The organism is Microbispora sp. ATCC PTA-5024 (assembly GCF_000511135.2).
GTDB lineage: Bacteria > Actinomycetota > Actinomycetes > Streptosporangiales > Streptosporangiaceae > Microbispora > Microbispora corallina.
Window position 1 is genome coordinate 1,539,354 of the sequence record NZ_KI866522.1, and the last position, 57,671, is coordinate 1,597,024.

Consider the following 57,671-nt stretch of genomic DNA (forward strand, 5'->3'; position numbering starts at 1 on the left):
ACGGTCCGGGGGCGGGACGGATCCCGCCCCCGGACCGGGGTCGGCCGTCTCAGCGGACGCCGATGGTGCGGCTCCCGAGAGACTTGGGCGCGGTGGCGGGGCTGCCGCCGACCGGCCAGAAGGGCAGGGACGTGGTGGGAGCCGAGGCCCGCTGGATCAGGTAGGACGTGCCGGCCTGCGCGGGGATCGCGATCGTCGTCCCCGTCTGGTTGCTCAGCACCGTGGTCCCCGAGCCGTCGACGACCGTCACGTTCTGGCCGGGCCAGGGGTTGCGGACGTTGACCGTGCCGGTGGCCCCGGCCTCGACCGCGACCGTGACCAGGGTCCCGTTGCGGATCTGGACGTCGGCCTTGCCCTTGTGCTGGATGTACACGGTGCCGTCGGCGTTCCAGCCGCTCGGCCAGCCGGGGGCGATGCGCAGTGTGCCGTCGTAGTCCTGCACCAGGCCCTCGGTCACCGCCGCGGCCGTCACGCCCAGCTGCTCCAGGTAGGGGTTTGTCAGCTTTGAGGGATCCCAGCTGGCGAACCCGTTCTGGAACACCTGGTACTTGTTGATGTTGGCGATCAACGCCGTGCGCATCTCGGCGCCCAGTCCCAGCCGTGCCGCCTGCAGCGCGTCGAAGCTCCAGTCGGTCTCGGTGATGTAGCTGCGGTGGCTGAAGGTGCGCTTGGCCAGGTCGGACTGGTTGCCGCTGTCCCCGATCAGGTTGTACGGCCACACCGGCTCAAGGCCGAGGTTCTCCACGTTGTGCTTGGCCGCCGTGGGCTGCGCCGACAGGGCCAGCATGTCGTTGCCGGCGGAGTCCGCGGAGGGGGACAGCACCTGGGTCTGCCCGAAGTCGGTGCGGGGCAGCGGCCGGATCTTCGGGATCGCCGCCTGCAACTGGCTGACCAGTGAGGCGTCCACGCCGAGGATCTGGGCCGCCTGCGCGGTGACCGGGAACAGCGCCTGCATCGCGGTGACGTCCGTGATCGGGTCGTTCACCGACCACTGGGTCTCATGCGCGTTGGAGTGGGTGTGCAGCAGGCCGTCCGACCCGGTCGTGGCGTGCGACAGCAGGAACCTGGCCGAGTCCCGCATCAGCGGGTAGTTCGCCGACAGGAACGCCCTGTCGTCGGTGGCCAGGTAGGTCTGCCACACCCACAGCCCGATCTCCGCGCCGGAGGTGACGGTCTGGGAGTTGTAGGAGGGCGCGATGGTCGAGTCGCAGGACTCGTTGCCCGAATACCAGGTGCCGTTGCCGTTGAACCGCATCGTCTCCGGCACGCAGATCCCCTGGTGCCCGGGGTAGTGGGCGCTCGTCCAGGCCGTGATGTTGGACAGGTTGTTCCGGTAGAGGGTGAACATCGGCGAGTTCAGGGAGAACGCGCCGGCCGACAGGTTGGCCTGGATCATCATCCGCAGGTTCCAGAACCAGTACCCGGCCGGGTACCACGGCTGGGTGTCCTGGCCCACATTGAACAGGTTCGCCTCACCGGCCTGGGTGCCCGGGAAGGTGTCCCGGTTGCTCGCCGCCATGGCGAACAGGTAGAGCGTCCGCATGTTCTCGAAGTACTCGCCCGACCCGTCACTGGACGTGATCTTGATCAGGCCGACCGAGTTCCAGTAGTCGTGCCACCACGACAGCGTGCTCGCCGCCAGGTCCGCCGAACCCCGGGTCAGGTCGCCGCCCAGCAGGCCGGTCGCGGTGGTCATCGCGTTGCCGCCCTTCCAGGTCGGGGACACCACGATGACCCGGAACGACCCGTCGCTGTTGGGCTGGAAGCTCACCTGCGCCGTTCGCGAGTCCGGGGTGGAGGCTCGCACGTTGCGCCCGCCCGCGCTGACGCCCGCGAGGACGCCGAAGGTCTGCCCGGAGGTGCCGCCCCCGCAGCAGTCGGTCCAGGTCTCCGACAACGTCGCCACCGAGCCCGACGCCTGGGCGCTGGGGTTGCGCGGGCTCCACAGCTTCACCTGCGCGGTCTGGCTGGAGTTGGGGTCGGCTCCGGTCACGTCCACCACCAGCTGGGCGGTGTCGGCCCGCACATAGGCCTTCAGCGTCATCCCGCCGCCGGACTCGTACAGCGTCCCGTCGTACAGGTCGAGGTAGCCCCTGAAGTCGGAGGCCCCGGTCAGCCGGCTCAGCCCGGGGATGACCACCTGGCCGGGCGACTTGCGGTCCGGCATCGTGTCGTTGCGGTTCAGCTGCGCGGTGAACCCGTTCGCCCCCCACGCGGCCACGCCCAGCGTGCCGTTGCCCAGCGGGACGAACTGGCTCGAGCTCGTGTTGGCGTGCGCGAGCACGATGTCCGACCGCCGCACCACGTTCGGGGTGTCCACCGCGAATCTCCCGTTCTGCCACGCGGTCGACGTGCCGGTCGGGGACACCGACGGGCTCGGCGACGGGCTGGGGCTGGGAGACGGGCTCGGCGAGGGAGAGGGTGACGGTGAAGGGCTCGGTGACGGGCTCGGGGACGGCGAGGGAGACGGTGAAGGTGAGGGGCTGGGGGACGGCGACGGCGTGGGGCTCGTGGTGACGCCCCCGGTGCAGGCGACGCCGTTGAGCGCGAAGGCGGCGGGCACCGGGTTCGCCGAGTTGTTCCAGGTGCCGTTGAAGCCGAAGCTGGTGCTGCCGCCGGCGGGGATGGCGGCGTTGTAGCCGGCGTCGTTCACGGTGACCTGGGAGCCCGACTGGGTGACCGAGCCGTTCCACAACTGGCTGACGGTCTGCCCGGCGGTGAACGACCAGGTCAGCTTCCAGCCGTTGACCGGGTCGCCCAGGTTGTCGATCGTCACGTTGGCGCCGAAGCCGCTCTGCCACTGACTGCTGATCGTGTAGGTGACCCGGCATGCCGTGGCGGCATGGGCCGCCAGCGCGGGGGTGAGGGCGCCGGCCACGGCGACGCCGGCGACCACGGCCAGCGCCGGCCGTAGCCGGGAGAAGATGAAACGCATCTGGGTCCTTCGGAGCGAGGGGTGGATTCAGGAGCAGGAGTCCGCACGGCCTCCCATGTGGATGGCCCGCACTGGGCCGGCCGCCCGGATGGCGAGGTCAGGCATGCGTGATCCGGCGGGGAGCGGGCCGCGCTCCGCCGGTCGTACGGCCCTGCGCATGGCATGTCTGCTCCGCTCATCGAGAGTCCACGACGCCCGCCTGGTCGGGCCGCCCGCGGCGCGTGCATCTCGGCCTCGTCGCCCACCCGGCGCGGCAGTGCACGGTCCCGCCCTCGCGGGTGGCCTGACGGCCCGCCGTGTCGCTGTGGAAACCGGCGCGGTCCGCTCGCCCCATCGCCCGTAAGCGAGCGGACCGCGCCGTCCCCCCGGGGGAGACGTGCTCTGTCAGCCGTTGCGCACGAGCCGCCACCGGTTTCCGGCGGCGCCGTCGTCCGGACGCTGGACGGCGAAGGCGCCGGCCGAGGCCGACCCGTTCTGGATGCCCAGCAGCTTGCCGCTGTTGACGTTGCGGATCTTGTACGTCCCGTCGCCCTGGTCGGCGAGGGTCCACCGGTGGTCGGCCGTGCCGTTGTCCGACCACTGGAGGATGCTCGCGTTGTCCGCGGTGGACATGTTCTGAACGCCGAGGACCTTGCCGCTGTTGACGTTGCGGAGCCGGACCGCGGAGCCGTCCGTGACCATGACCCAGTTGTGGTCGGCGGTGCCCGAGTCGTACCACTGCAGGGCGAGGCCGCCGTCGGCCGTGGACATGTTCTGGATGCCGAGCACCATCCCGCTGCCCACGTTGACCAGGCGGTAGTTGGCGGTTCCGCCGCTGCTCTGGCCGTTGGCGTTCCAGTAGACGGTGTAGTTCATGTTCTGCGCGTCGTAGAACGGGACCAGGTTGACGGTGGAGCCGTTGGCCGTGGCGGTGAACGCGAGCGTCGTGCTCCCGGTACGGGTGATCGACGAGGTGGTGAGCGACGGCAGCGCGCTGAGCCCGGTGTTGCCGTAGTTTCCGGCGAGCACCACCGGACCGTAGGTGATGGCGGAGACGTTCGCGTTGTCGTTGGCCGCCCGCATGATCACCTTCATCGGGAGCCGGACGGTGACCGTGTCGCCACTGGTCCACGACCGGGTGAGCGTGGCGTAGGAGCCCGGGGTGGCGGCGATGTTCTGCGCGCTCCCGTTGACGCTGATCGTGGCCCCGGTGGTCCAGGCCGGGATCCGGATGCGCATCGACCACGTCCCGCCGGCGTTGCCGCTCACGGTCAGCGTCGTGGTGTCGGCGGCCGGGTACGACGTGGTCTGGGTGACCGTGATCCCGCGCTGGGTCCAGTCGAGCACCGACGGCATGAACAGGTTCACGATCAGCGTGGTGTCGTCGTGGAAGTAGATGGAATCCATCAGCTTGGTCTGCATCTCCAGGCCGGTGCCCTGGCAGCACCACATCGAGGTGTAGTCGGTGCTCCAGGTGCCGCCGCCCCACGCCGGCCCGACTCCCCTGCGGCCCCCCGGATTGAGCGGGGTGAAGTAGGTGATGTGCCCGTGGCTGTCGGCCGGGTTCTGCTGGCCGATCATCTGGTTGAGCAGCGCCCGTTCGAAGTAGTCGACCAGCTCGACCCGGTCCGGGGTGAGGGTGTACAGCTCCCGGGTGAGCTTCAGCATGTTGTAGGTGTTGCAGCTCTCACAGGTGTCGTTGGTGAGGTACGCCGCGATGGCGTTCGGCGCGTGGAAGTGCTCCGCCTGGCTGTTGCCGCCGATCACGTAGCTGTGCGCGTTGACGGTGATGGTCCAGGCGTTGAGGGCGATGTCCCGGTAGCGGGTGGTGCCGGTCGCCTTGTACGCCCGTGCGGCGCCGATCCACTTGGGGACCTGGGTGTTCGCGTGCAGGCCGTTGAGCTGGTCCTGGCCGGCGGCGAGCGGGTTGAACACCGCGGCGTGGTCGAACCGCTGCGCGACGGTCAGCCAGCGGGAGTCGCCGGTGTACTGGTACAGGTCGATCAGGACCGCCATCATGCCGCCGTGCTCGGTGCCCAGCACCGACTGCATCTGGCTGTAGCTCAGCCGGCCGGTACGCCCGTCGACCCAGGCGGCCATCCGCAGCAGCACATCCCGGGCCTGGGTGTCGTCCATGATGCGCCACACGTCGAGCAGCCCGGCCATGGTCTTGTGAATCACGTAGTACGGCACGTTGCCGTTGGTCCCCTGGCCCGCCTCCATCTTGGCGAAGTCGGACTCCGGGAAGGCGGACAGGTACCCGGCGCCGAATCCGGCGGCACTGTTGTTTGCCTGACACTTGGCGAACTCCGCCACCATGTAGGTGGCCTTGTCCCGGCACGTGGTGTCGCCGGTGACCGCCCACGCCTGTGCCCAGGCAGTGAGGAAGTGCCCCTGCATGTGCCCGCGGAACGGGAAGTTCGGCGCGTCCCAGCCGCCGTTGGAGGCGGCGCCGTTGGTGGACAGCCTGTGGTTGGCCCGGAAGTTGTACAGCAGCCGGTCCGCGTCGACGAAGCGCAGATAGTTAAGCGTGCGGTTCTGGTTGTCCATCCACCGGCTCGCGGTCAGCCGCACCTGGCCCATGTCGAACGCGGACGCGGAGACGCCGGTCTCCCCGCGCACGGGGTTGACGGTCGCCTGCGCGGCTCGCACCCCCACGGCGGATTCGACGGCGGACCCCACCGCGGCGACGGCCGCCATCCCGGTGGCCTGCAGGAGCCGTCTGCGGCTGATGAAGGACGACATGAAACGCGCCTTTCGTACTCGGGAGTGCGGGCTCGATCGCCGGCGAATGGGCGCGGTACGGCACGGGTGGGCCGCCGTCGGCACGTCACCGGGCCACCCGCATCGACGCTGTTAGCGCTAACAACGACCCCCGTGAGCCTCCCGCGAGCGGAGGTGCGCGGAGATGAGCCGATGGCACGACGTCAGCCGAGCCTCATGGGCGCGCGAACACCGGTGGGTGCGTTGTTATCGTTAACATCCTCCGGCCGGTCCCGGCTGCGGCTCCGGTCACGGACGGGCGGGTGGTGGTACCCGCAGCCAACTCCGGCACGAGGGGCACGTCAACGTACGGCCTCCGCCCGTGACACGCCCGGGCCACGAACCCCGCCCTGGCCTGGGTCTTCCGATGGGAGGCCGCGTGACCGCCCCGGGCCCGGGGTGAAATTTTCAGCTGGGAGCGCGCCGTCCCGCACCGGCCGTTCGCCCGCGCGAGCGCCCGGTGGGAGCGCTCTGCTCCCACCGGGCGCGGCGTCGACGCGGGCGCTCAACCTCACGGAGCCCCTCCCGATTGGGGCGCCCGATGTGCGCTCCGCTCGCGGCCCCTCCCGGAGGTGGGCGCACGCCCGATGCGGGCGCTCAGCTCACCGAGCCCCCTCCCGAGCGGGGGCCACGATGGAGGTGCGCGTTCCGTCCAGGGTGAGCTCCAGGACCGGGGCGATCGTCCCGCCGAAACCGGCGCGGGCCTCGGCGGCCTCCGCCTTCCACGGGTCTCCCCCGGCGACGGGCCGGTAGTTGAGGAACCCGACCACCTGACGGTCGGGCAGCACCACCCACGCGTACGCCTGGTCGATCTGCTCGGAGGGGTTGCGGAGCACCAGCCCCGACCCGTTGAGGGGGGTGTACGGGCCTGTGAGGGCGGGGGCGACGAAGCCGTAGAGCCCGGTGAACCCGCTCCCCGGCGGGTGGAACCCGTAGCGCTGCGCCGAGAAGAAGAGATAGTACGACGAGCCGTGGACCACGACGTGCGGCCGTTCGATCTCGTGGTGGACACCGTCGACGACGAGGAGGGGCGGCTGGAGCGACCAGCCGCCGGTCCGGGAGCCAGCGGCGAGGGCCACGGCGCCCATGAAGCCGTCCCCGTACGCGACGGACGCGGCGACGAGCAGGTACTCCCGACCGTCGGCGGGGTCGCGGAACCAGCCGGGATCGCGGAAGGCCCTGATCTGCCCCGGCCCCCCGTCGATCTCGTCGGCCGGCAGGTACATGCGCCCGTCGGAACGCAGCACCACGCGGTGCTCGGCCCCCGGGTCGAGCCGGACACCGCCGCCGTCGGACACCAGACCGCCGCGCGCCTCGACGACGCACTGCGCGAACGTCGGCCGCGCCTCGCCCCGCCGCCCGGCCGCGGTGTAGAACACCGACACCGTGCCGTCGGACCGGCGGACCGCCGATCCCGACCACTCGCGGCTGCCGGGCGAGGCGCCGTCTGCGAAGGCGTCCCCCAGGTCCGTCCAGCGGTCGCCGTCCTTCGCGAGCAGCCGGATGCGGGCCCGGTCGTGGCGCGCCTCGGGATGGCCGGCGGCGGGCGCGGACAGCGCCATCCAGAGCTCCCGGTCGGCGACCACCGACGTCGAGCCGTCCTCGTCCTGGATCGGCCACAGGTCCCAGATGTCGTGGTGCGGCAGCACGCGCGGCTGAACCGCGAAGTCGATGAGCGGCGCCGTTGTCGCACTCCCGGCGCCGTCGGCGCCCCCCGCGCTCGCGGCGAGCAGGTCACGGTGCCGTCGCGTCCACCGCGCCGCCGGTTCGCCGTTCACGCGGCGCCCTCGCGGCGGCCGCGGCCGCCGGCCGCCTGGACGGAGCCCGCCAGTGGCGCCGCCCCCTCGCCACGCCCCCGATAAGCCATTCGACAACCTCCAGTCATGCGCGCCGGGCGCTTCCCCGCGCGTCGTCGTCAACCGCTGACCCAGGCGAGCCCGCGTCCGGCGCGAGCTCGCGGGCGAGTTCGACGGCCCCGGTGATCCCCGAACGGCCGCCGAGGGAGGGCCCGACCACGTAGGCGGCCGTCGCCGCCGGGTCGGTCAGGGCCGGTGTGGCCGGGTAGCCGGCGGCGAGATCGAGCACCTTCGCCCGCACCGCCGGCAGCAGGGACGGGTGGGCCGCCACGCCCCCGCCCACGACGACCCGCTCGGGCGACAGGGCGTACGTCAGGGTGAGGACGGCCAGGGCCAGGTAGTCGGCCTCGAGGTCCCACGCCGACGGGTCGTCCAGGTGCTCGGCGGGTCGTCCCCACCGCCGGCGCATCGCCTCGCCGGACGCGAGCCCTTCCAGGCAGTCGCCGTGAAAGGGACAGCTGCCCGCGAACGGGTCGCGCACCGCGTCGCGGGGGACGCGGATGTGGCCGAACTCGGGATGCAGGAGACCGTGCACCGGCCGGCCGTTCACAAGGACGCCCACCCCGATCCCGGTGCCCACGGTCATGTACGCGAACGTCGTGAGCCCGGCGGCCGCTCCCCGCCGCCACTCCCCCAGCGCCGCGGCGTTCACGTCCGTGTCGACCTGGACGGGGACGCCGAGCGCGGCGCGCAGCGGCGACACGATGTCCGTGTCCGCCCAGCCGGGCTTGGGAGTGCTCGTGATGTGGCCGTACGACGGCGAGCCGGGCCGCAGGTCGATCGGGCCGAAGCTGCCGACGCCGATCGCGGCGAGCGGTTCGTGACGCCGGAGGAACCGCACCGCGCCGCCGAGGGTCGCCGCGGGGGTCGTCGTGGGGATCACCTCGGTGTCGGTGATCCGCCCTCCGGCGTCGGCGACCGCGCACACCCATTTCGTCCCGCCCGCCTCGATGCCTCCGTAGACGGGCGATGTGCCGCTCATCGCCGTGTCATCCCTTCAGCGAGCCCTGCAGCAGGGCCGTGACGAAGCGGCGCTGGAAGATCATGAAGATCACGAGCGTGGGCGCAAGGATCAGCAGCGACCCGGCGGACAGCAGGGGGATGTCGGTGCCCCACTGCCCCTGGAAGGCCCCCAGAGCGCCGGACATCGTCCGTTTCATCGGGTCGTCGACCAGCACGATCGCGAGGAGGAACTGGTTCCAGGTCCACAGGAACAGCAGGATGCCCAGGGACGAGAGCGCCGGCATGGCCAGCGGGACGTGGACGCGCCAGAACAGCTGCCACACGTTCGCGCCGTCGATCCGCGCGCTCTCGGACAGCTCCTCCGGCATGTTCACGAAGTGCGCCCGCATCCAGAAGACGGCGAACGGCATGAACAGCCCGATGAGCGGCAGGATGATGGCCCACCTCGTGTTCAGCAGGCCCATGTCGCGCACCTGGTAGTACAGCGGCGTGATGATGCCCTCGAACGGCAGCGTCAGGCCGAGCACGAACGTCAGGAACGCCAGGTTGCGCCCGGCCATCCGGAGGTGGCCGATGGCGAAGCCCGCCAGCGTCCCCAGCAGGAGCGAGACGGGGACCACGCCGAGGACGATGAGCGTGCTCGACTTCAGCAGCTCGCCCATGTGCGCGGCCCGGAACGCCTCGGCGAAGTTGCCCCAGTGCGGGTCGCGCGGCCAATCGAGGCCCGGAGGGTAGCTGCCCGACGGGTGCAGAGCCGTGACGAACAGGCTGACGAACGGCATGACCGTGATCGCCATCAGCAGGACGAGCAGCAGCCGCCCGGTCCACGCCTCGCGACGTCCGACGATCATGATGTCCTGTCCTTAGTGAGCCACTGGACGGGGAGCGCGCAGGCGAGGACCAGCACCATGAGCACGACGGCCAGCGCCGAGGCCATGCCCACCTGCCGTTCGGAGAAGGCGAGGTAGTAGATCTCGAGGCCGGGGACCATGGTGGAGTTGCCCGGGCCGCCCTGGGTCGCGATGAAGACGATGTCGAAGCTGGCCAGCGCCGCGATCACGGTCACCGTGACGCAGACGCCGATCTCCTGCCGCAGGCTGGGCACGGTGATCGAGAAGAACTCCCGCAGCGGCCCGGCGCCGTCCATGCGGGCGGCCTCGTAGACCGCCGGATCGATCTTGCTCAGTCCGGCCAGGAGGAGGATCGTGCACAGGCCGAGCAGCACCCAGGCGCCGATCACGCCGACCGCCGGCAGGGCGGTGGAGAAGTCGCCCAGCCAGGCCCGCGTCACGCCGCCGAGGCCGAGGTGCGAGAACACCTGGTTGACCAGGCCGTTCGACGAGAGCAGCCAGCTCCACGCGATGCCGGCCGCCACGAGCGGGATGACCTGCGGCAGGAACAGGACGGTCCGGGCCACGAGCGCGAGCCGGCTGGTGGCGATGCGCCGGATCGTCGAGGCGATCGCCAGGCCCAGCACCACCGGGATCGCGCTGAAGAACACGATCAGCTTGAAGGCGTTGAGGATGGAGTCGAACAGGTCGGGGTCGGTGAAGACCTTCACGTAGTTGTCCAGCCCCGCCCACGTAGACGGGCCGATGCCGTCCCAGCGGTAGAGCGAGTACTGGAAGGTCAGGACGATCGGCCGCAGCACGAACACCGCGTAGACGGCGAGCGCCGGAGCGACGAACAGCCAGCCGACCCAGCTGGGGGTGCGGAGCCCCGCCGCCGGGGCGGGGCTCCTCTTCTTCACCACGGCCGCCGGCCCGCGCCGGGTCCCGATGGGATCGACCGCACCATCGATGCTCAGCTCCCCCCGACCTGGCTCTTGTAGTCGCTCTGCACCGAGGTCAGCAGCCCGTCCGGGGTCTGCTGGCCGGCGACGAGCTTCTGCAACTGCGGGGTCCAGCTCTTGGCGTAGATCGCGCCCGTGGCGTTGGCGATGAAGTCCATCGCGCCGTTGTCCTTGGAGACGTCCGCCCCCGCCTGGAGCGTGCTCGCCGTGACCGTGCCCTCGGCGACGTCCGGCATGTGGGCGTCGGCCGGACCCATGGGGTGGGAGCCGCCGACCTTCACCGCGATGTCCCTGGCCTGCGGGTCGGTGGCCACCCAGTTGAGGAAGAACGCCGCGCAGTCGGCGTTCTTGGCGCGCGACCCGATCCCGTACGTGAGCGGGGCGGACATCGCCGCCAGCTTGCCGCCCTTCTCGGCCGGAGGCATCAGGAAGAAGCCGACGTCTCCCGGCATCTGCTTGTCGAGGTTGCCCGACTCCCAGTCGCCGTTGAACATGAACAGGCCCTGGCCGCCGATGAAGCGGCTCATCATCGTCGCGTAGTCGACCGCGTTGACGTCCTTCCAGAAGTACCCGGCCTTGATCCACTGGTCGAGGTGCTGGGTCGCCTTAAGGTTGGACGGCGTGTCGATCGTGGCGCCCGGCTTCTGGAAGATCCAGTCGTTGATCGGCGCGGCGGGGCCGTACGAGGCCATGAGGTCCTGGAGCGGGAACGCGAGCCCGCCCGTGGCCCCGCCGTTGAACTGGGCGATGGGCGCGATGCCCGCGTCCTTGGCCTTCGCGAGCGCGGCGTCGAGCTCCGCCAGCGTCGTGGGCGGGGACGACATCCCGATCTTCGCCGCGAGCTTCTTGTTGTAGAAGACGCCGGTCATGCTGAAGTTCAGCCCCATGGCGTAGAGCGAGCCCTCGCCGCGCGTCTTCCCGCCCGGGCCGAGTCGCATCTGCTGGAGCTGCGAGGCCGGCCAGGAGTCCCAGCCGAACGCCTTCGCGTAGCCGTCGAGGTTCTTCAGCAGGCCGTCCTTGACCAGCTCGGAGACCTGGGGAAGCCGCATGAGGTCCGGCGGGTCGTCCGCGAGGACCCGCGGGGCGTTCTGGGTGATCACCGCAAACTGGTCCTCGCGGATGCTCCACTTCACGTTCGGGTGCTGCTTGGTGAACTCGGTGCTGAGCTCTTTCGGCAGGGGGAAGCCGGTCTCGATGTACGCCTTCAGCGTGACCGGTGCCGTGCCGCAGGTCGGGGTGGTCGAGACGGGCGTGCCGCCGGCCTCCGTCTGGGGGGCGTCGCCGCCGGGCGCCCCACAGCCCGCAGCGAGCGCCCCCACGACGACCATCAGCACCGCACCGTTCCAGCGGTTGCGAACTCGACGCGACATCTGCGTCTCCTTCATAGATCGGGGACTCGCCGCTCAGGCCGGATGCCCCGGGACTCAGGTTTGCTAAATCGGATTAGCAATGCGATAGTCTCACCATGCGTGTCGCAGGGTGTCAACCCCCACAACGCAGGAGGTCACTCGGTGAGCCCACGACGGGTCACGCTGGCCGACGTCGCCAAGATCGCCGGCGTCTCCCCGACCACGGCGTCGCTCGTGTTGTCCGGCCGGGGCCGGGAGCTGCGCATCTCGCATGACGTCGAGCAGCGCGTCATCAAGGCCGCGGACGAGTTGCAGTATCGGCCCAACATAGTCTCCGTGGGGCTGCGCACCGGCACGACGCGGACCATCGGGTTCGTCTCGGACACGGTCGCGACCTCGCGGCTCGCCGGCGACATGATCAAAGGGGCGCTCGAGGCCGCGCGCGAACGCGGAGTGATGCTGTTCATCGGTGAGACGGAGGGGGAGTCCGAGCTGGAGCGCAACCTGCTCCAGGCGATGCACGACCGTCAGGTGGACGGGATCATCCTCGCCTCGATGTTCACGAGGACCATCAAGGTGCCGAAGGGGATGACGGCCGCCCCCGCGGTCCTGCTCAACGCGCTTCCCCGGCAGCCGTCTCCCCTGCCCTCGGTCGTCCCCGACGAGATCGAGGCCGGCCGCACCGCCGCGCGCGTCCTGCTCGACGCCGGGCACCGCGACGGCATCCACCTGATCGGCGCCGGCCCGGGCACGCGCAACATCCCCACCGGAAGCGTCGCGGCCGTGGAACGGCTCCTCGGCATCCGTGAGGAGCTGGGCGCGGCGGGGGTCAAGCCGGCCGGCGCCCGCGTCTGCCCCGACTGGCTGCCGGAGTACGGCCTCGACGCCACCCGCGCGCTGCTGGAGACCGAGCGTCCCCGCGCCCTGATCTGCTTCAACGACCGCATCGCGCTCGGCGCCTACCAGGCGCTCGACGACTTCGGGCTGAAGGTGCCCGCGGACGTGTCCGTCGTCTCGTTCGACGACCACCCCATCGCCGCGTGGATGCGCCCCAAGCTGACGACTGTGGCCCTCCCCCACTACGAGCTCGGCCGCGCGGCCGTCGACGTCCTGTTCGCGGAGATGGGGCGGGACGACGAGGACCCCGGCCGCGAGGGCGAGGTGCGCCGGATCCCGATGCCGGTCCGCCTCCGCGAGTCCGTGGCCCCGCCCGCCTGACGCCCCCGCCCCACACTCGCGCCTGACGGGCCGCATCCGCCACGACGCCCCCACCCGACGCCGCCGTCGCTTTCCGTCGCGACCCCCACCCGACGCCGCCGTCGCTTTCCGTCGCGACCCCCACCCGAGGCCGCCGTCGCTTTCCGTCGCGACGCCCCAGCCGCGGTCACGCCCGCGACCCGGCCCGGCGGCCACCGGCCCCCTGGCCTCGCTCGCGCCGCGGCGCCGTCCCGGCCGGTGGCGGGCGTGAACGTTTCACCTTCGGTGCCCGTGCCGGCGGGTGCGGGCGGCCGCGATCGCCCCAGATGAGCCGGGGTCCGGCGCCGCCCGGGCCCGTCGCGCCGCGCCGCGGTTCCCTTGACGGCGCCCCCGGGCGCGTATTTTGCTCCGCCACGACCCGTCCCGCGCGTACGGAGAGGAGCCCGAAGGACCTCAACGGCGAAACCTGATGCGAAGCGATCTCTACGTAGTAAGTTGGCCCCACCTTCGAATGCCCGGCAGGCTCAGGCCCGGACGTCCGGAGTGCGGCGGGACCTCGGGGCGTCGGTACGACGCGGTCCTTCCTCATGCACAGGATCGATCGCGCGTTCTTCCGACGGGGAGGTTCTCCGTGTTCCGAAGGCCGGCCCGCGGGCCCTGCCGCACCGGCGCAGGTCATGCGCCCAGTGCGCCGCCCGCCCTGCGGGGACGTCGGCGCAGACGACCGTCCGCACGACGCTTCTCGTCCCCCCTCGCCTGATCCGCACGCCCCCGTTGTCCCCGTCGCCGAGATGTTAGCGCTAACAGCGACAGCGGGCGGTTACGGACCACGGGAGGCGCCGGCGAGCAGGGCGCACCGGAACAGCGGCCGCATTCGATGGATCCACCCCCTTGGAGGATTTCCTTGTCCATCACCCGCCATCGACGCTGGCTCGCCGCCGCGATGGCCGCCGCGCTCGGTGCCGCCGGAATCGTGACCGCCGGCTCCGCCCACGCGGCCGCCGGATGCCGGGTCACCTACTCGGTGACCAACCAGTGGCCCGGCGGTTTCGGCGCCAACGTGACGATCGACAACCTGGGCGACCCCGTCAACGGCTGGAAGCTGGCGTGGTCGTTCACCGCCGGGCAGACCATCACCCAGTTGTGGAACGGCAGCCACACCCAGTCGGGGTCGCAGGTGACCGTGAGCGACGCCGGGTGGAACGCCGCCATCCCGACCGGCGGCACCGCGAACTTCGGGTTCAACGGCAGCTGGAACAACTCCGCCAACCCCGTCCCCGCCGCGTTCACCCTGAACGGCACCCTGTGCACGGGAGGCGTCACGACCAGTCCCAGCCCCTCACCGAGCCCCTCACCGAGCCCGTCGCCGAGTCCCAGCCCGTCACCGTCGCCGAGCCCATCCCCCAGCCCGTCGCCCAGCCCCTCCCCAAGCCCCAGCCCCTCACCGAGCCCGTCCCCCAGCCCGTCGCCGTCGCCGTCGGGGCCGTGGCCGCCGTCGTCGACGTACTCGAACCCGGTGCTGTGGGAGGACCTGGCGGACGCGGACGTGATCCGGGTCGGCGACACCTACTACTACTCGGCCTCCACGATGCACTACTCCCCCGGCGCGCCGATCCTGCGCTCCTACGACCTGGTGCACTGGGAGTTCGCCGGGCACTCGGTCCCCACGCTCGACTTCGGGTCCAAGTACGACCTGAACGGCGGACGCGCCTACGTCAACGGCGTGTGGGCCTCGTTCCTGAACTACCGCAAGAGCAACAAGACCTTCTACTGGGGCGGCTGCATCGACTTCTCCAAGACCTACATCTACACCGCGACGTCGGTCGAAGGCCCCTGGAACCGGCACACCACGATCAACAACTGCTACTACGACGCCGGGCTGCTGATCGACGACGACGACACCATGTACGTGTCGTACGGCAACACCGGCATCAGCGTTGCGCAGCTGTCCGCGGACGGGAAGACCCAGGTCCGCGCCCAGCAGGTGTTCCAGACCCCGTCCGACGTGGGGACGCTGGAGGGGTCGCGCATGTACAAGATCAACGGTAGCTACTACATCTTCCTCACCCGCCCCGCCAACGGCCAGTACATCCTGAAGTCCAGCGGCGGCCCGTTCGGCCCGTACACGATGCGGCAGGTCCTGCTGAACATGTCCGGCCCGGTCTCCGGCGGCGGCGTCCCCCACCAGGGCGGGCTCGTGCAGACCCAGAACGGCGCCTGGTACTACATGGCCTTCCAGGACGCCTACCCCGGCGGCCGGGTCCCGGTGCTGGCCCCCATCACCTGGACCTCCGACGGGTGGCCCGTGGTGCAGACGGTGAACAACGCCTGGGGCGCCTCCTACCCCTATCCCAACGTCCCGCGCCCGCCCCGCGAGGTGAAGTCCCCGACCGGGACCGACACCTTCACCGGCACCGCCCTCGGGCCGGAGTGGGAGTGGAACCACAACCCCGACACCACGAAGTACAGCGTGGGCAACGGGCTGCGGCTGCAGACGGCCACCGTGACCAACGACCTCTACTCGGCGCGCAACACGGTGACCCACCGCATCCTCGGTCCTTCGTCCACGGCCACGATCCAGCTCGACTACTCCACGATGCGGGACGGGGACCGGGCCGGGCTGGCCATGCTCCGCGACTCGTCCGCCTGGATCGGCGTCCGCCGCGACAACGGTCAGACCCGCCTGGTCGCGACCAACAACCTCACCATGAACAGCAGCTGGCAGACGACCGGCACCGGGACCGAGGTGGCCTCCACACCGGTCTCCGGCGGGCGGATCTGGCTGCGGGTCAACGCCGACATCCGGCCCGGCACCGGGCGTCAGGCACGCTTCTCCTACAGCACCGACGGGGTGAACTTCACCTCCTTCGGGCCCGCCTTCACGATGGGCAACGCCTGGCAGTTCTTCATGGGCTACCGCTTCGCCATCTTCAACTACGCCACCCAGGCCCTGGGCGGCGCCGTCACCGTCAACCGTTTTGATCTGACCACACCCTGACACCCGGGACACCGGAGGCCTCCGGGGGCGCGCGACGCCCCCGGAGGCCTCCGGCTCACCCGAGACAGACAAGGAGCATCCATGCACGACCCGGCCCCCCATCTGAGTGCCGCCTCCCGGATCAACACCGAGATCGCGCACCCGGCCCGGATCTACGACTACCTGCTGGGCGGCAAGGACAACTTCGCCGCCGACCGCGAGGCGGCCGAGCAGCTCGTCAAGGTCTCTCCGGGCACCCGCGAGGGCGTCCGCGCCCACCGCGCCTTCCTCCGCCGGGCCGTGAGCTACCTCGCCGGTGACGCCGAGCTCACGCAGTTCCTCGACATCGGCACCGGCATCCCCACCCAGGGCAACACCCATGAGGTCGCGCAGGAGATCAACCCCGAGGCCCGCGTCGCGTACGTGGACAACGACCCGATCGTCCTCGTGCACGGCCGGGCCCTGCTGAAGGGAAACTCCCCCGGCACGACCACCGTCATCGAGGCCGACCTCCGCGAGCCCGAGGCGATCCTGTCCCATCCCGAGATCACGGAGCTGATCGACTTCAGCCGGCCGGTGGCCGTCATCCTCGCGGGCGTCCTGCACTTCGTCACCGACGAGGAGGACCCGTATGTGACGATCGACCGGTTCAAGGCGGCCGTCCCCTCGGGCAGCCACCTGCTGCTGTCGCACATCACGCTCGACTTCGCCCCGCAGGTGCGCGACGAGGACTTCACCAAGCCGTACGACAAGAGCAGCGCGCCCATGGTGCCGCGGACGCACGCCGAGGTGGCGCGGTTCTTCGACGGCTGGGAGATGGTCGACCCCGGCCTGGTCGAGGTGGTGCGGTGGCGGCCGGACGAGAGCGCCTACCAGGAGTGGATCCCGGGCGGCGGCCACGCCTGGGCCTACGGCGGCGTCGCGGTCAAGCCCTGACGACGGCGGGACCGGCGAGGCCGGGTGCGCGCACCCGGCCTCCGGCCCAGGCCTGCGTGGCGAATCGATTCGCCTCCGAAGGCGCGTGCGCCCGCCTTTTGGCGCTCCGAAAGGCGTACGAGGGTCTCAGGCGAGCGGGCCGCGGGGGCGGGCGGGCCCGGTCGTGCCGCGGAGGGAGATGGGCGGGGCGACCAGGAAGTGGCCGTGCGAGGTGGCGGGATCGGCGATCCGCCGGATGAGCATCTCGACGGCGCGGGCGCCGAGCTCGTCCGCGGGCACGTCGGCGGCCGTGAGCGGCGGGTGCAGGTTCTCCGCCAGGTGGCCGGCGGCGACGCCGGCGATGGAGAAGTCGCGGGGCACGACCAGGCCGGCGTTGGAGAGCGCGCGGTACACGCCGGGGGTGGCGGACTCGTTGACGGTGGCGATGGCGGTCAGCCCGGGGTGCTCGTCGAGGAGCTGTTCGACGCAGGACACCCCGGAGTTGATGTCGTCCGCGCAGCACATCTCCACGCCGTGCAGGCCGCGTTCGGCGACCGCCCGGGTGAACCCCGTCTGCGCCCGGTGGCCGGGGCCGTACCCGGCCGCCACCAGCTCCGCGGACCGGTTGACCAGGGCGATCTGGCGGTGACCCAGGTCGGCCAGGTGGTGCACGCACTTGGCCATCAGCGTCTCATAGTCGATGTCCACCCAGGACATCTCCTCGGGGTGACGCGTGCGGCCGATGCCGACGAAGGGCAGCCCCGACTGGCGCAGACGGGTGACGCGCTCGTCCTCCAGCCGGATCTCCATGACGATGACGCCGTCCACGCGCCTGCCGGCGACCACGCGCTCGAAGGAGCGGTCGTGCTCGCCGCCCGACGGTGACAGCAGGACGTCCAGGTCGGCTCGCGCCGCGGCGTCGACGACGCTGGCCACGAAGCCGAGCTGCATGTCGGTCAGGCGCCGGCTGGCCGGGGGTATGACCAGGCCGATCGTGTGGGTCCTGCCCTCCTTGAGCGCCTTCGCGACGGCGTTCGGCCGGTAGCCCAGCTCGTCGATGACCGCCTGGATGCGCCGGCGGGTCTCCTCCGAGACGGGACGCTTGCCGCTCAGCGCGTAGGAGACGGTACTGCGCGCCACGCCCGACCTCCTGGCGATCTCCCCGATGTTCACCCGCGCTCCTCACCTGATCAGACCGACACGCACATGGTAGGTCGAATCGAGCAGACAGCGGCAGCGGCCTTCGTTACGAGGGCGTTTCCACCGACCCCATTGACGCGGGCGGCGTCTCGTCCTATGTTCAGCGAACCGATTCGATATCGGAGGAGATAGCCGCTCAGCACGTGTCAGCGGAGGTCATAACCATGGGATCAGCGGCAGTCGGCCGGCGCGCGGCCGGCCTTGGATTAGCGGCCCTCGTGGCCGCCGGCGGTCTCGCCGGATGCTCGTCCTCGAACGACGGCGGCGGTGGAGGTGGCGGTGGAGGCACCGCGAGCCAGGCCGCCGGTGGCGGGACCTACACGATCTGGGACCCGTACCCGCAGTACGACAAGGACTCGGAGTGGGTGAAGCTGCTCACGCAGTGCGGGACCCAGGCGGGGGTGACGGTCGAGCGCACGGGCTACGACACGACCGACCTGACGAACAAGTCGCTGCTGGCGGCGCAGCAGGGCAACGCGCCGGACGTGCTGATCGTGGACAACCCGGTGGTCTCCACGCTGGCCGAGGCCGGGGTCCTGACCACGACGGAGGAGAACAAGCTCGACACCTCCGCGATCGCGCCCAACCTCCTGGCCGCGGGTCAGAGCGGCGGCAAGACCTACGGCGTCCCGATCGGGGCCAACACGCTGGCGCTCTACTACAACAGCGACGTGCTGAAGAAGGCGGGGGTGGAGGCCGACGGCATCAAGGACTGGGCGTCGCTGACCGCGGCGCTGGAGAAGGTGAAGGCGGCGGGCAAGAAGGGCATCACGTTCTCCGCGATCGGCACGGAGGAGGGCAGCTTCCAGTTCCTGCCGTGGTTCTGGGGGTCGGGGGCCAACCTCACCAAGCTGGACTCCCCCGAGGGGGTCTCGGCCGTCGCGCTGTGGACCGACTGGCTGAAGAAGGGGTACGCCCCCAACTCGGTGATCAACAACACCCAGACCACGAGCTGGCAGGAGTTCGCCACCGGCGACTTCGCCTTCGCCGAGAACGGCACCTGGCAGCTGGCCAACGCCGAGAAGGCTGGCTTCCCGTACGGCATCATCCCCATCCCGGCGAAGGACGGCGGGACCGCGCCGGCCCCGACCGGCGGCGAGTTCGTCAGCATCCCGGTGCAGAAGGACACGGCCCGCTACGCCACCTCCCAGAAGCTGGTGACGTGCCTGACCAGCACGGACAACTCGCTCACCACCACGACCACGCTCTCGTACATCGCCCCGACCGAGCAGGTGCAGGCCAAGCAGGTCGAGCAGAACGCCGCCCTGAAGGTGTGGGTGGAGGCGGTCAAGGCGGCCAAGGGCCGTACCAGTGACAACCTCGGAACGAAGTACCCGAAGATCTCCGAGCCGATGTGGGGCGGGGTGCAGGCGGCGCTGAGCGGGTCGAAGAGCCCACAGCAGGCGATGGCCGACGCGCAGTCCGCGGCCGCCAGCGCCACCCAGTAGGACACCCAGGAACAGGGGCCGGAGGTGGGTCCCGGGGCGCGCCGGCGCCCCGGGACGCCCTCCGTCCTCGCACGGATGAAGGACAGGATGAATCACGCGACACAGACGCCGCCCGCGGCCGTGGCGGGCGAACGGCGTGGACGGGATCGGGCGGCGCCGTCCGGGGCGGGGCGGCGCGGGGTCGTCCGCCGCCGGTGGGCCGGGCAGTGGACGGCTTGGGCCTTCCTGGCCCCGGTCGCCGTCTACCTGCTGGTCTTCTACGCCTACCCGCTCTACCGCAACATCGAGCTGAGCCTGCGCAACTACACGGTCCGCTCGTTCGTGCAGGGCGACGCCCCGTTCACCGGGCTCGCCAACTACGCGAAGGTCGTCCGCGACGCCACGTTCGGGCCGGCGCTGTGGCACACCATGGTGTTCACCGTGGTGTCCCTGGCCTTCCAGTTCACCATCGGGCTCGCCCTGGCGGTGTTCTTCACCCGGAACTTCCGCCTGTCGGCCACTCTGCGCGCGCTGTTCCTGGTGCCGTGGCTGCTGCCGCTCATCGTGTCGTCCTCGACCTGGTCGTGGATGCTCAACAGCGACTCCGGCGTCGTCAACGCCGTCCTCGCCGCGTTCGGCATCGGGCCCGTCCACTGGCTGACCTCGCCGGACTGGTCGCTGTGGTCGGTGACCATCGCCAACATCTGGATCGGCATCCCGTTCAACCTGGTCGTGCTGTACTCCGGCCTGCAGGCCATCGACCCGGCCATCGACGAGGCCGCCGCGCTCGACGGCGCCGTCGGCTGGCGGCGGTTCCGCTCGGTGACCTTCCCCCTGCTGCGCCCCGTGTCGGCCATCACCCTGCTGCTCGGCCTCGTCTACACACTGAAGGTGTTCGACATCATCTGGATCATGACCAAGGGCGGGCCGAGCACCTCCTCCACCACCTTCGCCACCTGGTCCTACCGCCTCGGGTTCGGCAACCTGCTGCCGGCCTTCGGCCCCGGCGCCGCCGTCGGCAACCTGCTGATCGTCATGGCCCTGGTCTTCGGCCTGATCTACATCCGCGTGCAGCGACGGCAGGTGGCGGCATGACCGCGGCACGGCGCGGCTGGTGGCGGACCGGCCTGGGCGTGGTCTTCACCGCCCTGATGCTGTTCCCGGTCTACTGGATGATCAACGTGTCGTTCACCCGCGACCAGGACATGCGCAAGTCGCCGCCGTACTGGTTCCCGGTCCACGGCACCCTGGAGGGCTACCGCGCGGTCCTGGAACAGCAGGGCCCCTACCTGGCCACCAGCCTGATCGTGGGAGCCGGCACGGTCGTCCTCACCCTGGCCATCTCCGCGCCCGCCGCGTACTCGCTGGCCAAGCTGCGCCCCCGCGGCGGCGGCGTGCTGAGCTTCGTGCTGCTGATCGCGCAGATGATCCCCGCGGTGATCATGGCGATGGGCTTCTACGCCATCTTCCTCAGCACCGGCGTGCTCAACACCCTCCCCGGACTGATCGTCGCCGACTCCACCCTCGCCGTCCCGTTCGCCGTGCTGATCTTCACCACGTTCATGTCCGGAATCCCGGACGAGCTCGTGCAGGCGGCCCGCGTCGACGGCGCGGGGGCGCTGCGGACCTTCCGGTCGATCGTGCTGCCCGTCAGCCGCAACGCCATCATCACCGTGTCCCTGTTCACGTTCCTGTGGGCCTGGTCGGACTTCGTCTACGCCAGCACCCTCGACCAGGGCGGCGGCCACCAGCCGATCACGCTCGGCATCTACCACTACATCGGCAACAACAACCAGCAGTGGAACGCCATCATGGCCACCGCCGTCATCGCGTCCATCCCCGCCACCGTCCTGCTCGTCGTCGCCCAGCGCTACGTCGCCGCCGGCGTCACGGCGGGCGCGGTCAAGCACTAGACCCGGGCGTGGCCGGACACCGACCGGCCGTCCCCGCCCGTCCTCCTCACCCTCTTGTTCGAAGGGACTCCCACTTCATGACCGTCGCCGCAGGCCCGGTGTTCTCCCCGCAGGAGATCCCGTTCAGCTTCCGCGGATCGTGGTTCGACTTCTCTCCGGTGATCGGGGAGAAGAAGTACGCGCAGGACGTCCACCTGGTGTCGCACCAGACCGGCATGCACCCGATCCTGCGGCTGATCCCCACCGTGGAGGGCGTCCGCGCCGAGACGACCGTCACCGCCGCACCACACCGGCTCACCTGGGCCCACGACACCGGCCGGATCGACCTCGCCTACGAGAATCCCGACACCGCGCGCGTGCGCGGCCAGGGCCTCGGCCTCCGCCTGCTGGCGGCCGACCCGGTCCTCACGCCGTTCAGCGGCCCGTACTTCTACCAGGATCCCGGGGACGGCTCGTGGGTCTTCACGGTGTACCAGACGGGACGCCGTTACCGCATCACCCTGCTCGCCGGCCGCGCCGAGGCGCTGGGAGCGCAGGCGCTCGGCACGGCCGAGCGCGGCGTCGTGCTGCCCGGCGACGGCGAGCCGTGGGAGGTCGCGATCGAGGAGTACGAGACCGCCCGCGCCCCCTACGTCGGCGGGGACGACTTCGAGCACGTGGCGGCGGCCGCGCGAGCCGAGTTCGAGGCGTTCCGCGACGCGGTGGCGCCCTGGCGCAGCGACCGCACCCCGGCGGCGGAGCTGGCCGCCTACGTCCTGTGGTCGGCCACCGTACGCGCGGCGGGGTTCGTCACCCGGCCGGCGGTGCTGATGTCGAAGCACTGGATGGACAAGGTGTGGAGCTGGGACCACTGCTTCAACGCCATCGCTCTCGCCGGCGGCCTGCCCGAGCTGGCATGGGACCAGTTCCGGCTGCCCTTCGACCACCAGGACGCGGCGGGCGCGCTGCCTGACTCCGTGACCCACTCCGAGGTGCTCCACAACTTCGTCAAGCCGCCGATCCACGGGTGGGCCCTGGGACTGCTGCGCCCGCTGCACGAGCGCGAGCCCGCCGAGGTCTACCGGCTGCTGGAGGGGTGGACCGGCTTCTGGCTCACCGCCCGCCGCGTCCCCGGCCGCGAGCTCCCCCACTACCAGCACGGCAACGACAGCGGCTGGGACAACGCCACCACCTTCGACCCCGAGCGCCTCGTCGAGAGCGCCGACCTGGCGGCCTTCCTCATCCTCCAGATGCGCGAGCTCGCCCGCCTTGCCGGCGAACTCGGCCGTCCCGAGGCATCGGACCGCTGGTCGGAGGCGGCGGGCCGGATGCGCGACGCGCTCATCGCCGAGCTGTGGGACGGCGACAGGTTCGTCGCCCGGGGCGTGCACTCCGGACGGACGTGGTCCAGCTCCAGCCTGCTCGACCTCATGCCCATCGTCCTGGGAGAGGAGCTGCCCGCGTCCGTCCGCGACGTCCTGGCCGCCCGGATCGAGACGCACCTGACCGCGTTCGGGCTCGCCACGGAGCTCCCCACGTCGGAGCACTACCAGGACGACGGATACTGGCGCGGCCCGATCTGGGCGCCCTCGACCGTCCTCGTCGAGGACGGGCTCCGCCGCGCCGGGTACGCCGACCTGGCCGACGAGATCAGCGCCCGCTTCCGCGCCCTGTGCGAGAAGTCGGGGTTCGCGGAGAACTTCGACGCCGGCAGCGGCACCGGCCTGCGCGACCGCGCCTACACCTGGACGGCCAGTGCGTATCTCATCCTCGCCGCCGCCCACGAGCGCCGGGAGGCGGCCGCCGACCCCGCCTGAACGAGCGTGCGCTCAGGTCCTGGGCGCGGAGGGGCCGGCGCCGCGAGGCGCGTCGAGGTCGTCGAGCACGGCGGGCAGGCCCACGGTGAGCATCCTGCGGCGGACGCGGCCAAGGAAACGGGCCATGAAGGCGCCGCCGAAGCCGGTGAAGCCGGTGTGCTCGTAGACGAACCGGGTGCCGCCGTCGTGGGGCTGCACCCGGTAGACGACCTCGGTGGTCTCGCCGTTCCCGTCGCCGCCGGCCCAGGAGTAGCGCAGCAGGGACGGCTCGTCCACCTCCAGCACCTCGCAGTGCACGACGCCGCTCCACCCGGGCCTGGGCTTGGCGACGAACCGGAACCGGGTGCCGACGACCGGGGCGAATCCCTCCGCCCGGGCGCCGGCGCCGGTCGCGGTCCATCGCGGGATGAGCTCGGGGTCGGTCACGGCACGCCACACCTTCTCCACGGCGTGCGGGTAGTCGCAGACGATGCGGATCTCGGACATGCCAGACCTCCTCCGACTGTTTTTTCAGTCACTGAAAGAGAGGCTACTCGAAAACTTCAGGGACTGTAATAGTCTGGGATCGTGAGCATGCGTGCGGTGGACTGGCCGATGCTGCGCGATCAGCACGTACCCGAGGACGAACGACCGCGGGAGCGCAAGAAGCGGCTGCTGCGCCGCCGGCTGTCCGACACCGCGACCCGGATGTTCCTCGATCGGGGCTTCGACGCCGTACGGGTCACGGAGATCGCCGAGGCGTGCGGCGTGACGGAGAAGACCGTCTACAACTACTTCCCGACCAAGGAGTCGCTGATCCTCGACCTGTGGGACAGCACGGCGGCCTCCCTCCGCACGCTGGCCGACCCCACGCGGCCGCCGCTCGAGGCCGCGCTGGCGATCCTGTCCGGCGAGCTGACCGCCCTGACCTCCTGGCTGTCCGCGCAGGACGACCCGGGCCACGCCGTCGAGCTGATCCTGCGCTTCGGCGCCCTGCTGCGCTCCACGCCCGCGCTCCAGGCCCACCAGCGCGAGGCCACCGACAGGCTCATCGCCGCCGCCGCCCGCGCGCTGGCCGAGCGGGCAGGCGTCGGGCAGGACGCACCCGAGCCCCGCATCGCCGCGATCGCCCTCATCGGTCTGTGGCAGATCCAGTTCCAGAGCCTGGGCAGGCATCTCGCCGCCGGCCTGACACCGGCCCAGCTCCGCGACGCTGTGAACGCCGACGTCCACCGCGCCGCCGTGGTTCTCGACACCGGTCTCTAGCCGCGACGGCACATGCGTGCCGGGGTTGTGGGCGGCGTCGCGGCGGCAGCGATGCGCAACGCCAGGGAACGCGGCGAACGGATACGGAAGGGCCTGATCACCGGCGAACGGCGATCAGGCCCTCGGCCGTACGGCCGTCATCTCACCGCTGGTCGCGCCCTGCGGCGGCGTGCAGGCGGCGCTGGTGGTCGGCGAACACCTCGTCGTTCGACGAGACGGTGGCCCCGGGCACCGTCGGGGAGACGAACGTCGGCACCACGACGCCCCGGCCGGCCAGCACGGCGGCCGTACGGGTGACGATCTCGTGGCTGACCACGCTGGCCACCACCGTCGAGGCGCCCCCTACCGGACGGTCCCAGCCGTCCACCTCGATGATGGCGTCCTGGACGGGCACGCCCGTGTCGATCGTGACGTCGCAGACCTCCGCGATCCGCTGGCCGCTGGAGTGCTCGGCCGGGCGTTCGAGGTTGGCCACCGACGTGACCGCGACGGTGAACAGGCCGCGCTTGGCGCCGTACATGGCCGCCTCGACGGGCGCCGCGTTCCTGCCGCCGTGGCTGTAGACCACCAGCACGTCGCCGGGGGCGAGCGGCTCGTGGTCCAGGTACTGCTTGATGTACCCCTCGGTCCGCTCCAGCCAGAGCAGTTCGCGCACCCCGCCCGGCCCCAGCACGTTGTGCCACATCAGCCGGGGATCGGTGAGCGGGTGGATGCCCGCGAAGCTGCCGTACCTGGGGAAGGCGTCCAAGGTGGGGATCACCGAGTGGCCGCTGCCGAACAGGTGGATGAGGCCGCCGTTCTCGACGGCGTCCGCGCAGCGCTCGGCCACGGTCGCCAGCACCTCCTCCTGCGTGGAGGCGAGCCGGTCAAGGATGGTCATCAGGGTTCGGGTGTAACTCACAGGCGTTCCTTTCATGGGGTCCGCAACGCCAGCCGCACGCGGTACCGGTCACCGCGCATGACGCTGCGTACGTGTTCGAACGGACCATGGGCGTCGAAGGTGAGGCGTTCGACGTAGAACGCGTGGGCGCCCGCGGCCACTCCGAGGGTCGCGGCGTCCTCGTCGAGCACGCCGCCGACCGTGAAGGTCTCGACGGCCTCGCGCGGGACCAGTCCATAACGCTCGTTGAGGGTCTGGTAGAGCGACCGGTCGGTGAAGTCGATGTCGGCGAGGCCGGGGAACCGGTCGAGCGGGAGGAGCGCGGTCTGCACGCCCACGGGCCGGGACCCGTCGGTCCTGAGCCTGCGCAGCCGCAGCATCCGGGCGTCGGCGGCCAGTTGCATCTCGGGGGGCAGGCCCTCCTCCCCCGCTGTGACGACCGCCTGACCGAGGACGCGCGAGCCCGCGTTGTGGCCGAGCTGCGCGAGCTCGGTGGTGAAGGACGTGACCCACCGCGCGCCGGCGGTCAGGCGCGTGTCGCGGACGAAGGTGCCCCGGCCCTGTTCCCTGACCAGCACCCCGCGGTCGGCCATCCGGGCCACTGCCTGCCGGACCGTGACGCGGCTGACGCCGTACGCCCTGCCCAGCTCCTCCTCGGTCGGCAGCCGCTGACCCGGCACCCACTCGCCGTCGTCGACGCGTTGCTGCAGGCTCCGCTCGACCTGCAGGTAGAGAGGGACTCCCGAGGTGGGGTCCAGCCCCTTGACGATCACCATTCCTCCGTTCTGGCGATGAGGAGTGCTCCCACGACGCCCGCCCTGGACCCCAGGGCGGCGGGCCGCACCGGCACCCGGCCGCCGTCGGGTGAGGCGAACCTCGCGACGTGCCGCTGAAGCGGAGGGCCGAGGACGTCCATCGCGTCGGCGAGCCCGCCGCCGATGAGAATGATCTCGGGATCGATCGTGCTCGCGACCGCCGCGACCCCCCGGGCGAGACGGGCGGCGTACGCGTCGAGCGCGTCACGCGCCCGCTCGTCGCCCTCGCGGGCCGCCGCCACCAGGGCGGGACCGTCGCGCAGGGCCGAGCCGGAGGCGGCCTGCTCGAACGGGCCGTGGACCCGGTCGTCCGGCGCGTCCGCCGGCAGCCAGCCCCACGATCCGGCGCTGCCGTGGACCCCGCGCCAGATCCGGCCGTCGACCAGGAGGGCGCCGCCGATGCCCGTCCCGACGGCCAGCAGCACCGCCGACCCGGCCCCCTTGGCCGCGCCCTCGGCGGCCTCGGCGAGCAAGGTGAGATGGCCGTCCAGGCCGAGCCGCACCGGCGCGCCAAGGCGGGTCTCCAGGTCCTCCCGCAGCGGCCGGCCCTCCAGCCAGGGCAGCGCGGGGACGAACAGCGGCCCGCTCTCACCGGAGGTCCCCGGCAGCCCGATCCCGACTCCCGCCGGTCGTGCGACTCCCGCGCAGAGCCCGGCCACCTGATCGAGGAAGGCGTCATAGGACCCGGCCACCGGGGCCGTGACGAGCTCGCCGCGCCCGTCGGGCGTCTCGGCCAGCACCCGTACGGAGGTGCCGCCGACGTCGATGCCGACGAACGCCGTCATCCCTTCACCCCCGTCCGGGAGATGCTCTGTACGAACACGCGCTGGGTGAGCAGGAACACCACGATCGTGGGCACGCTGGCGATCAGAGCCCCGGCCATGACCACGTTCTGATACTGCACGCTCGTGCTGTACGACAGCAGGCGGCTCAGCGCGAGGACGACGGGGAACTTGTCGTCCGACTGCAGGATCGACAGCGGCCACAGGAAGTTGTTCCAGTAGAAGACGAACGCGAAGATCGCGAGGCTGACCAGCGCGGGACGCAGCAGCGGCGTGACGATCTGCCAGACGATGCGCGCCTCCGACGCACCGTCCAGGCGGGCGGCCTCGATCAGTTCCTCGGGGACGTCGGCGATGAACTGCCGCATCAGGAAGATGCCGAAGGCGTTCGCCAGCCAGGGCAGCATCACGCCCAGGTAGGAGTCGGCCAGGCCCATCGTCGAGACCAGCCAGTACAACGGCACCAGGGTCACGATCGGCGGCAGGAACATCGTGGCGACGACCGACCAGAAGAGCAGGTCGCGGCCCCGGAAGCGGTACTTCGCGAACACGAAGCCGGCCATCACGCTGGTCACCAGGACCGACAGCGTGGAGACCCCTGCGATCAGGACGCTGTTGGCGAAGGCGCCGCCGAAGGGGACGGCCTGGAAGACCTCGCCGAACGCGGAGAACGTCACGTGGGACGGGAACCAGGTCGGCGGCGCCTTCTGCAGTTCCTCCGGGCCCTTCAGCGCGGAGATCACCATCCAGTAGAGCGGGAACAGCGGCACCAGGATGACCAGCCCGAGCGCGACAGCCGTCCCCGCGCGCGCCGTCCGCCTCATGACCGTGCCTCCGGCGCCGACCGCCGGCGCATCGCGGCGAGGACGACCCCCGCGACGGCCACCAGCACGAGCAGCAGGCTGAAGGCCATCGCGCTCGCCTGGCCCGCCATGCCGTTCTGGAACGCCGCCCGCTGGATCGCGTACGACAGGACCGTGGTGCTCTCAGCGGGCCCGCCCTGGGTGAGGATGTAGACGGGGTCGAAGACCTGGATCGCGTTGATCGCGGCGATCAGCACGATGAAGGTCGTCGTACGGCGGAGCAGGGGCAGCGTGACGCTGAACGTCTGCCGCCAGAAGCCGGCGCCGTCGATGCGGGCCGCCTCGTACACGTCGCCGGGGATCTGGGTGAGCCCCGCGACGACAAGGATCGTGTAGTAGCCGGTCATCTGCCAGACGTGGAAGACGACCAGGGAGAACAGCGCCGTCCCGGGGTCGCTCAACCAGGCGGGCGGGTCGATCCCGACGGCGGTCAGCGCCTGCGAGATCGGGCCGTAGTCGGGCGCGTAGAGCGCTCCCCAGACGATCGCGATGGCCACCGTGGGAATCACGTAGGTCGAGAAGAGAGCGGCCCGCGCCGCGGCCTTGCCCGCGGTCTTCGGGAAGTAGAGCAGCATTCCGAGCCCGAGGGCCAGGGGGACGGTCGTCACCAGGACGACAGCGACGTACACCAGGGTGTTGCCGAGCGCGTTCAGGAAGTCGTCGCTGTGCAGCAGGTCCGTGTAGTTGCCCAGCCCGCGCCACGTCATCTGCGACAGCGGCGTGTACATCGACCAGTCGTGCAGGCTGATCCAGAACGTCAGGGCCATCGGCACGGCGACGAACAGGACGATGACCGCCATCGCCGGAGAGAGGAAGGCGATCGCCGCCCCCCACCTGGCGGACCCCCGAGCCCGGGCCCGCCATCCGGTGCTCGACCGGATGGCGGTGCGGGAGGCCTGAACCGTCATGCGCCGGCCTTGGTGAGGATGTCGGAGACCTCCTTCTGCGCCGCGGTCATCGCCTGCTGCGCGGTCTCCTTGCCGAACACGACGTTCTCGATGTGCTTCTGCACGGCCTGGCTCATGGCCTCGCCGCCCAGCACGGTCGGGAAGGGCTTGGCGTTCGGCAGCTCGGCGACGTACGCCGCGATGAACGGGTCGGACAGGTCGGCCTTGTGCGCCGTGAGGTCGCCGGTCCTGCTGGGCAGGATGCCCATCGACATCAGGATGTCGCCCATCGCGGACGATCCGCCCTTGCCGCTCTCGGGTCCGTTGAGGAACTGGAGGAACTTCCAGGCAGCGTCCTGCTTGGCCGGCGAGGCCTTGCCGTTCACCATCGTCAGCCAGGAGTAGGACACGCCCGAGGACGCCGTGCCGTCCGGGCCGACCGGCACCGGCGCCACGCCGACGTCGGAGTACCGGTCGCCCATCGCCTGCTTGAGCGCGCTCTGCCACCAGTTCGCCATAATGATCATGCCGGTCTTGCCGTTGACGAAGTTGTCGAGGTACGGCCCGGTCGTGTTGGCGTTGGCGCCGCTCATGGACGGCTGGGTGGCCCCGCTCTTGACGAGGTCCGCGTAGAGCTGGGCCGCGGCCACCACCTTCGGGTCGTCCAACGTGGGGGTGCTCCCGTCGAGCAGCCCGCCGCCGTTGGAGTTCACCAGCGACAACCAGGGGTGGACGGCGCCGGAGGCCCAGCTCGTGATCACTCCGAAGCCCTGCTGCGTCACCTTGCCGCCGTCGCGCCTGGTGAGCTTGGCGGCATCGGCGACCAGCTCGTCCCAGGTCTTGGGCGGAGCCGTGATGCCCGCCTCCGCGAACAGCTTCTTGTTGTAGTTGAGCGCGTAGAGGTCGACTTCGTTCGGGTACCCGCGGACCTGCCCCTGCTTGGTGACGTCGTCGACCGTGTTCCCCGGCCAGCCGGCCTTGACGTCCGCGGCCACGCCCGCGGGGGCGGGGGCGGCGAGGCCGTCCCGCACCAGCTCGGGAAGCCAGAGGTCGTAGATGCCCGCGATGGTGGGACCGTTGGGGCTCGCGCCCTGCGTCCTCAGCGTGCTGAGCAGATTGGCGAAGGGAACCGCGCGGATGTCGACGGTGACATCCGGGTTCTTCGTGTGGAACGCGGCGGCGGCGGCCTTGAGCGCCGTCACCTGCTCGGGTCCCCAGTGGGTAAGGAATGAGATCGTCTGCGGTCCGCCGGCCGCTCCGGAATCCTCCGCGCCGCCGCCGCATCCGGCCAGCGCGAGCGCCAGCACGGCACCGAGTGAAATCGCTCCGACAGTTCTCAAGGGGGTCGCCTCCTCCCCGCTGTACGCCGCCGCCGACCGGGCGTCGTTACATCGTTAGGTTGTTATAACGAATTTGGGGAGAGATAGGAAGGTCGGGCGAGGGACGTTACCCGGGTGTTATGCGGGGTCGTCGCGGCCGGCGCGCTTCGGCGCGCGAGCGCTGCGCGATGCCGCGTCCCGGTCGGCGGCGCCTTAGCCCATGAGCGCGATGATCAAGCCGTTGCGGTGCCCGAGACCGCGTCCGGATCCGGCCAACCGGTAACCGCCGGTGAACCGTCAGGCGTCACCCAGGAGCCCCCCCAGCACCTGGAGAATCCCTTGTCCTACCCGCCCCTGTACGACGAGCGGCCCGTCCAACGTCGCCGCGGCCGCGGCAGCGAACGCACCATCGCCCTCGTCGCTCTCGTGATCGCAGCAATCGCGGTGCTGATCGCCGCCGTCCTCGCCGTCCTGCTCATGCGGAAGACGGGAAGCCCGGGGACCGCGCCGGTCGCGACCGCCGGCCCTCTCGTGGTGAGAACGAGCGCGGCGCCCACCCGTAACCCCGCGCAGCCAAGACGCGGGCCGGCGCCCGCCTGGCCGCGCAGAAGGTATTCGACCTGTACACCTCCGGCCAGTACGGCCCTTTCTGGGACCGCTGGACGAGCGAGGCACAGCGTCTGGTCTCGCGCCGCGACTATGTCCGGCGCTTCAGGCTCTGCCCCTCCATCGCGCAGGGGATACGTATCCAGATCTCGGCGGTATCGGTGACCGGGGACCACGCCCACGTCACGGCTGCCAGAAGCATCGCCACGTTCGTGTACGACTTCCAGTACGAGCGGGGCGTCTGGCGATTCGTCCCCGACGCCGATCAGCAGAAGGAGTACCGGACCAAGAGCGTGGACCAGATCGTACGCGAGGAGCGGGCGGCGGGTCTGTGCGGCTGAGGTCTGCATCCGCTCTTGTGACGCGCACCCCCGCCCTGCTGCGAGGCCCCGGAGGGGTAAGGCGTCTCGCAGGACGCGGCGGAGATGGGCCGCGTAGGCGCGGGGGTGGGTGGTGTTGCCTGTGGCCGCCGGGGAACTCCACCAGGTCGGTGCCGAGCACCTGTGCGACCGCCGCCGCCTCCTCGTCCAGCCCGCGCCGAAGATCTCCGACAGGGTCGAGGAGGTCCGTTCGACCTCCATCGACGCCGCACTGGCCCCGGGCCCTCGTCACCATCGGCCCGCGGCAGGTCGCCGAGGTCACCGCCCTACGGGAGGAGCCGGCGCGATACCTCACACCTCAGTCGCTCGACCGCCTGCGCGGCTGACGGCTCGTCGACGCCGCCCATGAGGGGCGACACCTGCCTGTTGACGGGTGACCCGCCACTACGTACGTTTCGCGTGGATCGTCTCCCGGCCCCGTCGAAAGGGGTTTGCGATGACCGCCGAGCTGAACTCGGGCGAAACCTGGCCGGACATCGTGCCGGGGCCGCTCGCCACGCCGTCCCCGGGAGTTCGCCCGCAGGCGCGAGTCGGGGCCGCTGGAGCCGGCGACGATGCCGAGCGGCGACCGCGTCCCGCTGGCCGTCGGATATGAGGACGTCCGCGCCCTGCTGGCCTCCCTCACCTCCAGCCGCAATCTGCGCCTGCCCGGGCTGCCGCGGCTGGTGAGCGGAATCGGCATCGACGACGACCCGAACGCCCTGATCAACCAGGACCCGCCGGAGCACACCCGCTACCGCCGGATCATGCACGGCACCTTCACCCCGCGCCGGATCGAACCATGGCGCCCCCGGATCGCGAGACTCGCCCAGGACCTGCTCGATGGCCTCGGCGACGAGTTCGACCTGGTCGAGGGGTACGCGTTGCAGCTCCCGGGCCAGGTCATCTGCGAGTTGCTCGGCGTGCCCAAGGACGACTACGGCCGGTTCGTCCGCTGGACGGACATGTTCTTGACGACCTCCACAGCCACCGAGCAGGCGCGGTACCAGAGCAACGTCGAGTTCATGGCCTACGCCACCGAGCTCGTCGCCCAGCATCGCGCGGAGCCCGGCGAGGACCTCATCGACCTGCTCATCCAGGCCAGGGACCAGGACGACCGGCTGTCGGAGGGCGAGCTGGTGCACACCGTGTTCGCTCTCATCACGGCCGGCCACGAGACCACCGCCTCGATGATCGCCCGCGGCGTCTTCCGGCTGCTCCTGCACCCGGCCCAGTGGGCCGAGCTGGTCGCCGACCCGAACCTCGTGGCGACCGCCGTCGAGGAGATCCTCCGCTTCGACGGACCCCCCGCCAGCGCCTTCATGCGCCGGATCACGGAGGACATCGACCTCCCCGGCGGCCGGCTGCCCGCCGGGACGGTCGTGATGCCGAACCTGAACGCGGCCAACCATGACCCGCAGGCGTTCCCTGATCCCGAACGGTTCGACATCCACCGGTTCACCGGCCACCCGCCGAACCCGCACGTGGCCTTCGGCTACGGCCCGCACCGGTGCCTGGCCGCCAGCCTCGCCCGGGTCGAGCTCACGGAGGCGATCAGAGCCCTGGTCACCCGGCGCCCCACCCTGCGCCTCACCGCCTCACCCGAGTCGGTGACCTGGGCCGACGGCCTGGTCTACCGTCCGGTCGCCATGCACGTCACCACACGCGGCTGAGCGCCCACGCAGGGAACACGGCGAACTCACGTGGGTCAGGACGGTTCGTCCTTTTCGGCGTGCTTCTTCCCCCTCCCGCTCAGCAGCGCGGCCGCCCCGAGGACGACCAGTCCCGCGAGAACGGCCCACACCCATCCGGGGATGCCACTCTGCCCGCCGCCGCCGGCCGCCGCCGTCGCCGGCGCGCCGGCGGAGGGCGCCGCGCGACCCGGTGAGGTCGACGACGAGCGGACGGTGAACGGGATCTCACCCTCGACGGGATGGCCGTCGGAGGAGACGACGCGCCAGGCGACGGTGTAGCTGCCCGAGGGAAGCGGACCGGCCACGGCTTCGGTCACCTTGGGCCCGTCGGTTCTGGGGGTGCCCGATTCGAAGCGGTGTCCGGCGGCGTCGTGCAGGATCACGACAGGAAAGCTGACGTGGGCGCTGAACTCCAGCTCGATGTGATCGAGGCCGGAGACGACGGCGTTCTTGGCGGGCGTGCTGCTTCTCAGGCTGTCGTGCGCCGACGCGGGGGTGCCCCACACCGCCAGAAGCGTGCATGCCAGGCCGAGCAGAAGAAGCGCTCTGATTCTCATCGGATCTCCGAGTGCGCGAGGAGCCCGGGGGCCTCGCGTGGAAGCCCCCGGGCCTTCTCCGGACGGCGGGGTTCAGGCGCGGGAGCGGCGCAGCCCGGCCGCGTCCCCGCGCCTCACTGGGTCAGGCGCGGGAGCGGCGCAGCCCGGCCACGCCCACGGCCGTCCCGGCGATGCCGACGACGATGCCGATCCCCGCCAGGAGCCGGGCCGTGCCGTCGGAGTCGCTCTCCGAGGAGTGCGCGTCCTCCCTGACGGCCGCCACCGAGGGGGCGGCCGACCCTGCCGGCATGGGTGTGCCACCGTCGTGGTGGCCACCGGCGGCGTCGTCCCCGCTCGCCGCGACCAGCTGGAGCGTCGGCACCGGATGCTCCGCCTCCGACCCGTCGGCCTTCGGCGCGTCGGCCCACTTGACCGTCTCACCACTGGAGTAGGTCTGCGTGGTCGGGAACTGCAAGGAGTCGACATTCGTCGGCAGCGGACCGACCGACGCCTCGAACTCCTGGAACTGACCGGGATCGATCTTCCCGCCCGACCAGGTGATCTTCAGCACCGACTCGGTGACCTTGTCACCGTCGTCGTCGACCACTGGCTTGGGCAGCTTGCCCTGCGTCAGCTTCACCTCCCACCCCGGCACCGGCCGCACCGACACGAACGGCAGCGGGTGATCGGTCGGGAAATCGACCTCGACCTTGGTCGTGGACGCGTCGTCCCGCTCGTTCGGGACCCGGAAAGCGATCTTCGTCCAGCCGCCCTTCTCCGCGGTCCCCGGGTTGATCGTGACATGAGCCAGAGCCGGCAGGGCCAAGCCGAGCGTAAGCGCGAGCGCACCAGCGGTGACGGTGGCGGCGCGGCGCGTGATGGCAGACAGTGCCATGAGGGGTTTCTCCCGTCGTCGAACGTGAAAGCCACAAAACGCGCGGGCGCCCATCCGGCCACGCCGGACCGCCCGGCCGCCCTCGGCAAGGGGCCGGGACCGGCAGGCGTCAGCGGACCGGCACGGACGGCGTCCCGATCAGGGGTACGCGGCCGCGCGCGGGAAGGCTCACAAGAGCCTGAGAAACATCACAACGACGAAAGAAGAGGCGGCCCCCGCCGGACCACCGCATGCCGGAGCATCACGGCACGACCTGGCGCCCCGGCAGCGGCACAGGGAAGGACCCGGGGGCGGCCCGGCACGAGCGAACCGGCCTGCAGCAGCGCCAGCAGCGGCGCCAGCCACCCCAACGCGCCCGCACCGATCCGGCGCAGGATCGACCACAGCGCCGCCTCGCCCCGCGACAACCACCACCCGGTGATCAAGGCCGCGGTCAGATGCGCCACGAGCATCCCGGCCCGCACACTCAACGGATGACCGTGCCCATGAGCCCCGGGCACCACCACCGCCGCGGGCGGCGCGGCCGGCCCCAGCAACTCATGCAGAAAGACCTGAGCCGCCACCACCAGCGCGACGACGACCGACGGCGACCGCTCCCGGCCCGCCACCGCCGCAGCCCCCGCCAGCACCGCCAGCCCGCCCACGAGCAGCACCCGCGGCGTCGGCCCGGCACCACCGGCGAAACGATGCGCGCCCACGGCCAGCAGCACGCAGACGACCGAGAACGCGGCCGACCGCGCGAGCCGTAACGAAGCAGAGGCGCGCATGACGAGAACGACTATCCCACAAGGGGGCGGCGCCCCCAATGGCACCGGTGCGCCCACCGCGGATGGGCCGAGGCCACGACGCCGCCGTTCGGCCACGGCACCTCAGTCGCCCCGGCCTCGATTCACAGCGGGAGCCTTGTCCCCGCGGCGGCCACGAAGGCGAGCGGCCGGTGTGCGATCATCCCGAACCCGGCCGGGGACGCCTCGTCACGATCCGCCGCCCGCCGGCCTCTCCCCCGCGCGGGCGACGATGCGGCGGGCGAGCTCGAGACGAGGTGTGTCGACCATCTCGCCGTCGACTCGGACCGCGGCGCCCCCGGTCCCCTCCGCCACGTCGAGCACCCGCCGCGCCCACGCCAGCTCCCCGTCCGAGGGCGCGAACGCGGTGTGGACCGGATCTACCTGGCGCGGGTGCACACACAGCTTGCCGGTGAACCCGAGGGCCGCCGCCCGGCGGGCGGCCGCCAGGGTGACCGCCGCGTCGTCGATCTCGGGCTCGACCCCGTCGACCGGACCGGGCAGCCCGGCGGCCCGCGCCGCGAGGACGACCTTGCTGCGGGCGAACAGCAGCGCCTGCCCGTCCCCCCGGGGAATGCCCGTGTCGAGGCAGAAGTCGAGATCGCCGAACAGCAGTCGCGCCACGCCCGGCGCCTGCGCGACGAGATCCGCGTCCCGTACGCCCCGGGCGGACTCCAGCAACGCGAAGACCGGCACCCTCGGCCCGAGCACGGCGGCCACGGCGGCGACGTGCTCCGCCGACTCGGTCTTGGGCAGGACCACTCCGGCCAGCCCTGCGGCGCCGGCGAGCGCCGACAGGTCGCCCTCGTGCCACGGGGTGCCGATCCCGTTGACCCTGACCAGGGCCCGGTGGACGGACACGTGCGCGGTCGCCGCCGCCCGCGCCCGGGTCTTGTCCTGCGGGGCGACGCCGTCCTCGAGGTCGAGGATGACCGCGTCCGCGCCGCTGGCGGCGGCCTTCGCGAAGCGGTCGGGCCGGGTCGCGGGCACGAAGAGCAGGGTGCGCGCCGTCGTCCCGTACGCCCCTGTCATGGGGTGACGGGGGGCGTGTCGAGACCGGCGGCCTTCAGCGACCGCTCGTCCCACCGGGGGCCGACCTCGGTGCGCGCCGGGCCGTGGCCCCTCCGGTAGACCAGGAGGGTGCGCTCGAAGGTGATCACGATCACCCCGTCCTGGTTGAACCCGACGGTGCGCACCTCCACCACCCCCACGTCGGGACGGGAGGCCGACTCTCGCACCGCCAGCACTTCCGACTGCGAGTAGACGGTGTCGCCCTCGAACACCGGATTGGGCAGGCGCACCCGATCCCAGCCCAGGTTGGCCATCACGTTCATCGACACGTCGTGCACGCTCTGGCCGGTGACGAGGGCCAGCGTGAAGGTCGAGTCGACCAGGGGCCTGCCCCACTGCGTGCGCCCGGCGTAGTGCCGGTCGAAGTGGATCGCCGCCGTGTTCTGCGTCAGCAGGGTGAGCCACGCGTTGTCCACCTCCGTCACCGTACGGCCGAGGGGGTGCCGGTAGACGTCGCCGACGGCGAAGTCCTCCAGGTAGCGGCCCTCCCAGCTCACCGTCGGCGTCCGAGGCGAGGGAGAGGCGGTCGGGTTCTCGTCCATGTCGAGGTGTCCTTTGTCGTCCGGGATCGTCGGGCGGGTGGGCGGGATGCGTTCAGTCGCGGGCCAGGCCGAGCAGGAGTCCGTCGGCCGGGACCGCCGGGCTGCTCGTGAGGAACAGCGGGGTGCCCGCCTCGGGCGCCCGCACCTGGGCGAAGACGTCACCCCACACGTCGCTCATCGTTCCCAGCAGCCCGCCGGCCGGCACGGGCTGCCCCACCGCCACGGCGGGTTCCCACCAGCCAGCACGGTCGGTGCGCAGCCAGTGCCATCCCTCGTGCCGCCGGACGTCGCGCACCGGCCACGGCTCCCCGTCCAGCACTCCGGCCGTTCGGGCGACATTGGTCAGCCCGGCCAGGTGCCGGTCGACGGCGGCCCGGTCGAGCAGGCCGTTCTGGCCCGACTCGGCGATGACGGCCGGGATGCCGGCGTCCGCCGCGGCCGCGCAGGTGCTGCCCGCGACGGTCCGCGCCACCGCGGGCTGCCGGACGACGTGACCGGCGCCGTACGCCAGGGCGAGCTCCAGCGAGGCCGCCTCGACCGGGGACTCCTCGTACATGGTGAACGGCTCCAGCGACTCGGGCAGGTCGCCCGCGTGCATGTCGACGAGGTAGTCGGAGCCGAGGACGAACTCGGTGAAGACGTGGTGCGCGAGCACCTCCGTGAACGATCCGCCGGGGTCGCCGGGGAAGGTCCGGTTCAGGTTCCTGCCGTCGGCCGGGACGACGAACGGCGTCCTGGCCCAGAACCCCGGCACGTTCACGACCGGGACCACGACGATCCGGCCGCGGACGGCGGCCACGTCGAGGTCCCGGACGAACTCGCGGACGGCCGCGATCGAGGCGTACTCGGCGCCGTGCACGCCCGACAGCACGGTGAGCCGCGGCCCGTCCCCGCGCCCGCGGACGTCGAAGTACGGGATGTCCAGCCCTTCGGGCCCAAGTCCGGGGATGTGGAGGGTCCGCCGCTCGATCATCGGGCCGCCGCCCCGAGGTCCGGGAGCGCGTCGGCGAGGAAGTCGCGCATCGTCCGCTGGAACAGCTCCGCCTCCTCGAACTGCGGGGAGTGCCCGGACTTCTCGAAGACGACCAGCCTGGCATCGGGGATGAGGGAGGCGATGGTCTCCGACGACGACACGGGGGTCACCCAGTCGTGGCGGCCCACGGTGACGAGGGTGGGGCAGGCGACGGACGGAAGCCCCGGCTTGACGTCGTAGACAGGCGCGTTGTGCTGGAAGCACCAGTTGTGCGCCTCGTGACGGTAGATGCCGGCCTCGACCCGGGCCGCCGTCTCCACCGGGTCGTACTCGTAGTCGTACAAGGGGATCAGCTCGGCCCAGCGGGCCTTCAGGTCGGCGTCGTCGCGGATGGCGCCGGTCCAGTACCGCTCGTAGTTGTCCCAGTCGAGCTCGACCCGGGTCTGCTTGCGGGCGTTCTCATGGGCGAGCTTCAGGTTGGTCCAGTCGGGCGAGGTGTCCCGCAGGATCATCGCCCGCACCCGGTCGGGGTAGGCGATCGCGTACTCCATGGCGATGAACCCGCCGTAGGAGCCGCCGGCGACCACGATCGAGTCGGCCCCGGCCCACTCCCGCAGGCCGTCGACGTCGGCGGCCCACTGGGCGTGCGAATACGGCGGGACGCCCTCGCTCAGGCCGCAGCCGCGGGCGTCGAACACGACGACGCGGAACAGGTCGGACAGCGGGCCGAAGGTGGCTTTCGGCTCCGCCAGCGAGCCGATGCCCCCGCCGCCGTGGTGGGCGATGAGGACAGGGGCGCCCTCCTCGCCGAGGACCTCGACGTTGAGCCGCGCTCCGTTGATCTCTACGAACATGTGCACTCCTCACTGGGCAGGCGTCGGCGTGCCGGCTCAGGCCGCCGCGGAGTCGATCCAGGCGGCCACGATCTGGTCCAGCACGCCGAGCGGGACCGCGCCGTTGCCGAGCACCGTCCCGTGGAAGGCGCGGATGTCGAACCGGGGTCCGAGCCGGGTCTCCGCCAGGGCGCGCAGCCGGCGGATCTCGCGCCGCCCGATCATGTACGCCAGGGCCTGGCCGGGCCACGCGATGTAGCGGTCGATCTCGTTGCGGACGTTGGCCCGGGTGGTGGCGGTGTTGTCCCACATGAACCGCATGGCCTCCTGGCGCGACCAGCCGAGGTGGTGCATGCCGGTGTCGACCACCAGCCGGCAGGCGCGCAGCGCGTCGAAGGAGAGCATGCCCAGCCGGGCGACGTCCGAGGTGTACAGCCCCATCTCGTCGGCCAGCCGTTCGCTGTACAGGCCCCACCCTTCGACGTAGCCGCACACCTCGGCGTCCAGGAAGCGCCGGTACGCGGGGAGTTCCGTCAGCGTCTGCGCCGAGGCGATCTGCAGGTGGTGGCCCGGCGTGCTCTCGTGGAAGGCCAGCGCCTCGTACTCGTAGACGAACCGCTCCCGCGGGTCTGTCGTGAGAACGCAGTGGGCGCCCGGACGGGAGCCGTCGCCGGCCGGCGGCCGGTAGTGGGCGAGCGCGGCGTTGCCCGCCTCGATCGGGTTGATCTCCTCGATGACGCAGTCGGCGATGTCGTACGAGGGGAACCAGTCGTCCCGGGCCTCCTCCGCCCGGCGGAGGGCGTCGGTGACCACGTCGACGATCTGGGCCGCCGAGCCGAACCGGAGCGAGGGGTCGTCCCGCAGCCGCGCCAGGACCTCCCCCACGTCGCTCGTGCCGAGCACCCTGCCGCCCAGCTCGGCCCATTCCTGTCTCAGCTCCGCGAGACAGTCGAGGCCTATCTGATGGATCTCCTCCGGAGACAGGTCCGTGGTGGTGTGGCGCCGCACCGCGGCCCGGTAGCCCTCCTCGCCACCGGGGACGAAGCGGACGCCGACCCGCTCGTCGGGCCGGGCCACGGGCAGCAGCTCGTCGCGGAGGCCGGCCAGCAGCCGCCGGAGCGCGGGACGGACGGACTCCTCGACGACGCGGGCGGCCTGCGCCCTGACGCGGTCCTCGTCGACGTCGCCAGGCAGCCGGGGGCTGAGCAGCGTGTCGTCGGCCAGACTCAGCGACAGGTGGCCGGTGAGCTGGTCGACGGCCTGGCCTACGCCGACCCGGGTCGGGACCCGCCCGTCCGCCATGGCCGCCCGATAGCGGTCGAGGATCGCGTCGACGAACCCGGGCAGTGCGGTCAGCCGCCCGAGGTACCGGTCCACGGCCGCCGCGTCGGTGATGGACGCCGCCGGGACCGACATGAACATCATCGCCTGCGGTGACGAGTAGCCGTCCGCGGACGCGGCCGTCTCCCACAGCCCGTGCTCCAGATCGGACCGCACGCCCCAGGCGAGGCGGCCGAGCACCGCGTGGTTGACGCGGTCGGCCGGGTTGAGGCCGCCGGGGTCGATCTCCGCCAGCCGCCGTTCGATGTCCGCGATCTTCGCGGCGTCGGCGGCCGAGCCGGCGCGGCTGCAGTCGGGCACCAGGCCGTCGAAGCCCGAGACGCCGAGCAGGGTGGCGCTGAAGGGGTCGGCCGTGTGCTTCACCTGGAAGAACTCGTCGCTCAGCCGGGCGAGCCGGTCGTCCGCGCCGGTGGTCGCCGGGGACTGGTCGTCGGGATCCACTGGTCCTCTTTCCTGTGTCTTCTCGTGCCGGGGGAAACGCGGGGGCGGCCGCTTCCTAGGCCCAGATGCGCCCGAGCGCGCGAAGGATGTTGCCGCCGAGCACGGCCGTGATCTCGCTGTCGGACAGCCCCTCCCGCACGAGCAGTCCGCAGATGTTGCCGAAGTTCTCGGTCGGGTTCTCCAGCCCGTCGACGTACTCGACCTTCTCGAAGGACGGACCCCCGGGGGCCGCGGCGCCCACCTTGAGCAGGTGCCCGAAGACGTCGTGCAGCCCGACGTGGTCGCCGTAGAGGGTGTCGGGCCCGAACGCGACGTGCTCGATGCCGACGAGGTCCGCGCAGTACCTGAAGTGGTCCATCACCGACAGGATGGTGTGCCGGGGATGGGCAGCGGACAGCGTCGTGTGGGGCGCCGCCGACATCCCGATGACTCCGCCCGTCTCGGCGACCGCGCGCAGGACGTGGTCCGGCTTCATCCGCGGCGTGTCCCACACGGCGCGCGCCCCGGCGTGCGTCATGAACACGGGGCGCTCGCTCGCGGCGCAGACGTCCACGCCGGTCCGGTCCGAGGAGTGCGAGATGTCGATCGCCAGGCCCAGCTTGTTCATCCTGGCGACGGCGCGCCTGCCGAAGTCGGTGAGGCCGCCGTCCGTGGTCTCGTTCAGACCGCTGCCCAGGGCGTTGGCCTCGGAGTAGGCGATGCCGATCTGCCGGAGGCCGAGGCCGTACAGGACGTCGAGACGGTCGAGCTCGTTCTCGATCGGCGTCGCCGCCTCCAGCCCGAACAGCAGCCCGACCTTGCCCGACGCGTGCGCGTGCTCGATGTCGCCCATCGTCCGGATCACGATCACGTCGCTCTGGTGGGCGACGTCGGCCTGGCGCATGCCGAGGTCGGTGACGACGTCGAGCCAGCGCCACGGCGCGTTGCCCGTCACGCAGGCCGTGCCGTCCATCATGTTGTCGAACACGACGGTCATGCCCGAGGCGAGGAGCCCGGCGAACGCCGTGTGCTGGCGTCCGGTCCGGTTGTACTCCGGCGTCCGCCTCATGTCCGCGGGGAACCGGACGGGATGGTCGTGCAGGCTGATCACGACGTTGTCCCGCAGCAGCCGCGCGGCCCGTTCCCGTTCCGGCTCGCTCAGCCCGTCCGCGTACGGCGGCACGCGGCCGAACTCGGGCGCCAGGTCGAAGGCCGGGAAGTCGACGCCGGGGGTGAGGTACCCGTACGACTCGTACCCTGTGGTCATCGCGTGACGTCCGTCCGGACCGGCGCCAGCCGGTGCGGCCCGTCGGCGAGCAGCCGCCACAGGTGCTCCCAGGCGCGCATCCCCTCGCGCAGGCGGGGGATCCGCATGAACTCGTTGGGCGCGTGCAGGTTCTCGTCGGCGGTGGAGAAGGAGAAGAACAGCGTCTTCGCGCCGAGGACCTCCTCGAACAGCGCCGTCGCGGGCAGTGTCCCCGCGATGACGGCCAGCAGGACGTCCTGGCCGGGGTAGACGTGCCCGAGCGCCTCGGCGGCGGCGCGGATCGCCGGGTGGCCGGCGGGGATCGTGTACGCGGGCACCCCGCCCTCGTCGGCCCGTACGGCGACGCGGACACCGGGGATCTTCTGGGCGAGCACGTGGTCGTTGATCGCCTGGAGCACCCGTTCCGGGCGCTGGCCCGGCACGAGACGGCAGGAGATGTGGGCGGTCGCGACGTGCGGGATCACCGTGTACTTGCCTCCGGCAAGGACGCCGTTGATCTCGAGGGTGGGACGCTCCCACAGCCGCTCCAGCGTGCTGTGGCCGGCCTCGCCGAAGAGGGCCTCGAGACCGAGGTCGTCCCTGTAGCGGTCCTCGTCGAACGGCACCGCCGCGATGTCGGCGCGGCGCTCGTCGCTCAGCTCGGGGATGCCGTCGTAGAAGCCGTCGACCGCGACCCTGCCGTCGGCCGTGTGCAGCCCGGCCAGGATCTCGCTGAGAGCGTGCGCCGGGTTGGCGACGGTGCCGCCGTACCGCCCGGAGTGCAGGTCGGTGGCCGCGCCGGTCACCTCGATGTCGAGCGTCACCAGGCCCTTCGACGCGATCGACAACGAGGGCTCGCCCGGCCGCCACATCGCCCCGTCGGCCGAGATGACCAGGTCGGCCGCGAGATCGTCCGCGTGCTCGCGCAGGTATGCGGGGAGGTGGGGGCTGCCGATCTCCTCCTCGCCCTCGAAGAGGAACTTGACGTTCAGCGGCAGCGCGCCTTCCTGCTCGATGAACGCCTGCGCCACCTTGAGCACGATGAAGACCGGGCCCTTGTCGTCGGTGACCCCGCGCCCGCGAATCACGTCGCCGTCGACGCGCAGTTCGAAGGGCGGGGTGCGCCACTCGGCCGGATCACCGGTCGGCTGCACGTCGTAGTGGCCGTACACGAGGATGGTGGGAGCGCCCGGCGCCCCGAGCCACTCGCCCCGCACGACGGGGTGGCCGGCAGTGGCGACGACGCGGCCGCCGGCGAAGGACAGCTGGGCCGCGAGCCACTCGGCGGCGGTCCGCATGGTCTGCTCGTCGGCGTCCCGGCTGACACTGGGCACCGCGACGTACTCGGCGAGCTCGTCGAGGTAGGCGGCGTCGGTCGAATCAAAAGAGAGCATGTCCACCATCAATCGAGAGGGTCTGACCGGTGATCCAGGATGAGGATTCGGAGACGAAGAACCGGACGCCGTGCGCGATGTCCTCCGGCCGGCCGAGCCGGCGCACCGCGATGCCCTCGACGAGCGCGGCCTGCCCCTGCTCGCCGTAGCTCTCCCACTGCTTGATCGTCGTGGGGTTGGACAGGACGAACCCCGGCGCGATGCAGTTGACCGTGATGCCGAACCGCCCCAGTTCGTGCGCCATCTGACGGGTGAAGCCGATCTGCCCGGCCTTCGCGCTGGCGTAGGCCTGGATGCCGGTCAGGCTGACGCTGCGGCCCGCGCCCGACGAGATGTTCACGATGCGGCCGAAGCCGCGCCGCTTCATGCCCGGCACCGCCGCCCTGGTGCATAGGAAGGTGCTGGTGAGGTTGGCCGCGACGACGGCGGACCAGTCCTCGTCGCCGACCTCCTCGAGAGGGTGGTGGACCTGGCCGACCACCCCGCCGGCGTTGTTGACCAGGATGTCGACGTCGCCGATCTCGGCGAAGAAGGCGTTGACCGCGGACGAGTCCGTGACGTCCACCGTGTCCTTGTCGACGCCGTGCACCCGGGCCCCGTCCGCCTCGAGCGCGGCGGCGATGGCCGCCCCGATTCCGTGGGCCGTGCCGGTGACGACGGCGACCCTGTCCCTGACCGCCGTCACTGGTCGAGCCATCCCTTCTCGAGCAGCTCGCGGACCTCGGCGACACCGGCGTCCCACACGACCTGCATGTCCTCGTCGCTGCGCTGGTAGGCCCCGCCCAGGCTGCCGTCCGGGGACAGCTCCCTCATCTCGCGCGCGGTCACGTTGTCGGCCAGCGACCTCGCCAGGACCGGCGCGCTGCCGCCGGGGATCTCGGCGCCGTCGACCCTGGTCCAGGCGAAGTTCTCCAGCCAGGAGCCGTGGAACTGGTCGTCGTCGAACCGGGACGCGGCCTCCGCCGTCTTCGGCGCGTTGTACCAGCTGTGGAACAGCACCTCCACCCGTTCGGCGCGCGGCAGGCAGACCCATTCGCGGATGAGGCCGGCGACGGGAGCGTTGCCGCCATGGCCGTTGATCACCGCGATCCGCCGGAACCCCTGGGAGGCCAGGCAGTCCAGCAGGTCGCGGATCACCTCGATGTACGTGCTCATGCGCAGGCTCATGCTGCCCGGGTACTCCACGAAGTACGGCGCCATGCCGAACGGCAGGACCGGCAGGACCGGCACCCCGAGCGGCTCGGCCGCCTCCACCGACACACGCTCGGCCAGCACCGCGTCCGTCCCGAGCGAGAGGTACCCATGCTGCTCGGTCGACCCGACCGGGAGCACGATGCGATCGTCGCGTTGGAGGTAGTCGGCGATCTGCATCCAGTTGCTGTCGAAGACCCGCACCGGTCCTCACGCTCCGTTTCTGGCGATGCGAAGTGAAACCTCAGTCGACCTTGACGGCCGTCAACTGTAAGGGGAGTTGGGTCACATACTAACCATTTGTCGCTCAAATACCAGCCCTGAACTCCAGTTGCATCCGGCCGCTCCCCCGCCTCCCCGGCCCTCGCGAGATGTGGCAGCCGTCATAGGGCCGACTTCGGTGGATCCGCTCTCCGCACTCCTCCGGCCGGGTAGCCTTCCCGCCATGCCCCCTCGCCGCCGCTCTCCCGCGCCGAGCACCTCGACCGCTCCGCTGCGTGATCTCGCCGAAAAGCCGGCCCAGTCGCCCCCTGTTCCACTCGACGACGTGGACAAGCAGATACTCGTCCTGCTCAGCCAGGACTCCAGGCGCTCGCAGCGCGCGCTCGCCCGCGAGCTCGGGATGTCCGCCCCCGCCGTCGGCGAGCGCATCGCCCGGCTGGAACGTCTCGGCGTCATCCGGGGGTACGGCGTCCGTCTGGACTGGAGCGCCGCGGGATACCCGATGACGGTGTACCTGACCATCACGGCCGTGCAGGGCTACCAGCAGCGGGACCTCGTCGAGGAGCTCGCGCTCATCCCCGAGCTGGAGGGGCTCGACATCGTCACCGGCGCGATCGACATGCTGGCCCGGCTCCGGGTGCGCGACCACATGCACCTGCGGCAACTGCTCATGGACCGCATCTGGCAGATCGAGGGCGTGCAGCGCACCGAGACGGCGCTGAGCCTGGTGGAGATAGAGCCGAAGAACCTGGTGGCCGAGTTGCTGGCGGCCCCGTCCGGCGAGCCGGTCTGAGCGTCCCGGCCCGCCCACGGGGGCACGTGCGGTCTGCGGAGGTGCGCGGCGGGTCAGGGGCCGCGGGGCGGCGTGGTCATCAGGGGCGCCCTCACCGCGCCGCGGCGGCGCCGCGCAGTCGTTCGACGCGCTCCGCGTCGTAGCCGAGCAGCTCGCCCAGGACGTAGTCGGCGTCCTCGTCCCGGCGGGGCGCGCGGGTGTGCCGAGGCCGCTGCGCGCCCACCCTCAGCGGGCTCGCGACCTGCCGGACGGTGCCGAAGTGGGGGTGGTCGGTTTCGACGACCATGCCCCGGGCGGCCGTGTGGGGATCCCGCAGCGCCTCCGCCACGGTGTTCACGGGCCCGCAGGGCACCCCGGCCGACCGCAGCAGGTCCAGCCAGTGCTCGCCCGGCGCCGTGGCGAACACCGCCTCCAGCTCGGCCAGCAGGGCGTCCGCGTTCCGCCGCCGGGCGGCGAAGTCCCGATAGCGCGGGTCGTCCGGCCACTCCGGGTGCCCGAGGGCCTCGGCGAGGCGGCGGAAGAACTTCTCCTTCGGACAGGCGACCACGATCCAGCCGTCCCCCGTGGGAAAGGCCTGGAAGGGAACGAGCGACGGATGGGCGGAGTGGTGGGTCCGCCGGGGCTCGAAGTCGCCGTTGAGCTGCCAGGCGGCGGGGTAGGTCAGCATCGAGATCGCCGTGTCGAACAGGCTGACGTCGCAGTCGGCGCCGACCCCGTCGCGGCGCGCCGCGTGCAGCGCCGCCAGGATCGACGCCGCCGCCACCAGCCCGCCCGAGTAGTCCACCAGCGAGAGCCCCGACTTGGTGGGCGGTCCCCCGGGCTCGCCGGTGAGGTCCATCCAGCCGGCCATGCCCTGCAGCACGTAGTCGTACCCGGGTTCAGCGCTGCGCGGCCCCGTCATCCCGAACCCGCTGAGCGAGCTGCACACGATCGCGGGGTTGAGATGCTTCAGGTCGTCGTAGCGGATCCTCAGCTTGGCCGGGACGTCCCCCCTCAGGTTCGAGTGCACCACGTCGCTGACCCTGACCAGGTCCTCGAACACCGCACGGCCCTCCGGCGCCGAGATGTCGAGGCTCAGGCTGCGCTTGTTGCGGTTGAACGTCTCGAAGAACAGGCTGTCCTCGCCGTGCTGCTCGGGAACGACGTACCTCCCGACGTCCCCCCCGGTGGACGGGTCCTCGATCTTGATGACCTCGGCTCCGAGGTCCGCCAGGTGCACGCTCCCGAACGGCCCGGCGCCGTACTGCTCGACCGCGATGATCCTCACGTCCTCCAGCGGCATCACGGCAGGACCATCTCCCGTCGCGCCGCGGCGATCGCCGCCCCCCGTGCCATCTCGTTCCCCACGATCATCAGTCCCTCGTCCACTCCCATTCCGGGTTTGGCCAGCACCTGGCTCGCGCCGCAGGCCATCGCCACGTGGGCGGTGACCTGCGCCGAGCGGTCCGTCTCGTTGCACGTCCCGCCGCAGTAGGCCATGAGGCCGCGGTCGCGGACCAGCAGCAGCGCCTCGACGGTGTCGCCGATGCCGCCGAGATCGGGCGTCTTGACGTGGATGACGTCGGCGGCGCCGTGGTCGACGAACATCTCGATGTCCTCCAGCGTGTTGCACCACTCGTCGACCGCGATCTTCACCTGTGCCCCCGTCCGCCGCAGCGCGGACCGGAGCCGCACGTACGCCTCGATCTGGGCCTCCCGGCCACCGGCGTCGATCGGGTGCTCCACGACCAGCTCGTGCGGGCCGGCGATCTCGCCCAGACGGGCGAGGTAGCCGGCGACCGCCTCGACGTCCCCGCCGAAGGCCAGGCCCACGGTGCCGTAGGTGTCGACGTGCAGCCGCGGCACGTAGGCGGCGTCGGGCCGCAGCGCGGCGATCCTCGCCACGAGCCACCGCAGGTAGCCCTCGAGGAGCTCGCCCCGGCGGCCCAGCTTGGCGTCGACGTTGTTGATCAGCCCGTGCGGCAGGACGTCCACCCGTTTGAGGATCATCTTCTCGGCGTTGGCGTAGCGGTCGTCGCCGGTCTGCGCGAACATCGGCACCGGTTCGAGGTCCACGCCCGTCGCGTACTCGTCGCGCACGACCTCGGCCATGGTGAGGCGCCGGCTCAGGGCGACGGCGTCGAGGAGCGCCTGCGTCACGCCGTACCGGACGGCCGTGTGCAGCGGACCCGAGGCCGTGCGGCAGGCGTCGATCCGTCCGGCGAGCTCGCGGAACGAGCCGAGCTCCGCGCCCACCAGCATCGGTGCCAGGTGCTCCTCGACGACCCGGGCGGCCTCCTCGGCGCCGAACAGCGGGTCACGCCCGCCGGCGCCGCTGTACTGCACCGCGGCGCAGTCGCCGTGGGCCACCGAGCCGTCCTCCAGGAGCAGCAGGACCGACAGCGCCTCGCCGGCCTGCCGGATCGCGGAGAAGCCCGGCGTCACCGGGACGCCCGAGTAGGCGAAGCCGTCGTGCTCGGCCCCCGCCCTGATGGCCGCCTGGTCGTCGGCGAAGAAGCCGGTGCGGACCGGCCGGGTCAGCACGCTGACGATTCTCATTCGACCAGCCCCCGGCAGAGCAGGACGACGGTGATGAAGGTCTGGTAGATCCACAGTGGGTCGTCTCCGGTGATGACCGCCGACAGGTCCCCGGTCCGCTCGACGCCGGCGATCCTCGCGGCCAGCTCGCAGTAGTCGCTGCTGCGGAAGGACAGGCCCAGCGTCACGGGGACGCCGACGGGCGGCGGCGCCGCGCCGGGCAGTCCCTCGACGGCCTCGCGCGCCCGCTCGCGGATCAGGTCCCTGGCCGCCTCCGGGTGCAGCGCCTCGGCGGAGAACCTGGACACCGACCGCTTCACGACCGCGGTCCTGATGCCGGGGCAGAACCGCTCGGTCTCCTCGGCCGTCGTCGCGTCGCCTGTCACCAGCACGATCGGCACGCCGTACGCGGCCGCGACCAGCGCGTTGACGCCCGCCTCGCCGGCGACCACTCCGTTGACCGTGACCTCGGCGAACGCCATGGGGAAGTAGGTGTGCGACAGGACCGACCCCCTGCTGCCCATCGAGCCGTGGTACGACACCAGGAAGACGGCGTCGTAGCTCGCGTCGAGCCCCTGCATCATGTACATCGGCTTGTAGCGGCCCGACAGGTAGCCGGCGCGTCCGGCGAGGGCGTCCGGTTTCAGGTTCGCCATCTTCGAGTGCGCGTCGTTCACCAGGAACTCCGTGGCGCCCGCCTGCATGGCGCCCTCGATGGCGGCGTTGATCTCCCCGGTCAGCAACTCGGTGTAGTAGGGGTACTGCGATCCGCCGGCGACGCACTGGTCCCAGTCGACGACGCCGGCGGTTCCCTCCATGTCGGAGGAGATGAAGATCCTCACAGGAGCACGCTCCTCTGGAGCGCGGCCGGGCCGGAGCCGCGGCGGGCGGGTATCCCCATGGCCGCGGGGAGTCCCGCCTCCCTCCGCTCGCCGCCGACGACGACTGGACCGCTCACGCGATCACCCCTTCGGTGTGCTGGGAGATGTGCACGCAGGCGGCCCGCCTGGCGGGATCGCGGGGATCGGGCAGCAGCGGCGGCTCGACCGCGCACGCGGCGACGACGGACGGGCACCGGTCGGCGAAGCGGCACGGCTGGGTCTCGTCCCGCGCCGCCGACCGGGCGACCTCCTCCCTGACGGGACCGAGGTCGCCGGTCGTCTCCGCCGTCCGCGCCGGACCACTTGCGACGGCCAAGCGGGGCACGGAGCCGATGAGCAGCCTCGTGTACGGGTGCGCCGGGTCGTCGAACAGCAATCCGGTCTCCCCGGTCTCGACGATCCGGCCCCGGTACATCACGGCGGTGCGTTCGCTGATCTGCCTCACGACCGCCATGTTGTGCGAGACGAAGATGACCGACAGGTGGAGCGTCTCCTTGAGCTCGGCCAGCAGGTTGATGATGGTGGCCTGGACCGACACGTCGAGAGCGGAGACCGGTTCGTCCGCCACGAGCACGGTCGGCTCCAGCGCCAGCGCCCGCGCGATGCCCACCCGCTGCCGCTGCCCGCCCGAGAACTGCCGCGGCCGCTGGCCCAGGGCGCTTTCCGGCAGGCCGACCAGGTGCATCAGCTCGCGGTTGCGGGCGTCCACCCGGTTGCGCGGGACGAGCTTGTGGAACCGGAGCAGCTCGGAGAGCATCTGCCCGACGGTCATCCGCGGGTTCAGCGAACTGTAGGGATCCTGGAAGACCATCTGGATCGCGCGCTGCTGCGCCCGGGTGCGCTTGCCGTCCAGGACCGCGCCCTCGTAGCGGATCGTGCCCGCCGTGGGGCGGTAGAGGCCCACGATGGTGCGCGCGAGCGTCGACTTGCCGCAGCCCGACTCGCCGACGAGCCCCAGCGTCTCCCCCTTGCGCAGCACCAGGTCCACGCCGTCGACGGCGCGGTTCACCACCGGCTTCTTCCCGAAGAGCCGGTCGGTCACCGACACAGGAGGGACGAAGTGCCGGGCCACGCCCTCCACCGAGAGGATCTCGTCACCCGAGCTCACCGCGCGCTCCCCGCTTCTTCCTCGACCATCGCGTTCCACCGATCCGCCGTGTCCACGCGCCGGCAGGCGCTGTGCCTCCCCGGCCCGGCCGGCTCCAGCGCCGGTTCCCCCTCGTGGCAGGCGTGCTCGGCGAACGGGCACCGGGGGGCGAAGGAGCAGCCGGTCACGGGCTCGGTGAGGTCGGGCGGCCGGCCGTGGATGGTCAGCAGCCTGGCCACCCGCCGGTCCGGGTCGGGGACCGACCTGAGCAGGGAGAAGGTGTACGGATGCCGGGGCTCGGTCACCAGGTCCGTCAGGTCGCCGGACTCCACGACCTTCCCCGCGTACATCACGTACAGCCGGGAGCAGGTCTGGCTGACCACGGCCAGGTCGTGGCTGACCAGCAGCAGCCCGACGTGCTCCTCCTGCCTGAGCTGCCGGAGGACGCCGAGGACCTGGGCCTGGATCGTCACGTCCAGGGCCGTGGTCGGCTCGTCGGCGAGGATGAGCCGGGGCTTGGTGGACAACGCGATCGCGATGCAGACGCGCTGGCGCATCCCGCCGGACAGCTGGTGCGGATACAGCTCGTACCGGCGCTCGGGATCGGCGATGCCGACCTCTCTCATGAGGTCGACGGCGATCGCCCTGGCCTCGGCGCGCGACTTGCCGAGTTTGCGCGACGGCGCCTCGGCGATCTGGTCGCCCACCCGCATGACCGGGTTCAGCGCGGTCAGCGAGTCCTGGAAGATCATGCTCATCGTGTCGGTCAGCCTGCGCCGCAGGCGTTTGGGCGGCAGCCCGGTCACGTCCTCGCCGTCGATGAGGACGGTCCCCGAGACGATCCGCGCCGGGCGGGGCAGAAGTCCGAGCAGCGCGCGCAGCGTCAGGCTCTTGCCCGAGCCCGACTCGCCGACCAGCCCGACCGGCTCCGCGGCGCCCACGGTGAGGGACACCCCGCGGACCGCGTGCAGCCGTGCGTGCGGCATGGGGATGTCGACGTGCAGGTCGCGCACCTCGAGCAGCGGAGGGGTCATTGGTTCGCCTTCTCCACGATGCCGTCCGCGATCAGGGCCAGTGCGAGGCCGGTGACGACGACGGCCAGGCCCGGGATCGCGGAGATGTACCACTTGGTCAAGAGGAACTGCTGACCTTCCTGGATCATGGTTCCCCAGTCGGGGGTCGGCGGGGGCACGCCGAGGCCGAGGAAGCCGAGTGTCACGATCGCCAGCAGGGTGAGCACGATGTCGCTCATCGAGAAGACGATCGCCTGCAGGACGACGTTCGGCAGGAGGTGCCGCAGCAGGATCCGCCACGTCGGCAGGCCGCTGGCCCGGGCGGCCATGGCGTACTCCTGCTCCTTGGCGACCAGCACCTGTCCGCGCACGATGCGGCAGTACGCCACCCACCCGACGAGGGTGACCGCGACGTAGATGCTGGTCGTCCCCGGCCCCATCGCGAAGACGAGGGCGATGACCAGCACCAGGAAGGGGAACGCGATCACCATGTCCACGATGCGCCCGATGACCGCGTCCACCCATCCGCCGAACCACCCGGCGACCAGCCCGACCAGGCTGCCGATGATCAGCGGCGAGATGACCGCCACCACCCCGACCCGCAGGTCGACGCGGGCGCCGTAGAGCAGCCGGGCCAGCACGTCGCGGCCGAGCGCGTCGGTGCCGAGCAGGTGGCCCTTCGATCCGGGATCGAGGAAGGCGTCCTGGAGGTTCTGCTTCAGCGGGTCCTGGCTGGTCAGCAGGGGCGCGCAGAGTGCGAGGACGACGATGAGGCCGAACAGCGCGAGCCCGGCGACGAGCGGCGCGTTCCACCGCCCGCGGCGCCGGCGGCGTCCGCCGGGAGCCGCGGGCACGGCGGGGCCGGCGGCGGCGACCGCGCTCATGTGAGCTGGACCCGGGGATCGAGTGCCGCGTGCGTCACGTCGGTCAACAGGTTCACGACCACGACCATGATCGCGAATGCCAGAGTGATTCCCTGCACGGTGGGGAAGTCCCTTCCGAGGATGGAATTGATCATCTGCTGTCCGATGCCGGGGAGGGAGAAGACCCGTTCGACCACGAGCGTCGATCCCGTCAGATAGGCGATGTTGACGCCCAGGACGGTGACGGACGAGACGGCGGCGTTGCGCAGGGCGTGGCCGAGCACCACCCGTGCGGTGCCGATCCCCTTGCTGCGCGCCGTGACGATGTAGTCACTGCTCAGCACCTCGATCATGCTCGCCCGCAGGCTGCGGATGACGATCGGCGCGAGGGACAGGGCGACCGTGACGCCCGGCAGCACGATGCCTCGCACGTGGTCGGCCAGGCTGAGACCGTAGCCCGCGACCGGGAACCAGCCCAGCTTCAGCCCGAAGACCAGGATGAGCACGATGCCCAGCAGGAACGCCGGCAGCCCCAGTCCCACGACGGGCACCGCACGGATGACGTTGTCGGCGAGCCCGTTGCGCCGCGCCGCCGCCAGGACGGCCAGCGGCACGGCGATCAGCACGGTGAACAGGGTGCCCGAGACGAGCAGCCAGATGGTCACCGGCAGGCTGGTCGTGATCAGGTCCATCACCGAGCTGCTGTACACGTAGGAGAACCCGAGGTCGCCCCGCAGCAGGTGGCCGAGGAACGTCAGGTATTGGCTCAGCAGCGGCTTGTCCAGCCCCATCTGATCCCGCAGTTCCTTGACCGCCTGCGGGGTGGCGTGCACCCCGAGCAGGGTCGACGCCGGGTCTCCCGGGATCAGCCGGATCAGGAAGAACACGATGAACGAGATCCCGATCAGCACCGGGATCAACGACACCAGCCGTTTCAAGATGAAAACGAGATACCTCATCGTCGCTCTCGCTCCACGTAATCGATCCGCGCCGGCCTGCTCAGAGCGAGACGTCTTCCATGTGGTAGGAGCCGGTGGGCAGGACCTTGAACCCCTGCACGGTGGCCGCGCTCGCGTACGGGAACGGCGTGTAGAACAGGAACACCAGGAACGCCGACTCGGCGGCCTTCGCCTGGAGCTCGGTGTACAGCGCCTGACGCTTGGCCGAGTCGAACTCCTTCTGCGCCTTGTGCACCAGGTCGATGAGGGCCGGATCGTTCATGCCGGTGTCGAAGGAGTGCCCGCCGGTCGTGGGGTCGAGCGCGAACTGCGCCAGCTCGTCGGGGTCGGCCAGGTCCATGGTCCAGTACGAGTGCGCGATCTCGTAGTCCAGCTTGCCCGTCAGGTCGTGCTGCGCGCTCGGGTCCACGTTCTGGATGTTCATGGTGATGCCGAGCTCCTTCAGCGACGCCTGCAGGACCTGCGCGATCGCCGCGTCCACCGCGTCGCCGGACATTGCCATCCACGTGGTGGTGAAGCCGTTCGGCACGCTCGACTGAGCCAGCTCCGCCTTGGCCTTGGCCATGTCGTACTGCAGGCCCGGCGTGTTCTTGTCGTAGAACGGCGTCGACGGCATCAGGAAGGAGTTGGCCGGGGTGCCGTTGCCGAACAGGATGCTCTTGACCAGCGCCTCCCGGTCGACGGCGTAGGAGATGGCCCGGCGCACGTGCACGTCGTCGAACGGCTTCTTGGTCTGGTTCATCATGATGTAGTCGGTCTTCGTGGACGGGAAGAGGTCGACCCTCACGTTGGGCGTGCTCTTGAGCTGGGCCAGGCTGGAGAACGGCGGGCTCTCGTTGATGTGCGCCTGCCCGCCCTGCAGCTGGATCGCGCGGGCGTTGCTGTCCGCGACCACCTTCCAGGTGACCGAGTCCAGGTACGGCTTGCCGGACTGCCAGTAGGCCGGGTTCTTCTTCAGCGTGAGGGCGTTGCCCTTCTGCCAGGTGCCCCACACGAACGGGCCGGTCCCGATGGGGGCGGCGTAGAAGTCGTCCCGGCTCTTGCCCGCGTAGTCCTTGGGGATGATCCCGTTGTTCGGGCAGCTCAGGTCAGCCAGCAACGGCGCCCACGGGTACTTGGTGGTGATGACGACGGTGTGCTCGTCCGGCGTCGTCACCTCCTTGATCGCGGAGTTGATGAACTCCCAGCCGCCCTTGGTCTTGCTCGACTCGTCGATGGAGAACTTGACGTCCGCCGACGTCATCGCCTGGCCGTTGTGGAACTTCACGTCCTTCCTGAGCTTCAGCGTGCACGACAGGTTGTCGGGCGACATCTCGTAGCTCTCCGCGAGCCAGGGCCGCACCCCCAGGCCGTCCTCCGTCATCGCCACCAGCGGCTCGTAGATCTGGGCGTAGGTCCAGATGGAGGCGTTGCTGAACACCGTCGTCTTGTCCATGTTCACGGCGTCGTGGTCACGGACGATGACCAGGTCACCCCCCTTCTTGGCGGCGCCGCCGGTGGCGGTGCCCGTGGAGGTGTCCGAGGTCGATCCGCATGCGGCCAGCAGCGGCGCGGACGCGAACGCCCCGATGCCGAGGGCGCCGAGCTGGAGCATCCGGCGCCGGCTGAAGTCGGGGACCCTGAGGCCGGCGAGGATCTGCGAGGCCGATGGGGCCGAAGCGTCAGTGCTGTGGTCAGACATGCCTATCCTTCACGGGATTTCGCGGTGGTGCGCTGGGGGTCACGGGGGGGGACGAAAGGGGGCGGTCAACGGCCTGCAGGGTCCGGCGAAGGCTCTACCGGTCCGGCAACGACGCAGGCGAGAATCACGACGTTTCGTAAAGGTTACGCGTCGATCAGCTGTCATACGTAAGGTTGCTGTCCCGAGTTCACCAGCAGATGCAGACTAGAGCATTCAAATCGGTTCAGGTAGTGTCCGACGGCAAAGCCACCCAATCGATCCCAAACCAGGCGGCCTCCCCCATGCAATTGACGATCATCGGCGCCGGCGCCATCGGCGGCACGATCGGCGCCCACATGATCCGCGCCGGCCACGACGTACTCCTCTGCGACGCCGACTCCGCGCACGTCGACGCCATCAACCGCCACGGCCTGTCCATCGAGGGCCCCGTCGAGAACTTCACGGTGCGGGCACGCGCGGTCACCCCCCGGGATCTGCCGGAGCGCCTGCAGCACGCCGCGATCGCGGTGAAGAGCCATCACACCGACGCGGCCGCGGAGCTCGTGCGCGATCGGCTGGCGCCCGACGGCTACCTGGTCAGCTTCCAGAACGGCCTGACCGCCGACCGGCTTGCCGCCGCGGTGGGCGCGCATCGGCTCCTCGTGAGCTTCGTGAACTTCGGGGCGGACGTGCTGGCGCCCGGCCGGATCATGCAGGGCAACGTCGGCACGTTCCGGGTCGGTGAGCCGGCCGGCGGCGAGATCACGCCGCGGGTCCGCGAGCTCGTCGCGGCCCTGCCGTACGCGGAGGCCACCGGCAACATCATGGGCTTCCTCTGGGGCAAGGAGGCCTACGGCGCCATGCTCTACGCCGGCGCCGTCTCCGACCTGTCCATCGCCGACTCGCTCGAGGCGCCCGAGTGGCGCCCGCTCATGCTCGCCATCGCCAGGGAGGTGCTCGCGCAGGCGCCGGTGAAGCCCGAGGCGTTCGACGGGTTCGACCCGGACGACCTGGAGGGCTCGCTCGACCGGCTCGTCACGTTCAACCGCAACAGCGCCAAGTCCCACAGCGGCATCTACCGCGACCTGATGGTGCGAAGGCGCAAGACCGAGGTCGACGACCTGCTGCACGACCTGGCCGGGCCGCTGACGACCTACACCGGTGAGCTCATCAAGGCCATCGAGCGGGGCGAGCGCACCTGCGAGGTCGCGAACCTGCGGCTGCTCGCGGCGTACGAACGGGCCGAACGCCTCGGCCGGCCGCTCGACGCCGTGGTCACGCTGTTCCCCGCGCCGCCACGCGCGCCCGAAGGTCCCCTGCACGGTGTGCCGGTCGCGGTCAAGGACATGATCGACATCGCCGGGCACCCGCGCGGCAACGGCAACCCCTGGTCGATGCGCGCGGAGCCGGCCGCCGCCGACGCCCCGGTCGTCCAGGCGCTGCGCGCGGCCGGCGCCGACGTCTTCGCGGCCACCTCGCTGCTGGAGTACGCGGCGGGCGCGGTTCACCCCGAGGTACGGGAGGCGATGAACCCCTACGACCCGCGGCGAACGGCCGGAGGGTCGAGCGGAGGGTCGGCCGCACTGGTGGGGGCCGGTGTCTGCCCGGTGGCGCTGGGCACCGACACGGGCGGCTCCATCCGGCTCCCGGCCCACTACTGCGCAACGGTCGGCTTCAAGCCGAGCCACGGCGCGCTGCCCCTCGACGGGGTCGAGCCGCTCGCCCCCACCCTCGACCACGTCGGGCTGCTCGCCTCAGACGTCGCGACCGCGACCACGGTCTTCTCCGCCCTGACCGGCGCCCGGCCCGTGACACGGGCCGGCGCCGGGATCCGGGTGGGCGTGCTCCCCGGCCAGGTGGACCGCGTGGAGGTCCAGCCGGACGTCGCCGCGGCGGTCAGACAGGCCGTGGACACCCTCCGCCGGGCCGGCTGCGCGGTCGTCGAGGTGGACGGCGCGGTCTTCGACGAGCTCGACGCGGCGTTCCCCCACATCCTGCTGTACGAGGCGTGGCAGGCGCACGGCGCACGAGTGGGCGCGGACCCCGGTCACTACGGGCCGGAGACCCTGCGGCTGCTGCGCTCGGGGTCCGAGGTCGGCGAGGCCGACTATCGGAAGGCCCTCGCGCTCCGGGAGCGGCTGCTGCCCGCCGCGGCCGAGGTCTACACGGGGATCGACGTCCTGCTGACCCCGGCCGCGCCCTTCGTCGCGCCGGCCACGACTCCTCCGGTGGACACGCCGGAGGGGGCCGCGGAGGGCATGTTCACCGGCGTGTACAACCTCACCGGAGCCCCGGCGCTGGTGCTGCCCTGCGGCTGGAGCGCCGACGGGCTCCCGATCGGGCTCCAGCTGTCGTCCCCGCCGGGCACCGACATGGACCTGCTGGCCGTCGCCGCCCACGTCGAGGCCGCACTCGCGGCCGACGTCCGCCGGCCCGCCTCCGTCTGATCCACCACCCGAGGAAGGGAATCCCCCGTGCGCGCCGCCCTGTACCTGTCCGCCGGCACCGTCGTCGTCGAGGACGTGCCCGATCCCGTGGTGTCCGAGCCGACCGACGCCGTGGTGCGTGTCGTGCGCGCCGCCGTCTGCGGTTCGGACCTGTGGTCCTACCGGGGCGTCATCACGCGGGCGGAGCGGTCCCGGCTGGGCCACGAGTTCATCGGCGTCGTGGAGGAGGTGGGGGCCGAGGTCCGCACCGTCCGCCCGGGCGACCTGGTCATCGCGCCGTTCACGTGGTCGGACAACACCTGTCCCCACTGCCGTGACGGGCTCCAGAGCTCGTGTGAGAGAGGCGGCACCTTCGGCGCCCCGGGCGCGGACGGCGGCCAGGGCCAGGCGGTGCGCGTTCCGTGGGCCGACGGAACACTGGTGACGGTGCCCGGCGGCCCCGCGGGCGTCGACGCGTCCCTGTACCCCGCGCTTCTGGCCGCCTCGGACGTGATGGGCACCGGCCTGCACGGGGCCGTCATGGCGGACGTCACCGAGGGGTCGGCCGTGGCCGTGATCGGGGACGGAGCCGTCGGGCTGTGCGCGGTGCTGGCGGCCGTCACGATCCTCGGGGCCGAACGGGTCTTCCTGATGAGCCGCCATGCGGACCGGACCGCCGTCGGCAAGGCGTTCGGGGCGACCGACGTCATCGCCGAGCGGGGCGAGGAGGGCATCGCGGCCGTGCGCGAGCAGACCGGCGGGCTCGGGGTCCGGCACGTGGTCGAGGCGGTCGGCACGCCGGAGTCCTGGGCCATGGCGGTCGGCATGGCCCGCGACGGGGGTTCCATCGGCGCGGTCGGCGTGCCGCACACGGCGCCGACCCTGCCGCTGTTCCAGCCGCTCATCCACAATCTGCGCCTGAACCTGGGGATCGCCCCCGTCCGGCGATACCTCCCCGACCTGGTCGCGCGCATCACGGCCGGGACGCTCGATCCCGGCCCGGTGTTCGACACCGTGGTGCCGCTGGAGGACGTGGCGCGAGGGTACGCGGCGATGGCGTCCCGTGAGTCGATCAAGATCATGCTCACTCCCGGCGGCTGATCCTCGGCGTCCTCGCGCGCTCAGGCGTCGGCGCATGGACGATCCGATGATCAGTCGCCATACTTGGCCCATGCCGATGCAGGAAGGGTTCCGCGACCAGCGGCTGACCGTCGTCCCGCGCCGCGTGCTCACGGAGGCGCAGGCGCGCCCGGTGACCAGGCGCCTGCTCGTCACCGACTGCGGCTACTACCCGGCCGCCGCAGATCACCTGATGAGCAGGCCCGACGGCACTGGAGAGACGATCGTCATCGTGTGCGCGTCCGGCACGGGGTGGGCGGACGTCGAGGGCGTCCGGCACTATGTGGGGCCGAGCGCGGCCCTGGTGATACCGCGCGGCGCCGCACACTCCTACGGCGCGTCCGCCGACGCGCCCTGGACGATCTGGTGGTGCCACCTGCGCGGCGGCGACG

Annotated in this window: 49 protein-coding genes (1 of these 49 only partly in view); 14 read left to right on the forward strand and 35 right to left on the reverse strand. The window is 71.3% G+C overall.

The features are described from left to right. Positions 1-49: 49 nt before the first annotated feature. From MPTA5024_RS41915 to MPTA5024_RS06865, 7 genes are all read right to left on the reverse strand, one after another. Complete coding sequence (locus MPTA5024_RS41915; RefSeq protein WP_051457782.1) at positions 50-2,935, reverse strand: cellulose-binding domain-containing protein; 2,886 nt, start codon at positions 2,933-2,935, stop codon at positions 50-52. 384 nt (positions 2,936-3,319) lie between these two features. Next, positions 3,320-5,659 carry a beta-L-arabinofuranosidase domain-containing protein gene (locus MPTA5024_RS06840; RefSeq protein ID WP_036320850.1) on the reverse strand — a complete coding sequence of 780 codons (2,340 nt, stop codon included), beginning with the start codon at positions 5,657-5,659 and terminating at the stop codon, positions 3,320-3,322. A gap of 620 nt (positions 5,660-6,279) precedes the next feature. Then, a complete protein-coding gene (locus tag MPTA5024_RS06845) occupies positions 6,280-7,455 on the reverse strand; it encodes a glycoside hydrolase family 68 protein (RefSeq protein ID WP_051457783.1) in 1,176 nt (391 codons plus the stop codon). A gap of 103 nt (positions 7,456-7,558) precedes the next feature. After that, positions 7,559-8,515, reverse strand: coding sequence for an ROK family protein (locus MPTA5024_RS06850; protein ID WP_051457784.1), 957 nt, complete (start codon positions 8,513-8,515; stop codon positions 7,559-7,561). 7 nt (positions 8,516-8,522) lie between these two features. Further along, positions 8,523-9,347 carry a carbohydrate ABC transporter permease gene (locus tag MPTA5024_RS06855; protein ID WP_036320852.1) on the reverse strand — a complete coding sequence of 275 codons (825 nt, stop codon included), beginning with the start codon at positions 9,345-9,347 and terminating at the stop codon, positions 8,523-8,525. Next, positions 9,344-10,246 carry a carbohydrate ABC transporter permease gene (locus MPTA5024_RS06860; protein ID WP_198166982.1) on the reverse strand — a complete coding sequence of 301 codons (903 nt, stop codon included), beginning with the start codon at positions 10,244-10,246 and terminating at the stop codon, positions 9,344-9,346. Before MPTA5024_RS06860 ends, MPTA5024_RS06855 begins: the two co-directional genes overlap by 4 nt. Before the next feature lie 53 nt (positions 10,247-10,299). Next, entirely contained in the window at positions 10,300-11,658 is a 1,359-nt protein-coding gene (locus MPTA5024_RS06865; protein WP_036323473.1) for an ABC transporter substrate-binding protein, read from the reverse strand. Positions 11,659-11,799: 141 nt separating this feature from the next. On the opposite strand from MPTA5024_RS06865, the gene MPTA5024_RS06870 reads away from it, so the two are divergent. From MPTA5024_RS06870 to MPTA5024_RS06880, 3 genes are all read left to right on the forward strand, one after another. After that, positions 11,800-12,855: a LacI family DNA-binding transcriptional regulator gene (locus MPTA5024_RS06870; RefSeq protein WP_036320854.1), complete on the forward strand. Its 1,056-nt coding sequence runs from the start codon at positions 11,800-11,802 to the stop codon at positions 12,853-12,855. A gap of 883 nt (positions 12,856-13,738) precedes the next feature. Continuing rightward, on the forward strand, positions 13,739-15,832 hold the full coding sequence (locus MPTA5024_RS06875) for a family 43 glycosylhydrolase (protein WP_198166983.1): 2,094 nt from the start codon (positions 13,739-13,741) through the stop codon (positions 15,830-15,832). 81 nt (positions 15,833-15,913) lie between these two features. Further along, positions 15,914-16,747, forward strand: a complete 834-nt coding sequence (locus MPTA5024_RS06880; protein WP_036320858.1) for an SAM-dependent methyltransferase — start codon at positions 15,914-15,916, stop codon at positions 16,745-16,747. Positions 16,748-16,873: 126 nt separating this feature from the next. On the opposite strand, the gene MPTA5024_RS06885 is transcribed toward MPTA5024_RS06880, so the two are convergent. Beyond that, positions 16,874-17,899: a LacI family DNA-binding transcriptional regulator gene (locus MPTA5024_RS06885; protein WP_036320861.1), complete on the reverse strand. Its 1,026-nt coding sequence runs from the start codon at positions 17,897-17,899 to the stop codon at positions 16,874-16,876. 191 nt (positions 17,900-18,090) lie between these two features. Here MPTA5024_RS06885 and MPTA5024_RS06890 point away from each other — a divergent pair, with 191 nt between their 5' ends. The 4 genes from MPTA5024_RS06890 (at position 18,091) to MPTA5024_RS06905 (ending at position 23,062) form a co-directional block, all read left to right on the forward strand. Beyond that, positions 18,091-19,374: a sugar ABC transporter substrate-binding protein gene (locus tag MPTA5024_RS06890; protein WP_036320863.1), complete on the forward strand. Its 1,284-nt coding sequence runs from the start codon at positions 18,091-18,093 to the stop codon at positions 19,372-19,374. A gap of 87 nt (positions 19,375-19,461) precedes the next feature. Then, a complete protein-coding gene (locus tag MPTA5024_RS06895) occupies positions 19,462-20,448 on the forward strand; it encodes a carbohydrate ABC transporter permease (protein WP_036320865.1) in 987 nt (328 codons plus the stop codon). Continuing rightward, a complete protein-coding gene (locus MPTA5024_RS06900; protein WP_036320867.1) occupies positions 20,445-21,266 on the forward strand; it encodes a carbohydrate ABC transporter permease in 822 nt (273 codons plus the stop codon). Before MPTA5024_RS06895 ends, MPTA5024_RS06900 begins: the two co-directional genes overlap by 4 nt. A gap of 77 nt (positions 21,267-21,343) precedes the next feature. After that, positions 21,344-23,062: an amylo-alpha-1,6-glucosidase gene (locus MPTA5024_RS06905; RefSeq protein WP_036320869.1), complete on the forward strand. Its 1,719-nt coding sequence runs from the start codon at positions 21,344-21,346 to the stop codon at positions 23,060-23,062. A 12-nt stretch (positions 23,063-23,074) separates the two neighbouring features. On the opposite strand, the gene MPTA5024_RS06910 is transcribed toward MPTA5024_RS06905, so the two are convergent. After that, positions 23,075-23,548 carry an SRPBCC family protein gene (locus MPTA5024_RS06910; RefSeq protein WP_051457787.1) on the reverse strand — a complete coding sequence of 158 codons (474 nt, stop codon included), beginning with the start codon at positions 23,546-23,548 and terminating at the stop codon, positions 23,075-23,077. A gap of 87 nt (positions 23,549-23,635) precedes the next feature. On the opposite strand from MPTA5024_RS06910, the gene MPTA5024_RS06915 reads away from it, so the two are divergent. Further along, a complete protein-coding gene (locus MPTA5024_RS06915) occupies positions 23,636-24,307 on the forward strand; it encodes a TetR/AcrR family transcriptional regulator (RefSeq protein WP_036320871.1) in 672 nt (223 codons plus the stop codon). Positions 24,308-24,449: 142 nt separating this feature from the next. Here the strand turns inward: MPTA5024_RS06915 and MPTA5024_RS06920 are convergent, their stop codons facing one another. From MPTA5024_RS06920 to MPTA5024_RS06945, 6 genes are all read right to left on the reverse strand, one after another. After that, positions 24,450-25,208: a sugar isomerase domain-containing protein gene (locus MPTA5024_RS06920; protein ID WP_198166985.1), complete on the reverse strand. Its 759-nt coding sequence runs from the start codon at positions 25,206-25,208 to the stop codon at positions 24,450-24,452. Between the two features lie 11 nt (positions 25,209-25,219). Continuing rightward, complete coding sequence (locus MPTA5024_RS06925) at positions 25,220-25,963, reverse strand: GntR family transcriptional regulator (protein ID WP_063794631.1); 744 nt, start codon at positions 25,961-25,963, stop codon at positions 25,220-25,222. Next, the gene (locus MPTA5024_RS06930; protein WP_036320876.1) at positions 25,957-26,787 is read right to left on the reverse strand and encodes an ROK family protein; all 831 of its coding nucleotides are present in this window, start codon (positions 26,785-26,787) and stop codon (positions 25,957-25,959) included. The genes MPTA5024_RS06925 and MPTA5024_RS06930 overlap by 7 nt, the downstream gene beginning before the upstream one ends. Next, a complete protein-coding gene (locus tag MPTA5024_RS06935) occupies positions 26,784-27,608 on the reverse strand; it encodes a carbohydrate ABC transporter permease (RefSeq protein ID WP_036320877.1) in 825 nt (274 codons plus the stop codon). The genes MPTA5024_RS06930 and MPTA5024_RS06935 overlap by 4 nt, the downstream gene beginning before the upstream one ends. Beyond that, positions 27,605-28,447 carry a carbohydrate ABC transporter permease gene (locus MPTA5024_RS06940; RefSeq protein WP_051457789.1) on the reverse strand — a complete coding sequence of 281 codons (843 nt, stop codon included), beginning with the start codon at positions 28,445-28,447 and terminating at the stop codon, positions 27,605-27,607. The genes MPTA5024_RS06935 and MPTA5024_RS06940 overlap by 4 nt, the downstream gene beginning before the upstream one ends. A 104-nt stretch (positions 28,448-28,551) precedes the next feature. Next, the gene (locus MPTA5024_RS06945) at positions 28,552-29,874 is read right to left on the reverse strand and encodes an extracellular solute-binding protein (protein ID WP_198166986.1); all 1,323 of its coding nucleotides are present in this window, start codon (positions 29,872-29,874) and stop codon (positions 28,552-28,554) included. 746 nt (positions 29,875-30,620) lie between these two features. Here MPTA5024_RS06945 and MPTA5024_RS06950 point away from each other — a divergent pair. Both MPTA5024_RS06950 and MPTA5024_RS06955 read left to right on the forward strand, forming a co-directional pair. After that, complete coding sequence (locus MPTA5024_RS06950; RefSeq protein WP_036320880.1) at positions 30,621-30,800, forward strand: hypothetical protein; 180 nt, start codon at positions 30,621-30,623, stop codon at positions 30,798-30,800. Between the two features lie 593 nt (positions 30,801-31,393). Next, positions 31,394-32,491 carry a cytochrome P450 gene (locus MPTA5024_RS06955; protein WP_051457791.1) on the forward strand — a complete coding sequence of 366 codons (1,098 nt, stop codon included), beginning with the start codon at positions 31,394-31,396 and terminating at the stop codon, positions 32,489-32,491. Between the two features lie 35 nt (positions 32,492-32,526). Here MPTA5024_RS06955 and MPTA5024_RS06960 read toward each other — a convergent pair whose 3' ends face one another. The 12 genes from MPTA5024_RS06960 to MPTA5024_RS07015 all read right to left on the reverse strand — a co-directional run bounded on the left by MPTA5024_RS06960 (position 32,527) and on the right by MPTA5024_RS07015 (position 43,943). Then, positions 32,527-33,069 (reverse strand): copper resistance CopC family protein, encoded by a 543-nt coding sequence (locus MPTA5024_RS06960; RefSeq protein WP_051457792.1) that lies wholly within the window; start codon positions 33,067-33,069, stop codon positions 32,527-32,529. A 121-nt stretch (positions 33,070-33,190) separates the two neighbouring features. Beyond that, positions 33,191-33,943 (reverse strand): YcnI family protein, encoded by a 753-nt coding sequence (locus MPTA5024_RS06965; protein WP_084369469.1) that lies wholly within the window; start codon positions 33,941-33,943, stop codon positions 33,191-33,193. A gap of 188 nt (positions 33,944-34,131) precedes the next feature. Next, positions 34,132-34,710 (reverse strand): hypothetical protein, encoded by a 579-nt coding sequence (locus tag MPTA5024_RS06970; RefSeq protein ID WP_036320883.1) that lies wholly within the window; start codon positions 34,708-34,710, stop codon positions 34,132-34,134. A gap of 207 nt (positions 34,711-34,917) precedes the next feature. Beyond that, a complete protein-coding gene (locus MPTA5024_RS06975; protein WP_036320885.1) occupies positions 34,918-35,760 on the reverse strand; it encodes an HpcH/HpaI aldolase/citrate lyase family protein in 843 nt (280 codons plus the stop codon). Then, positions 35,757-36,341: a MaoC family dehydratase gene (locus tag MPTA5024_RS06980; RefSeq protein WP_051457793.1), complete on the reverse strand. Its 585-nt coding sequence runs from the start codon at positions 36,339-36,341 to the stop codon at positions 35,757-35,759. Before MPTA5024_RS06980 ends, MPTA5024_RS06975 begins: the two co-directional genes overlap by 4 nt. Before the next feature lie 52 nt (positions 36,342-36,393). Further along, a complete protein-coding gene (locus MPTA5024_RS06985) occupies positions 36,394-37,314 on the reverse strand; it encodes a succinylglutamate desuccinylase/aspartoacylase family protein (protein ID WP_051457794.1) in 921 nt (306 codons plus the stop codon). Further along, positions 37,311-38,168, reverse strand: coding sequence for an alpha/beta fold hydrolase (locus MPTA5024_RS06990; RefSeq protein WP_036320887.1), 858 nt, complete (start codon positions 38,166-38,168; stop codon positions 37,311-37,313). The genes MPTA5024_RS06985 and MPTA5024_RS06990 overlap by 4 nt, the downstream gene beginning before the upstream one ends. Before the next feature lie 36 nt (positions 38,169-38,204). Continuing rightward, positions 38,205-39,929, reverse strand: a complete 1,725-nt coding sequence (locus MPTA5024_RS06995) for a DUF885 domain-containing protein (protein ID WP_051457795.1) — start codon at positions 39,927-39,929, stop codon at positions 38,205-38,207. A gap of 55 nt (positions 39,930-39,984) precedes the next feature. Further along, positions 39,985-41,175, reverse strand: coding sequence for a dipeptidase (locus MPTA5024_RS07000; protein ID WP_036320890.1), 1,191 nt, complete (start codon positions 41,173-41,175; stop codon positions 39,985-39,987). Continuing rightward, positions 41,172-42,548 carry a dipeptidase gene (locus MPTA5024_RS07005; protein ID WP_198166987.1) on the reverse strand — a complete coding sequence of 459 codons (1,377 nt, stop codon included), beginning with the start codon at positions 42,546-42,548 and terminating at the stop codon, positions 41,172-41,174. Before MPTA5024_RS07005 ends, MPTA5024_RS07000 begins: the two co-directional genes overlap by 4 nt. After that, a complete protein-coding gene (locus MPTA5024_RS07010; protein ID WP_036320893.1) occupies positions 42,535-43,245 on the reverse strand; it encodes an SDR family NAD(P)-dependent oxidoreductase in 711 nt (236 codons plus the stop codon). The genes MPTA5024_RS07005 and MPTA5024_RS07010 overlap by 14 nt, the downstream gene beginning before the upstream one ends. Beyond that, entirely contained in the window at positions 43,230-43,943 is a 714-nt protein-coding gene (locus tag MPTA5024_RS07015; RefSeq protein WP_036320894.1) for a creatininase family protein, read from the reverse strand. Before MPTA5024_RS07015 ends, MPTA5024_RS07010 begins: the two co-directional genes overlap by 16 nt. Positions 43,944-44,286: 343 nt before the next feature. On the opposite strand from MPTA5024_RS07015, the gene MPTA5024_RS07020 reads away from it, so the two are divergent. Beyond that, complete coding sequence (locus MPTA5024_RS07020) at positions 44,287-44,754, forward strand: Lrp/AsnC family transcriptional regulator (protein WP_051457797.1); 468 nt, start codon at positions 44,287-44,289, stop codon at positions 44,752-44,754. A 91-nt stretch (positions 44,755-44,845) separates the two neighbouring features. Here MPTA5024_RS07020 and MPTA5024_RS07025 read toward each other — a convergent pair whose 3' ends face one another. The 8 genes from MPTA5024_RS07025 to MPTA5024_RS07060 all read right to left on the reverse strand — a co-directional run bounded on the left by MPTA5024_RS07025 (position 44,846) and on the right by MPTA5024_RS07060 (position 53,755). Beyond that, positions 44,846-46,036 (reverse strand): CaiB/BaiF CoA transferase family protein, encoded by a 1,191-nt coding sequence (locus tag MPTA5024_RS07025; RefSeq protein WP_232326427.1) that lies wholly within the window; start codon positions 46,034-46,036, stop codon positions 44,846-44,848. Continuing rightward, positions 46,036-47,292, reverse strand: coding sequence for a methylaspartate ammonia-lyase (locus tag MPTA5024_RS07030; protein ID WP_036320898.1), 1,257 nt, complete (start codon positions 47,290-47,292; stop codon positions 46,036-46,038). The genes MPTA5024_RS07025 and MPTA5024_RS07030 overlap by 1 nt, the downstream gene beginning before the upstream one ends. After that, positions 47,289-48,113: a M55 family metallopeptidase gene (locus MPTA5024_RS07035; protein ID WP_036320899.1), complete on the reverse strand. Its 825-nt coding sequence runs from the start codon at positions 48,111-48,113 to the stop codon at positions 47,289-47,291. Before MPTA5024_RS07035 ends, MPTA5024_RS07030 begins: the two co-directional genes overlap by 4 nt. A gap of 112 nt (positions 48,114-48,225) precedes the next feature. Continuing rightward, entirely contained in the window at positions 48,226-49,260 is a 1,035-nt protein-coding gene (locus MPTA5024_RS07040) for an oligopeptide/dipeptide ABC transporter ATP-binding protein (RefSeq protein ID WP_036320900.1), read from the reverse strand. After that, a complete protein-coding gene (locus tag MPTA5024_RS07045) occupies positions 49,257-50,273 on the reverse strand; it encodes an ABC transporter ATP-binding protein (protein ID WP_036320902.1) in 1,017 nt (338 codons plus the stop codon). Before MPTA5024_RS07045 ends, MPTA5024_RS07040 begins: the two co-directional genes overlap by 4 nt. Next, positions 50,270-51,136, reverse strand: coding sequence for an ABC transporter permease (locus MPTA5024_RS07050; protein WP_051457798.1), 867 nt, complete (start codon positions 51,134-51,136; stop codon positions 50,270-50,272). The genes MPTA5024_RS07045 and MPTA5024_RS07050 overlap by 4 nt, the downstream gene beginning before the upstream one ends. Continuing rightward, a complete protein-coding gene (locus MPTA5024_RS07055; RefSeq protein ID WP_036320904.1) occupies positions 51,133-52,074 on the reverse strand; it encodes an ABC transporter permease in 942 nt (313 codons plus the stop codon). The genes MPTA5024_RS07050 and MPTA5024_RS07055 overlap by 4 nt, the downstream gene beginning before the upstream one ends. 40 nt (positions 52,075-52,114) lie before the next feature. Beyond that, positions 52,115-53,755: an ABC transporter substrate-binding protein gene (locus tag MPTA5024_RS07060; protein ID WP_036320906.1), complete on the reverse strand. Its 1,641-nt coding sequence runs from the start codon at positions 53,753-53,755 to the stop codon at positions 52,115-52,117. 281 nt (positions 53,756-54,036) lie between these two features. On the opposite strand from MPTA5024_RS07060, the gene MPTA5024_RS40670 reads away from it, so the two are divergent. The 3 genes from MPTA5024_RS40670 to MPTA5024_RS07075 form a co-directional block, all read left to right on the forward strand. Then, a complete protein-coding gene (locus MPTA5024_RS40670; RefSeq protein WP_198166988.1) occupies positions 54,037-56,181 on the forward strand; it encodes an amidase family protein in 2,145 nt (714 codons plus the stop codon). 27 nt (positions 56,182-56,208) lie between these two features. Beyond that, entirely contained in the window at positions 56,209-57,261 is a 1,053-nt protein-coding gene (locus MPTA5024_RS07070) for an alcohol dehydrogenase catalytic domain-containing protein (protein WP_036320909.1), read from the forward strand. A 70-nt stretch (positions 57,262-57,331) separates the two neighbouring features. Beyond that, positions 57,332-57,671, forward strand: the beginning of a protein-coding gene (locus tag MPTA5024_RS07075) for an AraC family transcriptional regulator (protein ID WP_036320912.1). The gene runs 524 nt beyond the window's last position; only the first 340 of its 864 coding nucleotides appear in the window; the start codon lies at positions 57,332-57,334; its stop codon lies off the right edge, out of view.

Coding starts and splice junctions, on each gene's coding strand:
- MPTA5024_RS06925 (WP_063794631.1), bottom strand. CDS start 25,963: ATGGTGATCGTCAAGGGGCTGGACCCCACCTCGGGAGTCCCTCTCTAC.
- MPTA5024_RS07045 (WP_036320902.1), bottom strand. CDS start 50,273: ATGACCCCTCCGCTGCTCGAGGTGCGCGACCTGCACGTCGACATCCCC.
- MPTA5024_RS07010 (WP_036320893.1), bottom strand. CDS start 43,245: ATGGCTCGACCAGTGACGGCGGTCAGGGACAGGGTCGCCGTCGTCACC.
- MPTA5024_RS07030 (WP_036320898.1), bottom strand. CDS start 47,292: ATGAGAATCGTCAGCGTGCTGACCCGGCCGGTCCGCACCGGCTTCTTC.
- MPTA5024_RS06990 (WP_036320887.1), bottom strand. CDS start 38,168: ATGTTCGTAGAGATCAACGGAGCGCGGCTCAACGTCGAGGTCCTCGGC.
- MPTA5024_RS06890 (WP_036320863.1), top strand. CDS start 18,091: ATGGGATCAGCGGCAGTCGGCCGGCGCGCGGCCGGCCTTGGATTAGCG.
- MPTA5024_RS41915 (WP_051457782.1), bottom strand. CDS start 2,935: ATGCGTTTCATCTTCTCCCGGCTACGGCCGGCGCTGGCCGTGGTCGCC.
- MPTA5024_RS06960 (WP_051457792.1), bottom strand. CDS start 33,069: ATGAGAATCAGAGCGCTTCTTCTGCTCGGCCTGGCATGCACGCTTCTG.
- MPTA5024_RS06900 (WP_036320867.1), top strand. CDS start 20,445: ATGACCGCGGCACGGCGCGGCTGGTGGCGGACCGGCCTGGGCGTGGTC.
- MPTA5024_RS07025 (WP_232326427.1), bottom strand. CDS start 46,036: ATGCCGCTGGAGGACGTGAGGATCATCGCGGTCGAGCAGTACGGCGCC.
- MPTA5024_RS06970 (WP_036320883.1), bottom strand. CDS start 34,710: ATGCGCGCCTCTGCTTCGTTACGGCTCGCGCGGTCGGCCGCGTTCTCG.
- MPTA5024_RS06850 (WP_051457784.1), bottom strand. CDS start 8,515: ATGAGCGGCACATCGCCCGTCTACGGAGGCATCGAGGCGGGCGGGACG.
- MPTA5024_RS06915 (WP_036320871.1), top strand. CDS start 23,636: ATGCGTGCGGTGGACTGGCCGATGCTGCGCGATCAGCACGTACCCGAG.
- MPTA5024_RS07055 (WP_036320904.1), bottom strand. CDS start 52,074: ATGAGGTATCTCGTTTTCATCTTGAAACGGCTGGTGTCGTTGATCCCG.
- MPTA5024_RS06895 (WP_036320865.1), top strand. CDS start 19,462: ATGAATCACGCGACACAGACGCCGCCCGCGGCCGTGGCGGGCGAACGG.
- MPTA5024_RS40670 (WP_198166988.1), top strand. CDS start 54,037: ATGCAATTGACGATCATCGGCGCCGGCGCCATCGGCGGCACGATCGGC.
- MPTA5024_RS07000 (WP_036320890.1), bottom strand. CDS start 41,175: ATGACCACAGGGTACGAGTCGTACGGGTACCTCACCCCCGGCGTCGAC.
- MPTA5024_RS06975 (WP_036320885.1), bottom strand. CDS start 35,760: ATGACAGGGGCGTACGGGACGACGGCGCGCACCCTGCTCTTCGTGCCC.
- MPTA5024_RS06840 (WP_036320850.1), bottom strand. CDS start 5,659: ATGTCGTCCTTCATCAGCCGCAGACGGCTCCTGCAGGCCACCGGGATG.
- MPTA5024_RS06980 (WP_051457793.1), bottom strand. CDS start 36,341: ATGGACGAGAACCCGACCGCCTCTCCCTCGCCTCGGACGCCGACGGTG.
- MPTA5024_RS06985 (WP_051457794.1), bottom strand. CDS start 37,314: ATGATCGAGCGGCGGACCCTCCACATCCCCGGACTTGGGCCCGAAGGG.
- MPTA5024_RS06910 (WP_051457787.1), bottom strand. CDS start 23,548: ATGTCCGAGATCCGCATCGTCTGCGACTACCCGCACGCCGTGGAGAAG.
- MPTA5024_RS06935 (WP_036320877.1), bottom strand. CDS start 27,608: ATGAGGCGGACGGCGCGCGCGGGGACGGCTGTCGCGCTCGGGCTGGTC.
- MPTA5024_RS06965 (WP_084369469.1), bottom strand. CDS start 33,943: ATGGCACTGTCTGCCATCACGCGCCGCGCCGCCACCGTCACCGCTGGT.
- MPTA5024_RS06905 (WP_036320869.1), top strand. CDS start 21,344: ATGACCGTCGCCGCAGGCCCGGTGTTCTCCCCGCAGGAGATCCCGTTC.
- MPTA5024_RS06955 (WP_051457791.1), top strand. CDS start 31,394: ATGCCGAGCGGCGACCGCGTCCCGCTGGCCGTCGGATATGAGGACGTC.
- MPTA5024_RS07005 (WP_198166987.1), bottom strand. CDS start 42,548: ATGCTCTCTTTTGATTCGACCGACGCCGCCTACCTCGACGAGCTCGCC.
- MPTA5024_RS06865 (WP_036323473.1), bottom strand. CDS start 11,658: ATGTCGCGTCGAGTTCGCAACCGCTGGAACGGTGCGGTGCTGATGGTC.
- MPTA5024_RS06930 (WP_036320876.1), bottom strand. CDS start 26,787: ATGACGGCGTTCGTCGGCATCGACGTCGGCGGCACCTCCGTACGGGTG.
- MPTA5024_RS07060 (WP_036320906.1), bottom strand. CDS start 53,755: ATGTCTGACCACAGCACTGACGCTTCGGCCCCATCGGCCTCGCAGATC.
- MPTA5024_RS07050 (WP_051457798.1), bottom strand. CDS start 51,136: ATGAGCGCGGTCGCCGCCGCCGGCCCCGCCGTGCCCGCGGCTCCCGGC.
- MPTA5024_RS06880 (WP_036320858.1), top strand. CDS start 15,914: ATGCACGACCCGGCCCCCCATCTGAGTGCCGCCTCCCGGATCAACACC.
- MPTA5024_RS06855 (WP_036320852.1), bottom strand. CDS start 9,347: ATGATCGTCGGACGTCGCGAGGCGTGGACCGGGCGGCTGCTGCTCGTC.
- MPTA5024_RS06940 (WP_051457789.1), bottom strand. CDS start 28,447: ATGGCGGTCATCGTCCTGTTCGTCGCCGTGCCGATGGCCCTGACGTTC.